The following is a 57,671-nucleotide window of genomic DNA, read 5'->3' as shown; positions in this document are numbered from 1 at the left end:
CCAGCGCCTCACGCGGACTGATACCGAAGAACTCCGCGTCGAAGCCCGCCGCGTCGGCCAGGAATCCTCCCTGACGCGTGTACGAGGCGCCGACGGCTCCGGGATCCGGGTTGTACACGTCCCGCCATCCACGATCCTCGGGGAAGTCGCCCACGAGGTCCAGGCCGCCGCGGACCGCATCCCACAGGTCCTCGGGCGACGACACGCCTCCCGGGTAGCGGCACGCCATCGACACGACGGCGATCGGCTCGCCACGGCCGGCCTTCAGGGCGTCGTTCTCCTGACGGAGGCGGTCGCGCTCCTCCAGCAGCGTGCGGAGCGCCCGCTGGACCCGGTCCGCGCCGTCCGTCGTGCGATCGGCGGAGTTGGTCATATCGCTCACCTCTTCTCCTCCAGAGCCAGGTCGACCAGTGCTTCCAGGTCCATGTCCGACAGTTCGTCCGCACCGGTGTCCGCGTCCGCCGCCTGTCCGTCGCCGCTCTCCTGGGCCGGGTCGGCGCAGGCCAGAACCAGCTCCAAGATGCCCGCACTGCGCAGGCTGTCGATCGAGACGTTGCGCAGCGCCTCCCGGATCAGCGCGTCCTCGGCGTCCTGGGCCGAGGCCGTGTCCGGTGCCGGACGCAGCAGGCCGTAGAGGTGCTTGCCCAGCTCGCGTGGTGTGGGGTAGCTGAAAACGAGGGTGGAGGGCAGGCGCAGCCCGGTCGAGGAGCTCAGGCGGTTGCAGAGTTCGACCGCCGTCAGCGAGTCGAATCCGAGCTGGGTGAACGCCTGGTCGACGTCGACGCCCGCGCTGGAGGTGTGTCCGAGCACGACGGCGACCTGCTCGCGGACCCAGCCCAGGACGGCTGTCTGCGCCTCGTCCGTCGGCAGGGTGGCCAGCCTGGCGGGCAGTCCGGCCGAGCCGCCGTCCTTGGCCGTGCTCGCCCTGTTGCGGCGTGGACGGCCGCCCTCGACGAGGTCGCGCAGGAGCAGCGGCAGCTCGTCGCCGCTGTTGTCGCGCAGTGCGGCGACGTCCAGCCGGGCCGGGACGAGGACCGGCTTGCCGCTCGCGCACGCCGAGTCGAACAGGGCCAGTGCCTCGGGGGTCGGCATCGCGGCGATGCCCATCCGCCTCAGCCGGGAGAGATCGGCCTGGTCCAGTTCCCCGGTCATGCCGCTGCTCTGCTCCCACCAGCCCCAGCACAGCGAGGTGCCGGCCAGGCCGGATGCCCTGCGCTGCGCCGCCAGAGCGTCCAGGAAGGCGTTCGCCGCGGCGTAGTTGGCCTGTCCCGCGTTGCCGAGGGTGCCCGCGAGGGCGGAGAACTGGATGAACGCCGACAGGGTGTGGTCCCGGGTCAGCTCGTGCAGGTTGACCGCGCCGCCGGCCTTGGCGCTCAGCACGTGGTCGATGCTCTCGGCGGTCAGCGCCTCGACGGTGCCGTCCGCGAGCACACCCGCCGCATGCACGACCGCGGTCAGCGGGTACCGGCCGGGCAGGTCCGCGAGCAGGTCCGCCACGGCGGCCCGGTCCGCGACATCGCACGCCACGACCCGTACCGCCGCTCCGGCGCCCTCCAGGTCCGCGACCAGCTCGGCCACCCCGTCGGCCGCCGTTCCACGACGGCTCGCCAGCAGCAGGCTCCGTACGCCGTGTTCGGCGACGAGGTGCCGTGCCACGAGCGAACCCACTCCGCCGGTCCCGCCGGTGACCAGCACGGTGCCACCGCCGAGGCCGTCACCCACCTCGAGGACCAGCTTGCCGACGTGGCGGCCCTGGCTCATCTCGCGGAAGGTCCGGCGCGCGTCGCGGATGTCGCGCAGGGAGACCGGGTTCAGCCGCACCCGCCCGTCGGCGAACAGTTCCATGACGGACCGGAACATCTCGTGGATCGCGTCCGGGCCCGCCTCGTAGAGGTCGAAGGCCTCGTAGTCCACTCCGGGGTGGTCGGCCGCCACCTGACGGGGGTCTCGGATGTCCGTCTTCCCCATCTCGACGAAGTGTCCCCCGCCCGGCAGCAGCGTCAGCGAGGCGTCGACGAACGTGTGCGCGAGGGAGTTCAGCACGACGTCCACACCGCGGCCGTCCGAGGAGTGCAGGAACTTCTCGGCGAACTCCAGGTCGCGCGACGACGCCAGGTGCGTCTCCTCCACTCCCAGGCTGCGCAGAACGGGCCACTTGGCCGGGCTCGCGGTGGCGTAGATCTCGGCGCCGACGTGCTTGGCCAGTTGGACGGCGGCCATCCCGACGCCGCCGGCCGCGGCGTGGATGAGGATTCGCTGCCCCTTCTTGAGGTTCGCCACGCGGAAGAGCCCGTGGTAGGCGGTGAGGAAGGTGCACGGCACGGACGCCGCCTCGGCGTAGCTCCACCCGTCGGGGACGGCCACGAGCATGCGGTGGTCCGCCACGGCCGTACGGCCGAAGGCGCCGGTGAAGATGCCGGTCACCCGGTCACCCGGCGCCAGCCGTGTCACGTCGTCCGCCACCTCCAGCACGACTCCGGCGCCCTCACTGCCGAGCCCGGCGTCGATGGCCGTTCGGTCCACCAGCCCCAACGCGATCGTGACGTCCCGGAAGTTGAGCCCCGCGGCCTGCACGGCGATGCGGACCTGACCGCTCGTCAGGGGCGCTTCCACCTCGGGGCACGCCACCCAGGTCAGGTTCTCCAGCGTCCCCTTGCTGGGGATGCCCAGACGGTGGGCGCCGGCCGAGGGCAACTCGATCCGGTGGTCCGCGGGTGAGGCCGCTGTCAGGCGGGGGACGAGGTAAGCGCCGTCGCGCAGCGCCAGTTGGTCCTCGCCGAGGGCGAACACGTCCGGGAAGCGTGCCCAGGACGTCTCCGCGTCGTCGATGTCCACCAGCCGGAACCTGCCGGGGTGCTCGGTCTGGGCGGACCGGATCAGGCCCCACACGGACGCCCCGGCAAGGCTTTCGACGCCCTCGCCCGCACCGGTGTCCACGGCCCGGCGGGTGAGCACGACCAGCGTGGACCGGCCGAGGTGTTCCTCGGAGAGGAACCTCTGTACCCGGTCCAGTATGCGCTTGTCGGTCTCGCCGACCGTGGCGAGCAGATCGGGGCCGGCGGCGACGAAGTCGTCCAGGCACAGGACGATGTGCCGGGGTGCATCCCCCGAGAGGACTTCGCCCATGGACTCGTAGAACACGGCATCTTCCTCGCCCGCCACAAAAAGCCGGGAGGCCAGGCCGCTCTTCGCACCGAGGACGCCCCACTGCCCGCGGTGGGGTTTCCGCTTGCTCTCCTTGGCCGGTCGCCATTGCAGTTCGTACAGCGACTGCTCCTGCCCGCCGCGCGCCGAGCGCACCTGCTCGGCACTGGCCGGCCGGAACGTCAGCGCCCCGACAGATGCGATCCTGCGGCCGTGCTCGTCGGCGATCGCCAGGGACACGACGCCTTCGCCGGCCGGGGAGAGGCGGACCTTCACGGTCGCGCCGCACTGCCCGGTCAGGTCCACGCCGGACCACGAGAAGGGCATCCAGCCCTGCTCGCCCGTCACCTCGATGAGACCGCCGACCATCACCGCGTGCAGGACGGTGTCCATCAGTGCCGGATGCAGTGCGAAGGCGCCGCCGGCCGAGCCCTCGGTGGTGTCCGGCAGTGTGGCGAGGGCGAAGAGGTCGTCACCGTGCCGCCAGACCTCTCGCAACCCGCGGAATGCCGGACCGTAGTCGAAACCCGCGTCCGCGAAGGAGTCGTAGAGACCGTCGAACTCGAGCTGCCGTGCCCCGGCCGGCGGCCACACGGCGAGCGAGCGTGTGTCGTCCGCCGACGTGGCCGTCTGCCCGGTGCCCGGCGCCAGGGTCCCCATCGCGTGCCGGGTCCAGCCGCCCACCGCCGGGCTGTCGTCGCCGGGGCGCGAGTACACGTCCAGGGAGCGGCGTCCCGTCTCGTCCGCCGCGCCGACGACGACCCGTATCTGCACGTCGCCCGAGTCGGGGAGGATCAGGGGGACTTCCAGGGTGAGTTCCTCGACCGCGCCGCACCCGACGTGGTCGCCCACCGACAGCGCCAGGTCCAGGTAGGCCGTGGCCGGTACGACGACCGCACCGAACACCGCGTGATCGGCCAGCCAGCCGTGGGTCCGCAGCGACCACAGGTCGGTGAACACCACCTCGCCGGTGCCGGGGTGGTCCACCACGGCGCCGAGCAGCGGGTGCCCGGGAGCCGACAGACCGGCGGAGGCCACGTCCGCCGACTCCATGCCGGCCAGGAAGTCCAGCCAGTACCGCTGCCGCTGGAACGCGTACGTGGGAAGGTCCACCCGTCGGCGCGTCCCGAACAGGGCGTCCCAGTCCACGGACCCGCCCCGGACGTGCAGCCCGGCCAGCGCGCCGATCAGCGCCTGCCGCCCCGAGCGGTCCCGCCGCGAAGCCGACAGGACCACCGCGTCGTGCACGCCCTCACCGGCGAAGGCCTCCTTGGTGATGCCCGCGAGCGTCGCTCCCGGCCCCACCTCGAGGAACACCTGTGCGCCGGCCGCGCGGGCGCACTCCACCGCGTCGTAGAAGCGAACGGGTTCACGGACGTGGTTCACCCAGTACTCGACGGACGTCAGCTCCTGGAGAGTGGCCTCGCGGCCCAGCCTGGTCGAGACGATCGGTATCGACATCTCGCCCGTGGGGATTTCGTCGAGCGATCCCGCGAACTCGCCCAGGATCGGGTCCATGAGCGGGGAGTGGAACGCGTGGTCGACCGCGAGCAGCTTCGCCGAGATGCCGTCGGCGACGAGCCGGTCGCGGATTTCGTGGACCTGGTCGCGCAGGCCCGAGACCACGACGGACTCCGGGCCGTTGACGGCGGCGACGCCGACGCAGTCGTACTCGCCGAGCAGCGCGCTCACCTGGGCTTGTGAGGCGCGTACGGCCAGCATGGCGCCGCGCTCGGTGACCGTCTGCATGGTCCGTCCACGCGCGGCCACGAGCCTGGTCGCGGTGTCCAGGTCGAGGACTCCGGACACGTGGGCGGCGGCGATCTCGCCGACGGAGTGGCCGATCAGGTGGTCCGGCCGCGGGCAGTACTGCGCGAGGAGCCGGTACAGGCTGACCTGCAGGGTGAACAGCGCCAGCTGCGCGATGTCCGTACGCTCGCGCTGCGCGGGCTCGTCGGTGAGGAGCAGGGGCTTGAGCGCGAAGGGGAGGTGCGCGTCGAAGCGTTCGCAGATCTCCTCGAGGCTCTGCGCGAACACGGGGAAGGCGTCGTACAACTGCTGTGCCACACCGGCCCACTGCGAGCCCTGTCCCGGGAACATGAAGACGGATCCGCCGAGTTCTCCGGCAACGCCGCGCACCACCGCGGCAGACTCCTCGCCGTCGCTCAGCGCCGCCAGAGCGCCGAGCAGTTCGTCCCGGTCGTGCCCCAGTACGACCGCGCGGTGCTCGAACCGTGTCCGGCTCGACACCAACGACCAGCCGGCGTCGGCGATGTCCAGGTCCGCGTCAGCGGCGGCGGCATCACGCAGCTTCCGCGCCTGCGCCCGCAGCGCCTGCTCCGAGCGCGCCGACACGACCCAGGGCACCAGCCCTGCGGCACCGGCCGGCACTTGCTCGGCCGTGTCGGGCGCCGTCTCCTCCTCGGGTGCCTGCTCGAGGATCAGGTGCGCGTTGGTGCCGCTGGCCCCGAAGCTGGAGATGCCTGCCCGCCGGGGCCGTCCCGGTGCGCTGGTCCACTGCCTCGCCTCGGTCAGCAGCTCCACCGCCCCGGCCGACCAGTCCACGTGCGTCGAGGGACGGTCCACGTGCAACGTCTTCGGCAGCACCCCGTGACGCATCGCCATGATCATCTTGATGACGGCGCCGACGCCCCCGGCCGCCTGGGTGTGCCCGATGTTCGACTTCAGCGACCCCAGCCACAGCGGTCTGCCCGGCTCCCGCTCCTGCCCGTAGGTGGCCAGCAGCGCCTGCGCCTCGATGGGGTCGCCCAGCTTCGTGCCGGTCCCGTGCGCCTCCACCACGTCCACATCGCTCGCCTGCACCCGAGCGTTGGCCAGGGCCGCCCGGATCACCCGCTGCTGCGCCGGCCCGTTCGGCGCGGTCAGTCCGTTGGACGCCCCGTCCTGGTTGATGGCCGAGCCGCGGATCACCGCCCAGATCCGGCGCCCATGGCGCCGCGCGTCCGAGAGCCGCTCAAGGACCAGCACCCCGACGCCCTCGGAGAAACCGGTACCGTCCGCCGCGTCCGCGAACGCCTTGCACCGCCCGTCCGCCGACAGGCCCCCCTGCCGCGAGAACTCCCGGAACACCTGCGGCATCGCCATGACGGTGACGCCACCCGCCAGGGCAAGGCCGCATTCGCCCTGCCGCAGCGACTGCACCGCCTGGTGCACCGCCACCAGTGACGAGGAGCACGCGGTGTCGGTCGACACCGCCGGGCCCTCCAGACCCAGCGTGTACGACACGCGACCGGACGCCACGCTCGTCAGGGAACCGATCTGCCCGTAGCCCGAGATGACCTCGGGCGTCGAGAAGTGGTTCCCGTATCCGAAGTACGCGAGCCCGGCGAACACCCCGGTGTTGTTGCCCCGCAGGGTCTCCGGGTCGATACCGGCTCGTTCCAGGGACTCCCACGAGGTCTCCAGGAGCAGCCGCTGCTGCGGGTCGGCGGCCAGCGCCTCGCGCGGGTTGATCCCGAAGAAGTCGGCGTCGAAGTCACCCGCGTCGTACAGGAATCCGCCCTTGCGCGTGTGACAGGTGCCGGGCCGGTCCGGGTCCGGGTCGTACAGGCTCTCCAGGTCCCAGTTGCGGTCGTCGGGGAAGTCCGACACGACGTCCGCGCCCGCCCGCACCAGGTCCCACAGGTCCTCCGGGGACGCCACCCCTCCCGGGAAACGGCAGGCGACACCCACGATCGCAATGGGCTCGGCAGCGGTGTCCGTCAGCTCCTGCAGGCGCTTACGTGTCTCGATCAGCTCGATCGATGTCCGCTTGAGGTAGTCGAGAACCTCGGCGTTGTTGTCGTTTGTCATCGCTTTCCCCTAGCCGAGCTCTTTGTCCAGAAGCGCGAGAAGCTCTCCCGCGGAGGCCGAACCGATCTGGTCGGCGATGCCGGCCGATGCTCCGGCGCTCGCCATCGAACGGACTCGGCCCTGCAGCTCACCGAGCAGAGTGGAAATGGTGGTCCTGTCCTCCGCCGGGAGTTCGAGGAACCCGTCCTCCAGCCGGGCGCCCAGCGCTTCGATCTCCTTGACCAGGTGATCGGCCGGAGATTCCGGGTCAGCACCGGAGTCGGGGGTGATGCTCGCGTTGAGGAACTGCGCGAGGGTGCTCGGGTTCGGATGGTCGAACACGAGCGTGGCGGGCAGCTTCAGGCCGGTCAGCGCCGCCAGCTTGTTCCTCAGTTGCAGCGCCGTGAGCGAATCGATCCCCAGTGTCTTGAACGTCGCAGCGGCACCGATCCGCCCTGTGTCGGCATGGCCGAGGACGATCGCGGTCTGCGTCCTGACGGCATCGAGCAGCACCGCCTCCGCGTCGGCCGGCGGCAGCTTCCTGAGCTGCTGCGCGAGTCCGCTGTCGGTGGACTCCCGGCTCCCCGGACCGCCGGGTCCGGCAGGCGTCCCGGTCAGACCGCGCAGGAGTGGCGAACCCAGGTGGTCGGCCTGCGGCGCGCCCGGAGCCGGGAGGTTCAGCCGCGCGGGCACCAGCACCGGCTCGTCCAGCGCGATCGCCGCGTCGAAGAGCGCGAGCCCCTCCCGCGACGACATCGGCTGCACGCCCTGCCGCTGCAGGCGTACGACGTCCGCGTCGCCGATGTCGGCGACCATCTCGCTGCGTTCGGCCCAAAAGCCCCAGCACAGCGAGCCGGCCGGCAGTCCCACGGCCCGGCGGGCCCCTGCGAGGCCGTTGAGGAACGCGTTGGCCGCCGCGTAGTTGGCCTGTCCCGCCGTCCCGAGCACACTCGCGATCGAGGAGAACAGCACGAATGCGGACAGGTCCAGATGCCGGGTCAGCTCGTGCAGGTGCCAGGCTCCGCGCACCTTCGGCGCGAGCACCGCGTCCACGCGGTCCTCGGTCAGCGCCTCGACGACCCCGTCGTCCAGCACGCCCGCACAGTGGATCACCGCCGTCAACGGATGCTCGGACGGCACCGCGGCGATCAGTTCGGCGACGGCGCCACGGCTCGTCACGTCGCAGGCCACGACGTCGGTGTGCGCCCCGGCCTCGGTCAGTTCCGCCCGCAGCGCTGCCGCGGCCGGGGCCGCCTGCCCCCGCCTGCTGGTCAGCACCAGTCGGCGCACACCGTGCCGCTGGACGAGGTGCCGGGCCAGCATCGCGCCCAGGCCGCTGGTACCTCCCGTGATCAGCACCGTCCCGGACCCGAGAGCGGGCACGTCGGTCGCCCCCTCGAAGGACCCAGGATCGGGGGACGCACCGCGGGCGGGCGCCAGTTGGGGAGTGGTCACCGTGCCGGCCCGGATCTTGAGCTGGGCTTCTCCGGTCTCGGCCGCCGCCGGGACGAGGGCCCACGAACCGGGCCGGCCGTCCGTGTCCACGAGCGTGAACCGGCCCGGGTTCTCGGTCTGCGCGGTGCGCACGAATCCCCAGATCGCGGCCGCCGCGGGGTCGGGGTGGGGAATCTGGTCGTCGTGGAACGCCTCCCGCGTCACGATGACCAGGCGTGAGTCGGAGAACCGGTCCTCGCGAAGCCAGTCCTGCGTCCACCGCAGCACGCGGTGGAGGTTCCGCTCGACGGCGGCGGGTGTGTCACCGCCGTCGCCGCCGTCACGGGCTGCCCGCTCGACGCGGGCGATGACGACTGGCGGTATCTCCCCGTCAAGAGCGGCGAGTTCCTCGAGGTCGGCGAAGACCGCTTCGCCCTGTCCCGGGGACGCGGCGGGTGCGTCGGGCTCCCCCATTGCCTCCGGGACGTCGGAGGTGCCCCCACCCAGCACCGCGTACCGGCCGGTGGCCCGACCGGGCGGGGCCGCGAGGGGAACCCAGTCCACCCGGAAGAGCGAGTCCTGGTGGTCGAAGCTCAGCTCGGTCAGTTTCTCGGCGTCAGCGGGGCGCAGGCTCAGCGATTCGACGCCGCCGACAGGTGTTCCGTTCTGGTCCGCGAGAGTCACGGACAGCGCGTTCTCCCCGGCGGGCGCGAGACGCACACGCAGCGCGGTCGGCTCGGCGCAGAGCACGCGGATGCCCGTGCAGCGGAAGGGCAGCCAGCCTTCGGGCCGGGAGTTGTCGACGATCTGCCCGAGGCCGATGGGGAGCAACGCGGCGTGGAGCAACGCGGGGTGGATCTGGAACCGGCCTTGGCCCGCGCCGTCGAGCGGGGGCAGCTCCACCTCCGCGAACAAGGCGTCGCCCTGGCGCCAGACCTCCTTCAGACCGCGCAGCAGGGGGCCGTGGCTGAACCCGAGGGCGGAGAGTCTGGCGTACTCGTCCTCGAAGGGCACGCTGACCGCGCCCGCGGGAGGCCACGCGGCAAGGTCTTCCTCCGCGCGGGTTCCCTCGACGCGGGACCCGACGACCCCGACGGCGTTGCACGTCCACTCGCCTTCGCCCTCACCCCGTGAGTACACGCTGACCACGCGCTTGCCGTCGACTACGACGCGGATCTCGCGATCGGCCGTCCGGGACAGCACCAGCGGTGTTTCCAGGGTGAGCTCCTCGACGACGTCGCACCCCACCTGGTTGGCCGCCCACACCGCGAGCTCCGCCAGCACCGCTGCCGGCACCAGGACGGCGCCGTGGACCACATGGTCGGCGAGCCACGGGTGGCGCTCCAGCGACAGGCGCCCGCGGCCCGCCACTGCGCCGCGCTCTGCGTCATCGGGCAGATCGATCACGGCATCGAGCAGCGGGTGGTCCGACGTGCTCGCGGTGGTGGTCTCGTTGGGCGTGTTCAGCCAGTAGCGCTGCCGCTGGAAGGCGTACGTGGGCAACTCGACCCACCGGCCCTCCCAGCCCGGGAACGCCGCCTCCCACGACACTGCGACGCCCGCGCGGAAGGCCTCGGCCGCCGACTGCCAGAACCGCGCGAGGCCGCCCTCGCCGCGGCGCAGCGTGCCCACGACAGCGGCCTCGACACCCGCGCTGTCCAGGGTCTCTTCCACGCCGACCGTCAGTATCGGGTGGGCCGACGCCTCGATGAAGCACCGGAAGCCCTGCTCGGCCAGAGCCCGGGTCGCCTCCTCGAAGCGGACCGTGCGGCGCAGGTTGGTGTACCAGTACTCGGCGTTCAATCCCTTCGTGTCCAGCCAGTCGGCCGTCACCGTCGAGAAGAACGGCACCTCGGCCGTACGCGGCTCAAGTCCCCCCAGTACACGGCCCAGTTCCTCGCGGATCGCCTCCACATGAGCGCAGTGCGAGGCGTAGTCCACCGGAACACGGCGGGCCCGCACCTCGTCCGCTTCACAGGCGGCCAGCCACGCGTCCAGCTCGGCCACATCACCCGACACCACAACGGACGAGGGCCCGTTGACCACCGCGACGGACAGCCCGTCCGTCAGGCGCGCACGCACCTCCTCCGCCGGCAGCGCCACCGACGCCATGCCCCCGCGCCCCGACAGCGCGAGGATCGCCTTCGACCGGAGCGCGACCACCTTCGCGGCGTCCTCGATCGACAGGGCACCCGCGACACACGCGGCAGCGATCTCTCCCTGCGAGTGGCCCACGACAGCGGCGGGCTGCACCCCGTACGAGCGCCACACCGCGGCCAACGACACCATCACAGCCCACAGCACGGGCTGCACGACATCCACCCGCTCCAACGCCTCGGCGTCCCCGAGCACGTCGAAGAGGGACCAGTCGACGTACGGCGACAGCGCCTCGGCACACTCCCTCATCCGCCCCGCGAACACCGGGGAGGAGTCGCACAGCTCCCTCCCCATCTCGACCCACTGCGCCCCCTGGCCGGGGAACACGAACACCGTCTTGTCCACCGGCTTCGCGACGCCGGACACCTCGTCGGCAAGGCCGCTCCCGTCACCCGCGGCGACAGCGGCCAGGGCGGCGAGGAGTTCGTTGCGGTCGGCGCCGATCACCACCTGGCGGTGCTCGAACAGCGATCGCGTCGTCACCAGCGAGTACCCCACGCCCGCGAGCGGCAGGTCCGCGTCCGCGGCCACGCTGTCCCGCAGCCGCTGCGCCTGCTCCCGCAGCGCCTGCTCGGACCGCGCCGACAGCACCCACGGCACCGGGCCCGGGGCGCCGGTGGACACCTGGCCGGCGGCGAAGTCCACGGCTTCGCGCGCCGGGGCCTCCTCCCCCTGGGGCGCCGTCTCCTCCTCGGGTGCCTGCTCGAGGATCAGGTGCCCGTTGGTGCCGCTGATCCCGAAAGCGGAGATGCCTGCCCGCCGGGGCCGTCCCGGTGCGCTGGTCCATTGCCTGGCCTCGGTCAGCAGCTTCACCGCCCCGGCCGACCAGTCCACGTGCGTCGAGGGACGGTCCACGTGCAACGTCTTCGGCAGCACCCCGTGACGCATCGCCATGATCATCTTGATGACGGCGCCGACACCCGCGGCCGCCTGGGTGTGCCCGATGTTCGACTTCAGCGACCCCAGCCACAGCGGTCTGCCCGGCTCCCGCTCCTGCCCGTAGGTGGCCAGCAGCGCTTCCGCCTCGATGGGGTCGCCCAGCTTCGTGCCGGTGCCGTGCGCCTCCACCGCGTCCACATCGCTCGCCTGCAGCCCGGCATCGGCCAGCGCCGCCCGGATCACCCGCTGCTGCGCCAGTTCGTTCGGCGCGCTCAAACCGTTGGACGCCCCGTCCTGGTTGATGGCCGAGCCGCGGATCACCGCCCAGATCCGGCGCCCATGGCGCCGCGCGTCCGAGAGCCGCTCAAGGACCAGCACCCCGACGCCCTCGGAGAAACCGGTACCGTCCGCCGCGTCCGCGAACGCCTTGCACCGCCCGTCCGCCGACAGACCCCGCTGCCGGCCGAGCTCCACGAGCAGACCTGGAGTCGGCAGTGCCGCCACCCCGCCGGCCAACGCCAACGTGCACTCCCCGGAACGCAGGGACCGCACGGCCTGGTGGACGGCGACGAGCGACGAGGAGCACGCGGTGTCGGTCGACACCGCCGGGCCCTGCAGACCCAGCGTGTACGCCACCCGGCCCGAGGCCACGCTGGTGTGTGTCCCCGTGAGTGCGAAGCCCTCCGTTTCGCCGGCCGCGCCGCCCATTCGCGGGCCGTAGTCGACGCCGTAGATCCCCGTGAACACCCCGGTCGCCGAACCCCGCAGCCCGGCCGGGTCGATACCCGCCCGTTCCAGCGCTTCCCACGACGTCTCCAGCATCTGCCGCTGCTGGGGATCCATCGCCAACGCCTCGCGTGGACTGATACCGAAGAACCCCGCGTCGAACTCAGCGAGATCGGGCAGGAACCCGCCCGAGCGCGTGTACGTCTTCCCGTGCGCCTCGGGATCCGGGTCGTACACCGCCTCCACGTCCCACCCGCGGTCCTGCGGGAAGGCGCTCATGGCGTCCACACCGTCGGCCACGATCGACCACAGCCCCTCGGGGGACGTCGCCCCGCCCGGGAAGCGACACCCCACACCCACGACCGCGATGGGCTCGCGAGCGGACTCCTCCAGCTCGCGCACGCGCTCGCGCAGCTCCTGCGCGTCGCCGACGGCGCGTCGCAAGTAGGACCGGAGCTTGTCGACTTCCTCCACCTGGGCCTCCCCCATGGTTGCTAAGAAGAACGGGTGCGGCTAGACGTATCCGCGGTCGATCAGTGCGTACAGATCGTCATCACTGCTGCTTTCCAAGCTCGTTTCCTCCACCGGTGCCGGGGCGTCGGTTGTCTCCGGCTCCAGGAGGGAGAAGATGTGGCGAGCGAGTGTCTGGGCGGTGGGGTAGGTGAACGCGACGGTGGCCGGCAGCCGCACTCCGGCCGCCGCGGTGAGCCGGTTGCGCAGCCCCACTGCCATCGAGGAGTCGAAGCCCAGGTCCTTGAACGTCTCGGTCGGCCTCGCCTCGAGATCGGCGCCCGTCACACCCGCGACCTTCACGCTCAGCAGCGCCGCCGCTTCGGCGCACACAAGCGTGAGGACCGATGACTGCGAACCCAGGTCCGCCGCTCTGGTGGCGGTGTCATGGGGTGCCGTCAGCCAGTACCGCTGCCGCTGGAAGGCGTAGGTCGGCAGGTCGATCCGGCGCGGCCGGTCCGCGGCGAGCATCGCTGCCCAGTCCACCGGCACACCACGCACATGCAGTTCGGCCAGTGACGCCAGGACCTTGCTCGCGCTCCCGTCCTCCTTGTGCAGGGTGCCCACCACCACCGACGAGGCCGCCTGCGTGTCGGCGATCTCCTCGATCGCCACCGCGAGCAGGGGGTGCGGACTGACTTCCACGAACAAGCCGGCACGCTCACGTGTCAGGTGTTCGACGATGCGCCTCATGGCGGCTTCGAACCGGACCGGTTCCCGCAGGTTGCGGTACCAGTAGGCCGTGTCCAGCTCCGCGGGGTCGATCAGCCCGCCGGTCACCGTCGAGTAGACCGCAACCGGCGAGGGCACGGGTGTGATGCGGCCCAGCTCCTGCGGAAGCCGGTCCTCGAACCGGTCCATCAGCGGCGAGTGCCCGGGAACGCTCGACGGGATCAACCGTGCGCGAGCGCCGTCGGATTCACAGGCCGCGACCAGCTCCCTCACCGCCGAGGCCTCACCCGAGACCGTCGTCGAGTTCGGTCCGTTGACCGCAGCGATCACGACTCGTGACCCCCACCGCCCCAGCAGCTCCCGCACCCGCGCCTCGGGCAGCAGGATCCCCGCCATGCTGCCCTGCCCGGCGACCGTGGCCAGCATGCGAGAGCGCAGGGCCACGATCTTGGCCCCGTCCGACAGGGTCAGAACGCCCGCGGCACAGGCCGCGGCGATCTCGCCCTGGGAGTGACCGATCACCGCATCCGGTGTCATCCCCAGCGAACGCCACACCGCCGCCAGCGACACCATCACGGCCCACAGCACCGGCTGGACGACCTCCACCCGATCCAGGTCCGCGGCCTCCGGCCCCCCGCACACGGTGTCGACCAACGGCCAGGACACCCACGGCGCCAGCGCACGCGCGCACTCATCGATCGAGCGCGCGAAAACCTCCGACTCCGCGTACAACTGCCTCCCCATACCAATCCACTGCGACCCCTGCCCCGGGAACACGAAGACGACCGGGCCCACCGGCCCCGCGGTCACCCCTCGAACCACCCGCGCCGAAGTCCCGCCCGCCGCCACCGTGTCCAGACCAGCCAGCGCCTGCGCACGATCACTGCTCAGCAGCACCGCCCGGTGCTCGAACAACGATCGCGTCGACACCAGCGAGTGCCCCACGTCGCTCGCCGACAGCGACGCGTCCGCGGCCACGCGGTCCCGCAGCCGCGCCGCCTGCTCCCGCAGAGCCGGCTCCGAGCGTGCCGACAGCACCCACGGCACCACCCCGAAGGCGCCCGCGGAGCGCGGGTCCTCAGCTTCGGCACGGAGTTCCGTCCGCGCTTCGGGGGCCTGTTCGAGGATCACGTGCGCGTTGGTGCCGCCCATCCCGATCGACGACACCCCTGCCCGCCGCGGCCGGCCCGGCTCGCTCGGCCAGGGCCGCGCGGCCCGAAGGACTTCGAAGTCGTCCTGAAAGTCGGTAATGGCCGGGTTCGCGGAGCGGAAGTTGGGATTCGGGACCAGGTGGGCGCGGTCCACGCAGAGCGCGGTCTTCACGAATCCGACGATCCCCGCGGCCGGCTCCAGGTGCCCGACGTTCGCCTTCACCGAGCCGATCGTCAGGGGGCGGCTGCGGCCGGTTTCCCGGAACACCTTGCGCAGACCGGCTATCTCGGCCGGATCGCCGAGCCGTGTGCCGGTGCCGTGGGCCTCGACGTAGTCGACGTCGTCGAACGCAACGGCCGCGCACTTCAGAGCGGACAGTGCGGCTGCCGCCTGCCCGCCGGGGCTGGGGTCCGGCATCCGGGAGGACGCGCCACCGCTGCCTACGCCCCAGCCGCGCACCACCGCGTAGATGTGATCACCGTCGGCGACGGCGAGGTCGAGCCGCTTCAGCAGGACGAACGCCCCGCCCTCTCCCCGGATGAAGCCGCCTGCCCGTTCGTCGAAGGGGAAGCAGCGGCCGTCGGGCGAGAGGGCGCCCAGATTCGCCAGAGCGCCGCCCGCTTCCGGATCGACGATCAGCTCCACGCCGCCCGCGATCGCCATGTCGACCGCGCCGCTGCGTATCCGTTCACACGTCAGCGCCAACGACACGAGTGAGGAGGACTGGCCCGAGTCCGCGCAGAAGCTCATGCCGCGGACGTCGAACAGGCTCGAGATCCGGTTCGCAATCAGCGCACCGCTGGAGCCGAGCGCGGCGTAGTGGTCGTCCTGGTCGCTGCCTGACAGCTTGCGCAGCAGTTCGTACCCGGAGGGCGCGGCGCCGACCACGACATCGATCTCGCGGCCCGCGAGCTCGGTCGCCGGGATGCGGGCGTCCTCGACGGCCTCCCAGGCGAGCTCCAACCCCAGCCTCTGCGCAGGGTCCATGGCGGCCGCTTCCGCCGGCCCCGTTGCGAAGAACCCGGCGTCGAATCCGTCGATGGAGTCGAAGAACGAACCCGAGTTCAAGGTGGCGGCGTCCGGGTGGGACATGTATTTCGAGTTCGCGTCGGCCGCCCGCTGCTCGGGAAACGTTCCGACGGTGGACTTCCCGTCGAGCAACAGGCGCCAGAACTCCGCCAGGTTGTGCACACCGGGAAAGCGGCACGACATCCCGATGACAGCAATATCGGTGGCTGCGCCACTCATGCGCGTTCCCTCCGGTTCCCTCGGTGTACGGCTCTTACGGGCGGCTGCACTGCGCTCACAGCCAACGGGTCAGCAACATCCGCAACTCGTCCGGTGCGTCCATGAAGTCGTAGTGACCGCCGTCGACCACCCGGAATTCGACCGAATCCGCGTACCGGCGCCAGCCCTGCAGGTCGTCGAGGCTCACCTCGGGGTCGTCCCGCCAGTGCAGGACGACGATGGGGCAGTCCACCGCGACCGGCTCGGCCCGCCGGTACGCACCCGCGGCCGCGTGATCACGCAGCAGCACCATGAGGCCCAGATCGACCACGTCCGTCCGCGGCTCGATCCCCCGGCCACGGACGAACGACTCGACCTCGGCACGCAGTTCGGACTCGGTCATGGCGAGCATCCGGTCGCGCGAGGCATCGTGCGGCGCCGGCTGGCCCGACACGAACAGGCAGTCCGGTGTGGGCAGGCCGAGTTCGGCGAGCCTCAGCACGGTCTCGTACGCGGGCAGCGCACCCGCGCAGTGCCCGAAGAACGCGAACGGCCCCTCGATCAGCGGCGCCAGGGATTCGACCAGGCCGGCGGCGAGGTTCTCGTAGGTGCCGTAGTGGGGATGGCCGAGCCGGTTCTCGCGGCCGGGGAACTGCACCGGGCAGATCTCGATGTCGTCGAGGGCGGTCGGCCAGGCGCTGAATGCCGACGCCCCGGACCCGGAGAAGGGAAAGCAGAAGATCCGGGCGGGGTGGTCGGTGGACGGCGGCCGGACGAACCACGGCGACATGACGGTGGGGGAGCCGGATGTCATGGCGTCTTTCGTTTCTGGGCGACGACGGGCAGGTGGGTCATCCCGGCGATGAAGTACGACCGCAGGTGCTGCGGTTCGCCGGCGAGTTCGATCGATCCGAATCGCTGCAGCAGTTCCTCGAAGAAGACGCGCAGGGTCAGCCGGGCCAGCGGTGCGCCGATGCAGAAGTGCGGCCCGAACCCGAACGCGACGTGGCGCTTCGCGTTGCTCCGCGTGATGTCGAACGTGTGCGGGTCGGTGAACCGGGAGGCGTCCCGGTTGGCCGATCCGATCCACGCAACGACCGCCCCACGGGCCGGGATCGTGCCCCCGCCGATCTGGACGTCGTCCACCGCGTACCGCATGAAGTTGCACGCGGGCGATGTCCAGCGCAGCGCTTCCTCGGCCAGGTTCGGGATCAGCGTCGGGTCGGCCTGCGCCTTCTCGAACTGATCGGGCCGCTCGATGAGCGCGTGCACGGCGCCCGAGACGGTGTGCGGTGTCGTCACGTTGGCGCCCAGGAGAATGCTGTAGCCGTCGAGGGCGATCTCCTCGTCGGTCAGCGGGGCGCCTTCCGGGCGGACGCTCATGAGGTGGCTGAGCAGGCTGTCGTCCTCGCCTCCGGTCGCCCGGTGCCGCTTGACCCATTCGGTGACGTAGGTGACCAGTTCGTGGTGGGAGATGGCCAGCGTCGCGGCTTCGCTGCCCTGCTGGAAGTGCGGGTCCGAGGGAGCCGTCACCATCGCGGTCAGCTCAACGAGTTCTTCCCAGTCCTTCTCCGGGATCCCCAGCAGCGGGCCCGTGACGATCGCCGGGAGGAGCAGCGCCCGCTCGGCCAGGTCGAAGGTGTCACCGTCCAGGGCCGGCTCGAGGAAGCGCACGATCGACCGCCGGATCGAGTCCTCCCAGGACTTCACCGTCCGGACGGTGAGCTTGGAGCCGAGCGGCCTGCGGACCTCGGTGTGCCGCGGCGGGTCGGTGGACGTCAGCAGCTTTCCCGCCGCGACGTCGTCCGTCCCGAGGTGGGTGACCACCGTGCCGCGCTCCGAGGTGAACTCCCGGTGGTCGCCGAGCACGCGGCAGACGTCCTCATAGCGGGTCACCGACCAGAACTCCCGGCCGTCCGGGAGGACTTGGTGGTGCAGGGGCGCCTTCGCCCGCATCACGTCCCAGACGGGGTGCGGATCGCCCGAGGTGTAGAGGTCCAGGTCGAACAGGTCGATGTCGGCGAGGTCGATGTCGCACGCGGGACCCGGCGTCAGCCTCACGTCCCGGCCCTCCCCTGCTCTATCAGCTCGGCGACCATGGCCGGGGTACCCGCAAGGTAGAAGTCGCGCACGGAGAGCTTGACGCCGTAATCCTGCAGCACCCGCTCAATGATGTTGATTCCGACGAGTGAATTGCCGCCGAGCGTGAAGAAGTCGTCTTCCGCCCCGACCTCGCGACCGCCGAGGCACTCCTCCCACAGAGCCGAGATTTCCTGAACGAGCGACACCGGCGCACTCGAAGGCGCGGCTTGTCCTTCTGACGCCTCATCCTGTCCACCTCGCTGGTGAACCTGCGGCAACGATGCCATTGCCAGTCTTCCTTCCTCCGCCGAACGGGAGTGCCCGCCCACGCCGTTTCCGGTCCGCGGACCGTCACGCCATCACGACCACGGGCGCCGTTTCAGCTGTCCCGCCGGCGAGACAGATCCTTTGAACGGCCGAAACGAGTGTCTCGGTGATGCCCGGTGCTCGCAGGTCACGTGGGATTGAGAATGGGCCAACGAGTCGGCACGCTAATGCCTTCGCGGGCGCTGTGGTTATGTCCAGCGGTCGGCTCGATCGGTCCTAAAGTGGAATTCGAAATTTTCCCGAGCGGAACTGCCGGAGCATTGGCCCGTATCGGCGACGGCGTGCGCTTTCCCGTCGCCTGGTCAGCACGCCGGCGCTGGCCATTGCCACGACGGGACCCCCGACGCGTCAGCCGCTGGAGGCCCGCCGACCACGCATGGCAAGATCTGTGGGTGCAGATCGGAATGCTTGGTCCGTTCGAGGTTCGCACGATCGGCGGCGCCTGTGCCGACGTGCCGGGCGCGCGGCTGCGCGGGCTGTTGATCGCCCTCGCGCTCAAGCCGGGCAAGGTGGTCCCGAAGGCGACGCTCATCGACTGGATCTGGGGTGAGCTACCGCCCGCCGATGCGACAAACGCCCTGCAGCGCTTGGCCTCCCGGCTGAGGAAGGTGCTCCCCGACGGGGTGGTCGAGGGGCAGACGGACGGCTACCGGTTGACGGTGCAACCCGACGATGTCGACGCCGTACGGTTCGAACGCCTCCTCGCCGCAGGCCAGATCCGCACCACGGACGATCCGCGGCGGGTGCAACTGCTGCGGGAGGCAGTCGCGTTGTGGCGGGGTCCGGCCATGCAGGACGTCGGTCTGCAGAACAGTGCGGCGTTCGACGCGGCGGTTGCCCGGCTCGAAGGGCTGCACCTGACCGCCCTGGAGGATCGGCTCGACGCGGACGTCGGGCTCGGCAACGGCGCGGAGCTGGTCACCGAACTGACCGACCTGGTGGCCGCCCATCCGCTGCGGGAGCGGCTTGCCGCCCTGCTGATGCGTGCCCTCGTCGCGGCCGGGCGCGGCAGCGAGGCGCTGCAGGTGTTCCAGCGCACGAGGGAGGCCCTGGCCGACGCGCTGGGCGTCGACCCGTCGCCGGAGCTGTCCGATCTGAACGTCGCGCTGCTGCGGGGCGAGTTGGGACGGCGCGAGGAGGCCCGGAAGACCAACCTGCGCGCCGAACTCACCAGCTTCGTCGGCAAGACCGCCGACGTCGCCACCATCCGTGAGCTCATCGCCGGACACCGGCTCACCACCCTGATCGGTCCGGGCGGCTCCGGCAAGACCAGGCTGGCCACGGAAACCGCGCGCACGCTGCTCGACGATCTGCCGGACGGGGCCTGGCTGGTGGAGCTGGCGGGCATCGGCCCCGACGATGACCTGGCGCAGTCGACGCTCGCCGGGCTGGGCCTGCGGGACGCGCTGCTCGGCGGGACGCCGAACGCGGAGCCGACGGACCGGCTCATCGCCGCGATCCGCCAGCGGGAGGCGCTGCTGATCCTGGACAACTGCGAGCACGTGATCGAGTCGGCGGCGGCGTTCGCCCATCGCGTGCTCGGGGAGTGCCAGCGGCTGCGGATCCTGGCGACGAGCAGGGAACCGCTCGGAATCACCGGTGAGGCGCTGTGGCCGGTCGAGCCGCTGGCCCTGCCGGACGTGTACCCCAGCCGCGCCGAGATGGAGTCCTCGCCGGCGGTCCAGTTGCTGCGCGACCGGGCCCAGGCGGTGCGCCGGGACCTGGTGGTCGACGCCCGTACGTTGTCGACGATGGTGCGCATCTGCCGGGCACTGGACGGGATGCCGCTGGCGATCGAACTGGCCGCGGCCAGGCTGCGCACGATGTCCGTGGACCAGCTCGCCCACCGGCTCGGTGACCGGTTCCACCTTCTGACCAGCGGCAGCCGGACCGCGTTGCCGCGGCACAAGACGCTGCGTGCGGTGGTCGACTGGAGCTGGGACCTGCTCACCGACGCCGAGCGGATGGTGTTGCGCAGGCTTTCGGTGTTCTCGGGCGGGGCGAGCCTGGAGGCTGCCGAGCGGGTCTGCACCGGCGACGGCGTGGAGCGGGAGCAGGTGCTGGAGTTGCTCACCTCGCTGGCCGAGAAGTCGCTGCTGCGCACATCGGACAACGCCGCCCCGCGCTACCGGATGATCGGCACGATCAAGGAGTACGCGGGGCTCCGGCTGGCGGAGGCGGGGGAATCGGACCTGGCGCGCCAGGCGCACCTGTCCTGCTTCACCGAGCTGACCGAGGCCGCCGAGCCGCGTCTTCGCCGCGCCGAGCAGCTGGAATGGCTGGCCACGCTGGAGGCCGAGCACGACAACATCGGCTCCGCGATGCGGGGCGCGCTCGCGGCCGGCGAGGCGCAGGCGGCGATGCGGCTCGCGGCGGGCGCGGGCTGGTACTGGTGGCTCGGTGGGCACCGGGCCGAGGGCATGGAGCTGATCACCGCGGCCACCGAGCGGCCCTGCGAGGTGACCGACGACATCCGGGCCACGGTCTACGGCCTCGTGGTGATGTTCGTGACCTCCGGGCGGGGCGACGAGCGCCAGGCCGCCGAGTGGATCCACAAGGCCTACCGGTTCAGCCGGCGCAGTCAGTACCGCCACCCGGCACTGGAACTCGTCGGCCCGCTGGAACGCATGCTGCAGGAGCCCGAGGCGATCCTGTCCGCGTTCGAACCGCTACTGGACAGCGAGGACCCCTGGGTGCGCGCGCTGGCCCGGTTGCACCTGGGCAAGATGCGGATCGTGCTCGGCCAGGAGGGGCGGGACGCGGACGCTCACCTGGAGCTGGCTCTCGCCGAGTTCCGTGCGCTCGGCGAGCGGTTCGGGATCTCGTTCGCCCAGACCGAGTTGGCGGACCGGATAGCGGTACGCGGTGAGTTCGCCGACGCGTGCGAGCACTACGAGCAGGCGATCGAGGTCGTCACCGAACTGGGTGCCGCCGAGGACGTCATCCGGATGCGGTCGAAGCAGGCCCAGCTGTACTGGCTGCTGGGCGACCGGGACGCCAGTACGGCCGCCATAGCCGAGGCGCAGCGGTGCGCCGAGCGGGTCGCCTGGCCGGACGCGCTGGCCGAGCTGGCCCTCTCGGAGGCGGAACTCGCCCGGTGGAACGGCGACTTCGAGGAGGCGCACAGGCAGGTCGGGGTCGCGACGGCCATGTTGGGCGAGGAAGCGAAGCAGGCGCACATCCGCGCGGTGACGCACGACCTGCTCGGCTACCTTGCCGAGGATCTCGGCGAGGCCCGTGCGTTCCGGGCCGCGGCCTGTGAGGCGGCGTCCGAGGCGGGGCACGCGCCTCTGATCGCGCAGATGCTCGTCGGGGTCGCGGACCTGGCTTTGCGCCGCGACCAGTACGAGCAGGCCGCGCGGCTGCTCGCGGCGAGCGCGGGCGTGCGCGGGCTGCGGGACCGTTCCCACCCGGACGCGGCCCGCATCGAGGAGACGGCGCGGCTCCGCCTCGGCGACGCGGGGTTCGCCGAGGCGGAGCGGGAGGGGGCCGGAGCGGACTGGTCCCAGTTGGTCGCGGTCACGCTCGCTTCTTGAAGGTGGACACCGCCCACACGTATCCGAGGGCGGTGAGCCCGATGCTCCAGGCGAAGGCGCCGATCACGTGCCCGGTCGACGGTGTGTGGCCGGTCATCAGGCCGCGCAGCGTCTCGATCATCGGCGTGAAGGGCTGGTACTCCGCGAACTGACGGACGCCGTCGCCCATCGAGTCGGCGGGGACGAACGCGCTGCTCAGGAAGGGCAGGATGTTCAGCGGCACGGAGCCCATGCCCGCCGACTCCGGGGTCTTCGCGGCCAGGCCCATGGCGACCGTGAGCCAGCTGGCCGCGAAGCTGATCAGCGCCACCATGCCGAACGCGCCGAGCCAGCCGAGGACGCCCGCGTCGCTGCGGAATCCCATCGCGAAGCCGACGCCGACGATGGCCACGCAGGCGAGCAGGCAGCGCATCGTCGTGGCGACGACGTGACCGGTCAGCACGGCACCGCGAGAGACGTCCATGACCTTGAACCGGTTGATGATGCCCTTGGCCATGTCGCCGTGCACCGACATCGCGGTCGGCCCCAGCCCGTAGGTGATGGCCATCACGGTCAGGCCCGGCACCGCGTAGTCGATGTACTTGCCGCCACCGACGTCGAAGGCGCCACCGAACACCAGGACGAACATGCCCATGATGACGATGGGCAGCAGGACCGCCTGGAACACCGCGGAGGGATTGCGGCCCTGGTGCTTGAAGTTGCGACGCAGCATGATCGCCGAGTCGCCGAGGGACGTGGAGATGGTGCTCATTTGGCGATCGCCTCCGCGGTGGTGGTGCTGGCGTGACCGGTCAGGGCAAAGAAGACGTCGTCGAGGTCCGGCGTGTGCACGGAGAACTCTTCTGCGTTGATCATGTGTTCGTCGAGCCGGTCCAGCACGGCCCGCAGCGACCTCGAACCGCCGTCGCTGGGCACCCGCAGGATCAGTTCCTGCACGTCCCGGGTGGAGCCGGTCAGGATCCGCGCCGCCGCGTCGAGTTCGAAGTGGTCGGCGAACCGGAGCCGGACATGGGTGCCGGGGACCCGGTGCTTCAGCTCATCGGGGGTGCCCTGGGCGACGATGTGGCCTCCGTCGACCACCGCGATCCGGTCGGCGAGCTGGTCGGCCTCCTCGAGGTACTGGGTGGTGAGGAAGATGGTGGTGCCCTCCGCCACCAACTCGCGGACGATCCCCCACATGGTGCGCCGGCTGCGCGGGTCCAGCCCGGTCGTCGGCTCGTCCAGGAAGATGATCTGCGGGTTGCCGACCAGCGTCATCGCCAGGTCCAGCTTCCGGCGCATACCGCCGGAGTAGCTCCCCGCCGTCTTCTCCGCCGACTCGACCAGGTCGAACCGCTCAAGGAGCCGTGTGACCAGGTGGTCAGCGTTGCGCACCCGCTTCAGGTCCGCCATCAGCTGCAGGTTCTCCCGGCCCGTCAGCAGCTCGTCCACCGCGGCGAACTGACCGGTCACGCCGATCAGCGAGCGTACCTGCTTGGTCGCGGTCACCACGTCGTGCCCGGCGACGTGCACCGTGCCGGCGTCGGCCTGCTGCAAGGTCGTCATGATGTTCACCGTCGTCGTCTTGCCCGCCCCGTTCGGGCCGAGCAGCGAGAAGATCGATCCCGCGGCGACCTCGAAGTCGATGCCGTCGAGCACGACTTTTTCCCCGTACGTCTTCCGCAGCCCTGAGACCGCAATCACCGAACTCTTCATGCCTCCACCATTCCAACCGTCGCAGACATCTACCTGTCACCGCCCTGTCACGGCCCCTGACACGGCGTTCCCTCGCATCGCCCCTGGCCAGAGCGCCGTTCGGCGCTCATACGACCGCAGGCGACTAGTGACCGCGGGCGGCTTGCGCCTCGATCACGTCAAGCACGTCCGGGCCGCTGTCGACCAGGTACATGTGATCCCCGGGGAACTCCGTGTAGCTGAACTCGGCCGTGGTCGCCTTCTGCCACTGCTGGGCCTCCTCCGCGGTGACCAGGCCGTCGCGGTCGCCCCGGAGCGAGAGGATCGGCACCGACACCGGATCGTCGGTGCTCGGCACGTAGTTCTCGTGCATCTCGCAGTCGGCCTGCAGCGCGGGGAGGATCAGTTCGCGCATCTCCGGGTGGTCGAGAGCCTCGTGCCGGAACCCCGCGAACTCCTCCACCCGGGCGAGGAACTCCTCGTCCGGGAGCCCCGCCGCCCGCCGCTCCCGCTGGGTCCACGGTCCCGGCGAGCCACTGACGACCAGCCGCTCGACGTGCACGTCGCGCGCGCTCAGCAGATGCACCAGCTCGTAGGCGAGCACCGCGCCCAGGCTGTGCCCGAACAGCACGGTCCGCGCCCCCTCGCCGAGATCCGCGACGACGTCGTCGATCGAGTTCCTGGCCGCTTCGACGACATTGCGGTACGGCGTCTCCAGGATCCGCCGCTCCCTGCCGGGCAGCTCGACCGAGGTCACTCGCCACCGGCCGGCGGACAGATCCCGCCACGGGTGGAAGAACGAAGGACCCGCTCCCGCGAACGGCACGCACAGCAGCGTGGTCCGGTCCTGTTCTCCCTCGGACATGCCGGGTTGCTTCACCCCGACCAACCCCAATCATCCATTCGATGGTTCGTTGAACCGGTTCCGGGATATCGACCGCACGATCTCTCCACTGCGGGTCGCCATGTTCGACAGCAGGGAGGACGACAGCCCGTGTGTGTGCTCGGTGCCGCCTTGCAGGTAGATCCCGGCACTCAGGTCCTCGGTCGTGACCAGCCGGTAGTCGCGCTCGACGCGGTGGCGGTCCTGGTCGTCGCGGGCGCAGTACCCGTCGAGGTCGCCGAGCACCCCTTCGACGGCCATCGCCTCGTACCCGGTGGCACACACGACGACGTCGACGTCCATGTCGTAGGAATGGTCACCCGCCAGCGAGTGGATGGTGATCCGGGTGTCCTCGCCGCTGCGCTTCACGTCGGTGACCCGCGACAGCTCGGCGAACCGGAGCCGCTCGGCGCCCCGCACCTCGTCGTCGTACTGACGCTGGTAGAGACTGCGGATCACTTCGTCGTCGACCACGGAGTAGTTGGTGTTCTTGTGGTACTGCCAGACCTTGTCCTTCGCGAACTCCTCGGCGAAGTAGTAGTCGTCGACCGCGTTCGGGTCGAACACGCGGTTCGCGAACGGCGTGTTGTCGGCGATGCTGTAGCCGTACGACGGGATCACGGCGGTGACCGTGGCGTTCGGGGCGTAGTCGTAGCAGTGGCGGGCGATTTCCGCGGCGCTCTGCCCGGCCCCGACCACCACCACGTTGTTGAGTTGCGCGGCGTCGCAGCGCCGGAACTTCTCCAGGAACTCCGAGCTGTGCCACACGTGCTCGTCCCGGACGAAGTCCTCCGGCATCTTCGGCGCCAGGCCGGTCGCCAGGACGACGTTGCGTGCTTCCACGAACGTCGTTCCGGTGGCCGTTGAGGACACCTGGATCCGGAAGCGGTCGATCGGACCGGCCGGGTCCGATCCCCGCACCGGGGTGACGGCGGTGACCGTGGTGCCGTAGGACACCTGGTCGGTGAAGTTCGCCGCCACCCACTCCAGGTACTGGTGGAACTCCGCGCGCGTCGGAAAGAAGTCGGAGTTGTTGACGAACTGCGGCAGGCGGCCGACCGCGTGCAGGAACGACACGAAGCTGTACCGCGAGGTGGGATTGCGGAACGTCACCAGGTCCTTCAGGAACGAGACCTGCATCTTCGCCGTCGGCAGCAGCATGTTGCGGTGCCAGCCGAAAGACGGCTGGCTCTCGAAGAACCGCGCGGTCAGCGGGGCGGCCTCCTCGCCGGCCCGCTCCTCCAGCGCGATGGCGAGGGACAGGTTCGAGGGCCCGAAACCTATGCCCACCACGTCGTAGACGGATGGTTCAGGAACAGCCATGCCTACACCTCCTTCAGGTACTTCGCCAGCTTGCGGTTGATGACCTCGAAGACTTCGGAAGCCGGCTCAGGCATGTACATGTCGTAGTGGGTGGCGCGGATGTCGTGCACCTCGATGGCACCCCGGACGTACGGCCGCCACAGGTGCGACCACGACCCCTCGGGCTTCAACTCCGCGTTGAAATACAGCACATCGCCACCGAAGACCGGCGACTCGTACTGCGACATGAGGGTCATGTTGTTGGCCAGCACCCGCGACATGGAGTCGAGGAACTGCTCCTGGTTGCCGGTGTTCATGTACTGGCTGAAGAACTCCTCCAGCTCCACTCGGTAGTCCGACCGGCTCCGGCCGGCCAGGATCTTGAACTCGTTCGCCGGCTCGGAGTCCAGGATGGCCAGGAAGGCGACCTCGCGCCCACGCTGTTCGAGCCCCGCCGCGACGGCGTGCCCGAGAGTGCCGCCGTAGGACCAGCCGATCAGGTAGAACGGCCCCTCCGGCTGGACCTTGAGCATCTCGTCGATGTAGTCGTCGACCATCTCCTCCATGGACCCCGGCAGCGCCCCCGAGCCGTCGCAGCCCCGGGCCTGCAGGGCGTAGACCGCCCAGTCCTCCAGGAACGGCAGGAAGCTGAAGTACGCCCAGCTCAGCCCGCCCCCCGTGTGGAAGAACCACAACGGCGGCTTGCCCGTCTCGCTGTTCAGCGGCAGTACGACCGCGAACGGGTCGGCGTGCTCCTCGGGGATGCTGTTGGCGAGCATCAGCGCGGCCAGCTGGCCCACGGTGGGGTACTGGATGATCGTCCGGAGCGGCACGTCGATGTCGAAGTGGCCGCGGATGCGGGCGCTGAGCCGGGTGGCCAGCAGCGAGTGCCCGCCGAGCGCGAAGAAGTCGTCGTCGATGCCGACGCTCGACATGCCGAGCAGCTCGGCGAAGATGGCGCACAGGGTCTGCTCGTGGGGGTTGCGCGGTTCCCGGCTGCCCACGGTGCTCGCGTGGTCCGACGGCAGTGCCCGCCGGTTGAGCTTGCCGTTCGGGGTCAGCGGGATCTCCGACAGCGGGACCACCGCGGTGGGCACCATGTAGTCCGGCAGCCGTCCGCGCAGGTACCCGGTCAGCTCGGCGAGCAGAGGGCCGATGGTCCGGGAGAGCCCGGGGTTGTTGGCCCGCATCCGCCCGGCCACGCCGCTGGGGACGAACGCCCCGGTGACGGTCCGCCGCTCGGGCAGCAGCACCGCGTCGAAGGCGTGGACGACCTCGCCCGACAGGGTGATGACCGCCTCCCGACCGTGCTCACCCGCCCACTGGAGCACTTCCTGCGGGTCGACCGGCCTGCCGGACAGGGACGCCTGGGGAAGCAGGTCGGCCGCGACGGCCGCGACGGCCTCCTCGGCCAGCCGGGCGTTGGGTATCCCGGTCACCCGCACCGGCCCGCCCGCCCGGTCGACGTGGCGCTGGAGGTCGGCGAGGTCGGACACCTCCCGGCCCCATGCGACCGCCGGCACACCGGCCAGGTCGAGCACGTCGGCCGGCTCCTTGTGCAGGATGACCTCGTAGCGGTGCCGGGTCAGCTCGTTGTGGGCCTGACCCACCTTCAGCCGGATGTCCACCGCACCACCGGCGTGCTCGCGCGCCCAGTCGGTGAACCACTCGGGGGCGACGACCAGTTCGCGCTCGGCGAGCAGGGCCTTCTCCACCAAGGTGCGCAGTTCCTCGGGCGACGCGCCCGGCTGCGCGGTGCGCTGCACCGCGGTCAGCAGCACCCGCAGCGTCGTCGCGTTGCGGACGTCACCGACGATGAGCCGGCCGCCGGGCGCGACGAGTTCCAGGGCCTGGCTCAGCACCCGGTCCAGGTAGTCGGCACTGGGGAAGTACTGGATCACCGAGTTCAGCAGAACCGTGTCGAAGGCGGCCCTGGGCAGTCCGGAGATGTCGTCGGCCGGCTGGGCGCTCAGGTGCACCCGGTCGCCGTATCCGGCCTGCTCGGCCTGGGCGCGGACGCGGTCCACGACCGGAGCGGACAGGTCGGTGCCCCAGAACTCCTCCACCTCGCCGACGATCTTCGCCATCAGCAGACCCGAACCGACACCGATCTCCAGCACCCGCCGCGGGGAGAACTGCAGCACCTGCGCCACCGCGGTGTCCTGCCACTCCCGCATCTGCTCCAGCGGGATCGGCTCGCCGTCGTAGGTCGACTTCCACAGCTCGAAGTCCTCGCCCAGCGCCTCGTCCTCGGACTCGATGTAGCTGTCGTCGTAGACCTGGCGCCACTCGTCCACCTGGGCGCCCGCATCGGCCGCCGCGACGTTCGGCTCCGGCACCACGTAGCCGACGATGCGCTTGTCCTGCTGGTCCTCGCGCACCACGACCACGGCCTGCGCCACACCGGAGTGCGAGGCCAGCACATGCTCGATCTCGCCCAGCTCGATCCGGAAACCACGGACCTTCACCTGGAAGTCGGTCCGGCCCACGTACTCCAGCCCGCCGTCCCGGCCCCACCGGACGAGGTCGCCGGTGCGGTACATCCGCGCACCGGCCGGACCGAACGGGCAGGCCACGAACCGCTCCGAGGTCAGCTCGGACCGGCCGAAGTAGCCCCGGGCCAGGCCGTCTCCGGCGATGTACAGCTCGCCCTGCACCCCGCGCGGGGCCGGGCGCAGCCGCGAGTCGAGCACGTACACCTGGGTGTTGCCGATCGGCGACCCGATCGGCGGCACGCCCTCGCCCACCTTCACGGGCGCCATGGTCGACCAGATGGTCGTCTCGGTCGGGCCGTACATGTTGAACACCTCGACGGCCTGGTCGGCCAGCGTCTCGGCCAGCCGGGCCGGCAGCGCCTCCCCGCCGACCAGGATCCGCAGCCCCTTGGCGGCGTTCGGCTCGTGCATCAGCAGCATCTGCCAGAACGCGGGCGTCGCCTGCACCGCGGTGACCTCGTGACGGCGCAGCACCTCAACCACGGCCGACGGCTCGGCTACGACTTCCTTGCCCGCCAGGACCACGGCCGCACCGGAGATCAGCGGCAGGTACAGCTCCAGCCCCGCGATGTCGAACGAGACCGTCGTCACCGCGAGCAGCCGGTCCGCGGGCGAAAGCGGGAACCGCCGGCCCATGGTGGCCAGGAAGTTCGCCAGCGCGCCGCGCGGAACCGCCACGCCCTTCGGCTTGCCCGTCGACCCGGAGGTGTAGATGACGTACGCGGTGCTCTCGGGCCGGACGACCACGTCCGGGGCCGAGGCCGGATGTGCGGACAGCTCCGCACCGGCCAGCACCTCGGCGTCGAGGACCAGCACCGGATCCGAGTGTTCGAGGATGTAGTCGATCCGCGAACGCGGGTGGTCCGGGTCGATCGGAACGTAGGCGCCACCGGCCTTCTGCACCGCCAGCAGCGCGACCACGAGGTCCACGGACCGGGGCAGGCGCACGGCGACCAGCGACTCCGCGCGCACGCCGCGGTGGACGAGCCAGCGCGCCAGCCGGTTCGACCGCGCCTCCAGCTCCGCGTACGTCAGCGACTGTGCACCGCACAGCACGGCGACCGCCGCCGGGGTGGCCTCCGCGTGCCGGGCGACCGCCTGCACGACCCCCGAGTCCTGGACCGGCTCGGCCGTGTCGTTCAGATCGCCCAGCAGCCAGTCGCGCTCCCCGGCACCCACCACGTCGACGTCCGCGACGCAGGCGTCCGGATCGGCGACCAGCTGCTCCAGGACCCGCACGAACCGGGCGGCGATGGCCTCGGCCGTGTCCCGGTCGAACAGCCGGGTCGAGTACTGGATGTCGCCGCGCAGCGCGCCGGTGTCGTCGGCGGCGATGCTGAAGAACAGGTCGAACTTCACGGTCTCGGTGATGGCCTGCTCGAACTTCACGTCCAGGCCGGGGAGTTCGAGGTCCCGCTTGTCGTAGTTCTGCCAGGCGAACATCACCTGGAACAGCGGCTGGTAGGCCGTGGAGCGTTCGGGGTTGAGCGCCTCGACCAGCAGCTCGAACGGCACGTCCTGGTGCTCGTAGGCCGCCAGCGCCTTGTTGCGGACCTGCGCGAGCAGGTCGGTGAACGACGGGTCGCCGGCCAGGTCGACCCGCAGCACCAGGGTGTTGACGAAGAAGCCGACCAGGTCGTTGAGCGCCTCGTCGGTCCGGCCGGCGATCGGGCTGCCGATCGTCACGTCGTCCCCACCGCCGAGCTTGCGCAGCAGCGCCGCGAGCGCGGCCTGAAGGACCATCGACATGGTCATCCCGCGCGAGGTGGCCAGCTTTTCCAGCTTGGCCGCCATCCGCGGTTCCACGACGAGGTCGACCGTGTCGCCGTGCGGGTCCGCCTCCGCGGGCCGCGGGCGGTCCAGCGGCAGGCTCAGCGGCTGCGGCACTCCGGCCAGCTCCGAGCGCCAGTACTCGACCTGCCCGGCGGCGAGGCTGCCCGGGTCCGTCGGCTCCCCGAGCACCTCGCGCTGCCACAGCGTGTAGTCCTTGTACTGGACGGGCAGCGGCTCCCACTGCGGCGCCCGGCCGCCCAGGCGGGCGGTGTAGGCGTCGGCCAGGTCCCGGGCCAGCGGCGCGCCCGAACTGCCGTCCATGGCGATGTGGTGGAGGACCAGGGCCAGCACGTGTTCCTGGGGCGAGCAACGGAAGATGGTCGCTCGCAGCGGGATCTCGGCAGCCAGGTCGAACCCGTGCGAGATGGCGTCGTCGATCGCGCCGGACACCTCGTCGGGTGCCACGTCGATCACCGGCACCTCGGGCGCCGCGTCCGCCGCCTTCAGGATCTTCTGGTACGGCTCGCCCTCGGCGTCCGTCAGGTAGACGGTGCGCAGGATCTCGTGACGTTCGATCACGTCGCCGAGCGCCGCCCGGAGGGCGTCGATGTCCAGGGATCCGGTCAGCCGGAACGCCGCCGACATGTTGTAGGTCTCGGCGGCCTCCTCCATCTGCTGCAGGAGCCACATACGACGTTGCGCAAATGACAGCGGGATCATGCTTCTTGCTCCTCTACGATCATCTTGCGCAGACCAGGACGGCGTGGAGCGGCCGATTCCTCCGACCACGCCGCGAGCGCGGCCGGTGTCGGCAAGTCGAAGATCTTTCTGACAGGTATTTCGATGCCCAGCTCCGCGCGGGCTCGGCTGATCAGCCGGGTGGCCAGCAGCGAATGCCCGCCGAAGGCGAAGAAGTCGTCGTCGATGCCGACCCTTGCGAGGCCGAGCACCTCCGCGAACAGCGCGCAGAAGGTCTCCTCACGCGGGTTGCGCGGGGCCCGGCCGGTCGACACCTGCGCGTAGTCCGGCGGCGGCAGCACCCGCCGGTTGAGCTTTCCGTTCGGGGTCAGCGGGATCTCGGAAAGCGGGACCACGGTGGCCGGCACCATGTACTCGGGCAGCCGCCCGCGCAGGTACTCGGGCAGCGCGGCGAGCAGCGGGCCGATGGTCCGGGAGAGCCCGGGGTTGTTGGCCCGCATCCGTCCGGCGACACCGCTGGGCACGAACGCGCCGGAGACGGCCCCTACTTCGGGCAGCAGCACCGCGTCGAAGGCGTGGACGACCTCGCCCGACAAGGTGAGGACCGCCTCCCGGCCCTGACGCCGCGCCCAGAGCAGCAGTTCCTCCGGGTCGACGGGCCTGCCGGACGGGGCGGCCGAACTCAGCACACCCGCCGTGGTGGCGGCGGTGACCTCGTCGACCAGCCGGGCGTTGGGTATCCCGGTCACCCGCACGGGGCCGTCGTCGGCGCGGTCGAGGAGGCGGCGCAGGTCGGCGAGGTCGGAAACCTCCCGGCCCCACGTCAGCCCCGGCACACCTGCCAGGTCGAGCACGTCGTCGGCCGGCTCCTTGTGCAGCACGACCTCGTAGCGGTGCCGCGTCAGCTCGTTGTGCGCGGTTCCGGTCTTCAGCCGGATGTCGACGCTGACGGGCTGGTGGGCCGCCCAGTCGGTGAACCACTCGGGGGCGACGACCAGTTCGCGCTCGGCGAGCAGGGCCTTCTCCACCAAGGTGCGCAGTTCCTCGGGCGACGCGCCCGGCTGCGCGGTGCGCTGCACCGCGGTCAGCAGCACCCGCAGCGTCGTCGCGTTGCGGACGTCACCGACGATGAGCCGGCCGCCGGGCGCGACGAGCTCCAGGGCCTGGCTCAGCACCCGGTCCAGGTAGTCGACGCCCGGGAAGTACTGGACGACCGAGTTGATCATCACGACGTCGAAGGCGGCCGTGGGCAGTCCGGAGACGTCGTCGGCCGGCTGGGCGCTCAGGTGCACCCGGTCACCGAAGCCGTTCTGCTCGGCCTGGGCGCGGACGCGGTCCACGACCGGAGCGGACAGGTCGGTGCCCCAGAACTCCTCCACCTCGCCGACGATCTTCGCCATCAGCAGACCCGAACCGACACCGATCTCCAGCACCCGCCGGGGCGAGGACTCCAGCGCCAGCGCCACCGCCGTGTCGCGCCACTCCCGCATCTGCTCCAGCGGGATGGGCACTCCGTCGTAGGTCGACCTCCACAGCTGGAAGTCCTCACCCCACGCCTGGTCCCTGGACTCCGTGTAGCTGTCGTCGTAGACCTGTTGCCACTCGTCGACCTGGGCATCGGCTTCGGCCAGCGCGGCGTCCGGTTCGGGCACCACGTAGCCGACGATGCGCTTGTCGTCCTGCTGGTCCTCGCGCACCACGACCACGGCCTGCGCCACACCGGAGTGGGAAGCCAGCACATGCTCGATCTCGCCCAGCTCGATCCGGAAACCACGGACCTTCACCTGGAAGTCGGTCCGGCCCACGTACTCCAGCCCGCCGTCCCGGCCCCAGCGCACCAGGTCGCCGGTGCGGTACATCCGCGCACCGGCCGGACCGAACGGGCAGGCCACGAACCGTCCCGAGGTCAGTCCCGAACGGCCGAAGTAGCCCCGGGCCAGGCCGTCTCCGGCGATGTACAGCTCGCCCTGCACCCCGCGCGGGACCGGGCGCAGCCGCGAGTCGAGCACGTACACCTGGGTGTTGCCGATCGGCGACCCGATCGGCGGCACGCCCTCGCCGACCTCGACAGGCGCCATGGTCGACCAGATGGTCGTCTCGGTCGGGCCGTACATGTTGAACACCTCGACGGCCTGCCCGGCGAGGGTTTCGGCCAGCTGCGCGGGCAGGGCCTCACCGCCGACCAGGATCCGCAGCCCCTTCGCGCCGTTCGGCTCGTCCATGAGCAGCATCTGCCAGAACGCCGGGGTGGCCTGTACGACGGTCACCCGGTGGCGGCGCAGCACCGCCATGACGGCCGACGGCTGAGCGATGGTGTCCTTGCCCGCGAGCACGACGGCCGCACCGGAGATCAGCGGCAGGTACAGCTCCAGCCCCGCGATGTCGAACGAGACCGTCGTCACCGCGAGCCACCGGTCCGCGGGTGACAACGGCACCCGACGGCCCATGGTGGCCAGGAAGTTCGCCAGCGCGCCGCGCGGAACCGCCACGCCCTTCGGATTCCCGGTGGAACCCGAGGTGTAGATGACGTACGCGGTGTTCTCCGGCGACACGTCCGGCGTCGGCGCCGAGACCGGGTACGCGGAGCAGTCCGCACCGGCCAGCACCTGGGCGTCCAGCACGAGTACCGGAGCCGCGTCCTCAAGGATGTAGTCGATCCGCGAACGCGGGTGGTCCGGGTCGATCGGGATGTAGGCGGCGCCGGCCTTCTGCACCGCCAGCAGCGCGACCACGAGGTCCACGGAGCGGGGCAGGCAGACGGCGACCAGCGATTCCGGCCGCACACCGCGGTCGGTCAGCCAGTGCGCCAGCCGGTTGGCCCGCGTGTCCAGCTCCCGGTAGGTCAGCGGCTCCTCCTCGCCGATGACGGCGGGTGCGTCCGGGGTGGCCTCGGCCTGCCGGGCCACCGTCTCCACCAGGCCCGGCTCCAGCGTCGGCTCGACGGTGTCGTTCGCCGTGCCCAGCAACCACTTCTGCTCGTCCGCGCCGAGCACGTCGAGGTCTCCGACCCGCACACCGGGATCGGCGACCACCTGCTCCAGGATGCGCACGAACCGGCCGACGATGTCGGCGGCCGCGTCCGCGTCCAGCAGGTCCTGCTGGTACTGCAGGGCGAACTGCACCTCGGGTTCGGACGCGGCGGCCAGCGTGACCGGGTAGTGCGAGCCGGCGAACGGCCGCAGCCCGGTGATGGCGACACCGGCCTCGGAGTTGGCCTCGACGATGGCTTCCCGGTCGACCGGGAAGGACTCGAACAGCACCAGGGTGTCGAACAGGGTGCTCAGCCCGGTGGCCTGCTGGATCTCCACCAGGCTGTGGTGGTGGTGGTCCAGCAGCGCGACCTGCCGGTTCTGCAGCTCGGCGAGCAGCTCGGCGAAGGTGCTCCGCCACTCGCACCGTACCCGGACGGGGATGGTGTTGATGAACAGTCCGACCATGTCGTCGGCGTCGATGAAGGCGGCCGGACGACCGGCCACGGTGGCGCCGAACACGATGTCGGACCGGCCGGTGAGGTTGGCGAGCATCACGCCCCAGGCACCCTGCACGAGGGTGTTCACCGTGACGCCGAGTTCCGCGGCCCGCCGGAGCAGGCCGTTCATGTCCCCGATCGCCACATCGAGGTTCCCGACGCCACCGGAATCGTGCTGCGTGGCGGCGCGCGGCACGAGCAGGGTGGGTTCCTCCACACCGTCCAGCTCGGCCGCCCAGGCACGGGCGGACTCCTCGTGATCGTGGCGGGAGCGCCAGGTCAGGAACTCGCCGAAGTCACGGGCCGGGGGCATGCCGGACGCATCGCCGTCGGACGCGTACAGCAGCAGCAGATCCCGCATCAGCAAGGGCGTGGACCAGCCGTCGAACAGCACGTGATGGGCGGTCAGCACCAGCTCGGCGCGATCCGGTTCGAGCACCACCAGCGCCAGCCGGATCAGTGGCGGCGTGCCCACGTCGAAGTGGGTGGCCCGGTCCTCGACGAGGAACCGCTCGAAGGTGTCGACCCGCTCCGCATCGTCGAGCGCGGTCAGGTCCAGGTGCTGCCACGGCAGCGAGACCGCCTCCGGCACCACCGACACCACGTCGCCGTCCGCCGAGTTGACGAACGCCGCACGGAGGTTGGTGTAGCGCCCGAGCAGGGCCTGCCCGGCCCGGCGCATCCGCTCCGGGTCGACCTCGCCGGCGAGGTGGAACACCAACTGCATGTGGTAGACGTCGAACTCGGTCCCGGCCAGCATGGCGTGGAACAGCAGCCCGGACTGCGCCGGGGTGACCGGCCACACCTCCGCGAGCCGGCCGAACCGGGCCTGCCAGGTGTCGATCTCGTCCTGGCCCACCGCGACCAGCGGCGCGTCGGACGGGGTGAGCCCGCCGGCCTCGGGGCCGGCGGCGTGCCGAGCCAGGGCGGTGAGCGCCTCGACCCACAGCTCGGCCAGTTCGCTCACCTCGTCGCGGGAGAGGACACCGGTCAGGAAGCCGAAGCCGGCGGCCAGTTCGTCGCCGTCCGGGGTGGCGGTGGCCACCGCGTCGATCTCCAGCGCGGCCTGCGCCGGCAGGTGCCGGTCCGGCCCGGCGAGCAGGTACTGGTGCGCCGCGTCCAGCTCCCATCCCAGGCCGCGCAGATCCTCGGGGAGGTCCGCGCCAAAGGAATCGCCGTGGTAGGTGAAACCGATCCGCGGTTCCCGGTCACCGGCGAACTCGGCGGCGGTCTCCGGGTTGAGGTAGCGCAGCAGGCCGTAGCCGGTGCCGTTGTCCGGCAACGCCCGCAGCTGCTCCTTGACGGCCTTGATGGCCCGGCCCGCGGCCTCACCGCCGCCGAACGCCTCCGCCACGTCGATGCCGGCCAGGTCCAGCCGGGCCGGGAAGACCGCGGTGAGCCGGCCGATCGTGCGGGACAGGTCGGCACCGGGCACCACGTGCTCGTCCCGGTCCTGCCCCTCCAGCCGGACCAGCGTCGAGGACGCCGGCAGACCGCGCACCTCGCGCCAGCGGGCCAGCGCCAGTGCCAGTCCGGTGAGCAGGCCGTCGTCGACACCGGCGCGGAACACCGCGGGCAGCAGGTTCAGCAAGGTCTTGGTGACTTCGGCCGGCACCTGGACCCGTACCGTGTCGGCGGTGGTGGCGGCCTCGCGCGTCCCCTCCGGCTCCCGTGCTGCGAGTCCGGGCTCGCCGTCGCGCAGGATCCGCTGCCACTCGGGCAGTTCGGCCCTCCGCTCCGGGGCGGCCGCCTCGTCGGCCAGGGCGTGCGCCCACCGGCGGAACGAGGTGCCCACCCGGGCCGGCACCGGGGTCCGGCCGTCCCGCACCTGCTGCCAGGCGCGGACCAGGTCCGGCACCAGGATCTGCCACGACACGCGGTCCATGACCAGGCGGTGCACGACGATCAGCAACCGGTCGGCACCCGAGTCCGAGGTGAGCCACACGAACTGCGCCATGACACCCGCGTCCGGGTCCAGGCGGCCTGCGGCGGCGTCGAGTTCGGTGCGGACGGGGTCGCCACCGGCAGCGCCGCAGCGGACCTCCCGCAGCAGCGCTGCCGCGTCCACGCTGTCGGACGGCTCGATCCGCAGGCCGGGTTCCGCCCGGTCGAGCCGGGCGCGCAGCACGTCGTGCTGATCCAGCACGGCCCGCACCGCCGCGACCAGCTCGGAACGGTCGATGCCCGCGGGCAGGGTGAGCACCCTGGAGGTGCAGGACCCGTCGATGCCGTCACCGAGCGCGAGGACGTGTGCCGCCGGAGGCAGCGGAGCCCAGCCGGTGCCGCCACCCGGAAGCTCGGCGAGGGCCGAGGTCTCCTCGTCCCGCTCGTCCAGCAGCTCGGCGAGGCGGGCGACCGTGCGGTGCTCGAAGATCTCCCGCACGCTGACCTCTTCGCCGCGGGTCTTGGCCCGGGCGACGACCTGGATGGACCGGATGCTGTCTCCGCCCAGTGCGAAGTAGTCGTCGTCGATGCCGACACTCGCCAGGCCGAGCACCTCGGCGAACAGCTCGCAGAACATCTGCTCACGCTGGTTGCGCGGCGTCCGGCCGGTCGACACCTGCGCGTAGTCCGGCGGCGGCAGCACCCGCCGGTTCAGCTTCCCGTTCGGGGTCAGCGGGATCTCCGAGAGCGGCACGATGGCGGTGGGCACCATGTAGTCGGGCAGCCGCCCGCGCAGGTACTCGGGCAGCGCGGCGAGCAGCGGACCGATCGCCTTGGCGAGCCCGGGGTTGTTCGCCCGCATCCGCCCGCCCGCACCGTGGGAGACGAACCCACCGGTGACGATCCGCTGTCCGGTCTGGTGCCGGGGCAGCAGCACCAGTTCAAAGCAGCGCGCGTCCTCACCGGACCAGGTGATGACCGCTTCCCAGCCGTGCTCAAGAGCCAGACGGCGCAGTTCCTCCGGGTCGGCAGGCTTGGCCGCCAGGGGCGCCGGGTCGAGGACACCGGTCGTGACAGCCAGGGCGGCCTCCTCGACCAGCCGCGCGTTCGGCATCCCAATCACCCGCGTCGGGCCCACCCGGTCCACGTGACGGCCCAGTTCGACGAGGTCGGACACCTGCCCGCTCCACGGCACCGTGGGCACACCGGCCAGGTCGAGCACGTCGGCCGGCTCCTTGTGCAGCACGACCTCGTAGCGGTGCCGGCTCAGCTCGTTGTGCGCCTGCGCCGCCTTCATCCGGATGTCGACGCCGAGGGGACGGCCCGCCGCCCATTCGGTGAACCACTCGGGGGCGACGACCAGTTCGCGCTCGGCGAGCAGTGCCTTCTCCACCAGCGTGCGCAGCTGTGCGTACGACGCGTGGGGATGCGCCGCCCGCTGCATCGCGGTGAGCAGCATCCGCACTGTGGCGGCGTTGCGGACGTCACCGACGATGAGCCGGCCGCCGGGTGCGACGAGTTCCATGGCCTGGCTCAGCACCCGGTCCAGGTAGTCGACGCCCGGGAAGTACTGGATCACCGAGTTCAGCAGAACCGTGTCGAAGGCGGCTTTGGGCAGTCCGGAGATGTCGTCGGCCGGCTGGGCGCTCAGGTGCACCCGGTCGCCGTATCCGGCCTGCTCGGCCTGGGCGCGGACGCGGTCCACGACCGGGGCGGACAGATCGGTGCCCCAGAACTCCTCCACCTCGCCGACGATCTTCGCCATCAGCAGACCCGAACCGACACCGATCTCCAGCACCCGCCGGGGCGAGGTCTGCAAGACCTGTGCCACCGCCGCGTCGCGCCACTCCTGCATCTGTTCGAGCGGGATGGGCTCGCCGTCGTACGAGGACTTCCACAGCTCGAAGTCCTCGCCCAGCGCCTCGTCCTCGGACTCGATGTAGCTTTCGTCGTAGACCTGGCGCCACTCGTCCACCTGGGCGTCGGTGTCCGTGACCGCGGCATCCGGTTCGGGCACCACGTAGCCGACGATGCGCTTGTCGTCCTGCTCGTCCTCGCGCACCACGACGACTGCCTGCGCCACACCGGAGTGGGAGGCCAGTACGTTCTCGATCTCGCCCAGCTCGATCCGGAAACCGCGGACCTTGACCTGGAAGTCGGTCCGGCCCACGTACTCCAGCCGGCCGTCCCGGCCCCACCGGACGAGGTCGCCGGTGCGGTACATCCGGGCACCGGCCGGACCGAACGGGCAGGCCACGAACCGCTCCGAGGTCAGTCCCGAACGGCCGAAGTAGCCCCGGGCCAGGCCGTCTCCGGCGATGTACAGCTCGCCCTGCACCCCGCGCGGGGCCGGGCGCAGCCGCGAATCGAGCACGTACACCTGGGTGTTGCCGATCGGCGCGCCGATGGCCACGCCCTCGCCGACCTCGACAGGCGCCATGGTCGACCAGATGGTCGTCTCGGTGGGGCCGTACATGTTGACCACCTCGGCGGCCTGCCCGGCGAGGGTTTCGGCCAGCTGCGCGGGCAGGGCCTCCCCGCCGACCAGGATCCGCAGCCCCTTGGCGGCGTTCGGCTCGTGCATCAGCAGCATCTGCCAGAACGCGGGCGTCGCCTGCGCGACGGTGACCTGGTGGCGGCGCATCGCCGTCACCACGGCCGACGGATCGGTGACGGTGTCCTTGCCCGCGAGCACGACGGCCGCGCCGGAGATCAGCGGCAGGTACAGCTCCAGCCCCGCGATGTCGAACGAGACCGTCGTCACCGCGAGCCACCGGTCCGCGGGTGACAACGGCACCCGACGGCCCATGGTGGCCAGGAAGTTCGCCAGCGCGCCGTGCGGGACCGCCACGCCCTTCGGCTTGCCCGTCGACCCGGAGGTGTAGATGACGTACGCGGTGTTCTCCGGCAACACGGCCGGCGTCGGCGCCGACTCCGGGTACGCGGAGCAGTCCGCACCGGCCAGCACCTCGGCGTCCAGCACCAGCACCGGAGCCGCGTCCTCAAGGATGTAGTCGATCCGGGAGCGTGGGTGATCGAGATCGATCGGCACATACGTCCCGCCGGCCTTCTGCACCGCCAGCAGCGCGACCACCAGGTCGACCGACCGCGGCAGGCAGACCGCGACCACGGACTCCGGCCGCACACCGCGGTCGGTCAGCCAGTGCGCCAGCCGGTTGGCCCGCGTGTCCAGCTCCCGGTAGGTCAGCGACTCCTCCTCGCCGATGACGGCGAGGGCGTCCGGGGTGGCCTCGGCCTGCCGGGCCACCGTCTCCACCAGGCCCGGCTCCAGCGTCGGCTCGACGGTGTCGTTCGCCGTGCCCAGCAACCACTTCTGCTCGTCCGCACCGAGCACGTCGACATCCCCGAGACACACACCGGGATCGGCGACCACCTGCTCCAGGATGCGCACGAACCGGTCGACGATCTCGACGGCCGTGGCGTGGTCGAAGAGTTCCGCCGCGTATTCGAGCCGGCCGTGCGCGCACCCGGTCGCGTCCGGGACGACGTTGAAGAACAGGTCGAACTTCGCGGTGTCGGTGCCCACCGGAACGGGGGTCACCCGCAGACCCGGCATCTTCAGTTCCGACCAGACGAACTGCCAGGCCAGCATCACCTGGAACAGCGGCTGGTACGAGGTGGAACGGTCCGGGTTGAGCAGCTCCACCAGCCACTCGAAGGGAACGTCCTGGTTGTCGTACGCGGCGAGGGCCTTGTCCCGCGACTGCTCCACCAGCTCGCCGAACGACGGGTTCCGCGACAGGTCGGCGCGCAGCACCCAGGTGTTGACGAAGAACCCGATCAGATCGGCCAGGGCCTCATCGGTGCGCCCCTCGATCGGGCTGCCGATCGTCAGGTCCTCGCCGCCGCCCAGCTTGTTCAGCAGCACCGCCAGCGCGGCCTGGGCCACCATCGGTACCGTGGCGCCGCGGTCCGCGGCCAGCTTCCCGAGCCCGGCGACCAGGTCGGGTCGCAGCATGAACTCGACGTGGCCGCCGCGGTGGTCGGCCAGGGTCGGCCGCGGCCGGTCCAGCGGCAGCTGCACCGGCTGCGGTACGCCGGTCAGTTCCTGCCGCCAGTAGGCGAGCTGGGACGCGGCGACGCTCTCCGGGTCGCCTTCCTCGCCCAGCAGCTGCCGCTGCCACAGCGTGTAGTCCTTGTACTGCACCGGGAGCGGCGTCCACTCCGGCGCCTTCCCGCCCTGGCGGGCCGTGTACGCCGACACCAGGTCCCGGACGAACGGCCCCATCGACGACCCGTCCGCCGCGATGTGGTGGAACACGAACACCAGCACGTGCTCCTCGGGGGAGACACGGAAGACGGTGGTCCGCAGGGGGAGTTCGACGTCCAGGTCGAACCCCTGGCTGAGAGCCTCGTGCAACGCGGCGTCCAGCGCGTCCGCGGCCACGTCGACCACCCGGAACGGGATGGCCGCCTCCTCCGGGGGCAGGACGCGCTGCTCCGGCGTGCCGTCCGCGTTCTCGACGACCCGGGTGCGCAAGGTCTCGTGCCGGGTGGCGACGTCCATCACGGCCGCGGCCAGGGCCGCCGTGTCGAGCGGCCCGTCCAGGCGCAGCACGAACGGGATGTTGTAGGTCGCGGTCGGGCCCTCCAGACGGTGGAGGAACCACAGCCGGCGCTGGGCGAAGGACAACGGGATCATCGACGCGTCTCCTACACGGTCATCTTGCGAAGCTGGGGGCGGTTCGACGTGGCCAGCTCCTGGATCCGGTCCGCCAGCTGGGCGACGGTCGGATTGCGGAACACCGTCGTGACTTTCACGTCGACGTCGAGCTCGTTGCGGATTCGGCCGGTCAGCCGGGTGGCGAGCAGCGAATGCCCGCCGTACTTGAAGAAGTCGACGTCGATGCCGATCTCCTCCACGCCGAGCAGCTCGGCGAACAGCCGGCAGAGGACTTCCTCGTTGTGGTTGCGCGGCCCTCGTCCCGTCGCGGCTTCGGTGTGGTCGGGCGCGGGGAGCGCGGCACGGTCGAGCTTGCCGCTGGGTGTCGTGGGCAGCTCCGCGAGCGGCACGATCGCCGAGGGGACCATGTACTCCGGCAGGCTCTGCCCGACCAGGTCCGTCAGGGCCGCGACGTCCAGCCCGGCCGGGTCCGCCTTGCCGGCCGGCACCACGTAGGCGACCAGCCGCTGGTCACCGGCGCGGTCCTCCCGCACCACGACCACCGCGTTGTCGACGTCCGGGTGCGCGGTCAGCGCCGACGCCACTTCGCCCAGCTCGATACGGAACCCGCGCACCTTGACCTGGAAGTCGGACCGCCCGATGTACTCGACCTGGCCGTCCTGGTTCCACCGCACGACATCGCCGGTGCGGTACATCCGGGTTCCCGGCGCACCGTGCGGGCAGGCGACGAACCGGCCGGCGGTCAGCGCGCTCTGCCCGAGGTAGCCCCGTGCCAGCCCGGTACCGGCGAGGTACAGCTCACCGGCGACCCCCGGCGGGACCGGGCGCAGCGCCGCGTCCAGCACGTACACCTGGGTGTTCCAGATCGGTGCGCCGATCGGCACCCGATCCGCACCCGGCACGTGCTGCCACGCCGTGACCTCGACCGCCGCCTCGGTGGGGCCGTAGAGGTTGTGCACACCGCAGCCGGGCAGCAGGTCGACGACCTTGTTGGCCAGCGCGGCCGGGAACGCCTCGCCCGCGACCTCGACCCAGCGCAGGCTGCCGCACTCCTTGGCGGAGGGCTCGGTGACGAACGCCTCCAGCAGGGAGGGCACGAAGTCCGCGCCGGTCACCCGCTCGCGCCGGATCAGGTCGGCGAGGTAGGCCGGGTCCCGGCGCCCGTCCGGACGCGCGATGACCACGGCGGCACCGGCCTGCAGCGGCGCGAACAGCTCCGGCACCGACACGTCGAAGCTCGCCGTCGTGCTCAGCAGCACCCGGTCCTCGACACCGACCTCGAAGTGCGCCAGACCCCACTTCAGCCGGTTCATGATCGACCGGTGTGCCACCTGCACGCCCTTGGGGCCGCCGGTGGAGCCGGAGGTGTAGATGACGTACGCGGCGTTGTCCGGCGACAGTGCGCGCTGAGGGTTCGTCTCCGGGTACCCGGAGACGTCCGGCAGGTCCGCGTCGAGCACCAGGAGCGGCCTGGCGCTGTCCAGCACGTGCCGCACCCGGTCCTCGGGCAGCTCGGGGTCCACCGGCAGGTAGGCCGCGCCGGCCTTCACCACCGCGTAGATCGCCACCATCAGATCGACCGAGCGCGGGATGCGCACCGCGACCAGCCGCTCGGGGCCCGCGCCCTGCTCGACCAGCCAGTGCGCCAGCTGGTTGGTACGCCGGTTGAACTCCCCGTAGGTCAGCGTCTCCTGATCACCGATCAGAGCCACCCGGTCGGGGTCACGCTCCACCTGGGCCTCGAACGCACCCGGCAGCGTGTCGGCGGCCACCGGGTGCGCCGTGTCGTTGACCCGCCGCACCAGCCAGTCCCGCTCCTGTGCCGACAGCACCTCCATGGCACCGACCGGCGTCTTCGGGTCGTCGAGCACCTGGTCCAGCACCCGGACGAGCCGGGCGGCGATCACCTCGGCCGCGTCGCGGTCGAAGAGGGTGGTCTGGTAGTCGAGGGAGAGCCGCAGGTAGGGGTCGGAGGAGTTGAGGGTGAGCGGGTAGTGCGAGCCCGCGAAGGGCCGGATGGCGTCGATCGTGAAGCCCGCCGATTCGTTCGCCTCGACGATGCCCTCGCGGTCGATCGGGTAGTTCTCGAAGACGACGATCGTGTCGAACAGCGAGGGCACCCCGACGCCGCGCTGGATGTCGGCCAGCCCGTAGTAGTGGTGGTCGAGCAGGGAGATCTGGCGGTTCTGCAGATCGGTGATGACCTCGCCCACGCTGTCGTTCGGTCGGCAGCGCACCCTGGTCGGCAGGGTGTTGATGAACAGGCCGACCATCTCGTCCGAACCGACCAGGTCCGCCGGACGGCCGTTGACGGCGGCGCCGAACACCACGTCGTGCTGCCCGGTCAGCTTCGAGAGCAGGACCGCCCACGCACCCTGCAGGAGCGTGTTCAGCGTGACGCCGAGTTCCGCGGCGCGCCGGGCGAGTTCCCGCCCCTTGTCGATCGACAGCGGAACCTCGATGCGCCCGAGGGCCTTCGCCTCCCCACGGACGGGGAGGTCTGCGGCCACCAGGGTCGGCTGGTCGAAGTCGGCCAGCTCCTCCTTCCACCGGGCGGCCGACGCGTCCCGGTCCTGCTTGGAGAGCCACCCCAGGTAGTCGCCGTAGCTGCGGACCGGAGCCAGCTCCTCGGTCCCGGCATACAGCCGGACCAGGTCCTTGATGACCAGCGGCGACGACCAGCCGTCGAACAGGGTGTGGTGCGCGGTGAGGATGAGCTTCGCCTGCCGCGGCCCGCAGGTCAGCAGAGCCAGGCGGATCAGTGGCGGCCGGGAGGGGTCGAGCTGTTCGGCTCGGTCCTCGGCGAGGGCCTCGTCGACGGCCGCGATCTGCTCGGCCTCACCGAGGCCGGTCAGATCGATGTGCCGCCAGGGGATGGCGATGTGCTCCGCCACGACCTGGACCGGTTCACCGTCGGCCCCGGCGACGAACGCGGAGCGCAGGTTCGGGTACCGCTCAAGGAGCGCCTGACCGGCCGCCCGCATGCGCGCCGGGTCCACGTGCCCGGACAGGTGCAGCAGGAACTGCATGTGGTAGACGTCGAATGCGCCGTCGGCGAACGCGGCCTGGAACTGGATGCCCAACTGGCCCGGGGCCTGCGGCCACACCTCGGCCAGCCGGCCGTAGCGCTGCTCCCAGCCGTCGATCTCCTCCTGGCTCACCGAGACCAGTGGGGCGTCCGAGGGCGTGAGACCACCGGTCTTTGGGCGTGCGGCGTGTACGGCCATGCCGTGCAGCACCTGGACCCACAGCTCGGCGAGTTCGGCGGTCCGCTCGCGGGACAGCACCCCGGTGGGGAACATGAAGGCGGCCTGCAGCCGGGTGCCGTCGGCGGTGTCCGTGACGACCGAGTTGACCTCCAGCGCGGACAGCGCGGGCAGGTCCGGGTCGGGCATCGCGATCAGCTCGGAGGACCAGTCGGCCGGCACCCATCCCTGGGCGCGCAGATGCTCGGGCACGTCGGCGTCGGAGATCCGGCCGAGGTAGTTGAAGCCGATCTGCGGTGCCGCGTACTCCTCCAGCTGCGCGGCGGTCTCCGGGTTCAGCCAGCGCAGGAGTCCGTACCCCACGCCCTTGTCCGGCACCCCGCGCAGCTGTTCCTTGATCCGCTTGACCGCCTGGCCTGCGGCGGGGCCGCCGGCCAGCACGTCGGCGAGGTCGACGCCCTGCACGTCCACCCGAACCGGGTACATGCTGGTGAACCATCCGACGGTGCGGGAGAGGTCGGCGCCGGGGACGACGTCCTCCTCGCGGCCGTGTCCTTCCAGCCGGACCAGGGTCGAGCTGTCGTCACCGCGCCAGCGGTTGACCGCGAGGGCGAGCGCGGCGAGCAGCACGTCGGTGCCGGTGCCCTTGTACGCGGCAGGAAGCCTGGTCAGCACCGCGTCGGTGACCTCGGCGGGCAGCTCGACGCGCACGGTGTCGAGCGTGGAGAACACGTCCACCGCCGGGTCGAACGCGCGCGTGCCCAGCGGGGGGTTGGGCGACTCCAGCGTGTCGCGCCAGTGGTCCAGCTCGTCCTCCCGCTCCGGGGAGAATGCCTCGTTCTCCAGCGCCGCGGCCCAGCGGCGGGCCGACGTGCCGACCGCGGGCAGTTCGGGCGTCTTGCCGGACCGGACCTGCTGCCATGCCTCGGCGAAGTCCGACATGAGGATGCGCCAGGAGACACCGTCCACCACCAGGTGGTGCAGCACCACGAGCAGCCGCCCCTCGCCGGACTCCGCGGCGAACCAGACGAAGTCCGCCATGGTCCCGGCTTCCGGGTCGAGTCGCCCGGTGGCCTCGTCCAGCTCCGCCTTCGCCAGTTCGAGCAGCGCCGGCTCGTCCCACCGGCCGTCGCAGGGGACCCGGCGGATCAGGTCGGCCGCCCGCACGGCGCCCTGCGGACGCACGACGAGGGAGAGTTCGTCGCCGCGCACCAGTCGCGCGCGCAGCAGGTCGTGCCGGTCGAGTACGGCGTCCAGCGTCGCGGCCAGACCACTGCCATCGATGCCCGCGGGCAGCTCCAGCACCATCGACATGGCGAACCGGTTCATGCCGACGCCGTGCTCGAAGACGTGCCGGGCCACCGGCTGCAGCGGCATCGGGCCGACGCCGCCGCCCTCGAGCTCGGCGAGCGCGGGCACCTGGTCCCGGCGGGCGGAGGCCACCTCGGCCAGCCGGGCCGCCGTGCGGCACTCGAAGATCTCCCGTGTGGTGAGGGTCAGCCCCCGGGCCCGGGCCCGCGCCACCACCTGGATGGACCGCAGGCTGTCCCCGCCCACCGCGAAGAAGTCGTCGTCGATACCGACCCGCTCCACACCGAGCACGTCCGCGTACGCCGCGGTGATGATCGTCTCCGCCTCGGTGCGCGGCTCCCGGTAGGCCTCGCCGAGGAACTCCGGTTCGGGCAGCGCCGAGCGGTCCAGCTTGCCGGTCGGCCCGAGCGGCAGTCGGCCGAGGGCCACGAAGGCCGACGGCACCATGTAGTCGGGCAGCCGTGCCGCGACGAACTTGCGCAGCTCGGCGGCCGAGGCACCGGCCTGCACATCCACATCGCCGATACCACCGGCGCCGTCGTCACCGACGGCCCCCTCGCCGGTGTGCACCACGTACGCGACGAGCTGCCGCCCGCCCGAGGGAACCTCCCGGCTGATGACCACGGCCTCGCTGATGCCGGGGTGCGCGGTGAGCGCGGCCTCGACCTCGGCCGTCTCGATGCGGAAGCCGCGCACCTTCACCTGGCCGTCGCCGCGGCCGACGCACTCCAGCCGGCCCTGTGCGTTCCAGCGGGCCAGGTCGCCCGTGCGGTACATCCGCTCGCCGGCGGGGCCGAACGGGTTCGCCACGTAGCGCTCGGCGGTCAGGCCCGGACGGCCGTGGTAGCCGCGGCCCAGGCAGGTCCCGGCCACGTACAGCTCACCGATCACGCCCTGCGGCGCCGGGGTGAGTCCCGGGCCCAGCACGTAGGCACGCATGTTCCCCAGCGGGGTGCCGATGGGCGCTACGTCGCTCTCGGCCCACTCCTCGGACGCCGCGAGGGAGAACGTGGTGGCGTAGAAGCTCTCGCTCTGCCCGTAGGAGTTCACGACCTGCACGCCGGGCAGGGCCTCGCGCACCTGCCGCACCAGCCGGGCCGGGAGCACGTCGCCCGCGAGGACGACCGTGCGCACGTCCGTCGTCCTGTCCAGGTGGCCGACCAGTTCGCCAAGTACCGAGGGGACCGCGCTGATCACGTGGCCGTCCCAGCTGTCCCGCTCGCCGAGCGCCAGCGCGTTCGGCACCACCTCGGCGGTGCCGCCGGTGGACAGGGTGGTCAGCAGCTCGAAGACCGAGACGTCGAAGTTGACCGAGGTGCCGGCCAGCATCCGCCACCCGGGCGGCGCGTCGAGGACACGCACCAGCTCCCGCACGCCGTTGACGAGGTTGCGGTGGGTGATCGTCGCGCCCTTCGGCTTGCCCGTGGAGCCGGACGTGTACATCACGTACGCCAGGTTGTCCGGGCCGAGCGGCGAGACCCGGTCCGCGTTGTCCAGCGCCCCCGGGGGCGCCTGCCATTCCGCGCGCTGATCGAGGTTGACGGTCGAGATGTCGTTGTCCGGCAGGTCCTGCCACGTCGCGGTGTCGGTGACCGCGAACCGCGGGCGTGCCTCGGACAGCACGGTCTCCGCCCGCCCGCTGAGGTACTGCGGGTCCATCGGCACGTACCCGGCACCGGACTTGAGGATCCCGAGCAGGCCGACCACAAGGTCCTCCGTGCGCGGCAGGCAGAGAACCACCAGGTCTTCCGGCCCGGCACCGCGCCGGACCAGCTCCCAGGCGACGCTGTTGGCCCGGTCGTCGAGTTCCCGGTAGGTCAGTGTCCGGTCGTCGCACACGATCGCCGGGGCGTCCGGCGTACTGGCCACCTGGCGTTCGAACAGCTGTGGAACCGTCAGCTCGGGCACCGCGGTGGCGGTCTCGTTGAACCGGGTGAGCAACTGGTCCCGCTCGGCTGCGTCGAGCACGTCGACGGTGCCGATCACCCGCTCCGGGTCGGCCACGAGTCGGCCCAGTACGCGGACGAACCGTTGCGCGATGCCTTCGGCCGTGTCCCGGTCGAACAGGCTGGTGGCGTACTCCAGACGGCATTCCGCGCCGCCCGAGCTGTTCGGGAGCAGGTCGAAGAACAGGTCGAACTTGGCCGTGTTGGTCTCAAGCCTCTCGGTGCGGACGCCGAGGCCGGGGAGTTCCAGATCCGGCACGGGCGGCTGCCAGGAGAGCATGACCTGGAAGAAGGGGTTGTAGGCGGTGGACCGGTCCGGGTTGAGCAGCTCCACCAACCGCTCGAACGGCATGTCCTGGTTGTCGTACGCGGCGAGGGACCGCTCGCGCACCCGCTGGAGCAGCCGGCGGAAGGTCGGGGTCCCGGAGAGGTCGACGCGCAGCACCCAGGTGTTGACGAAGAAGCCGACCAGGTCGCGCAGTTCCTCGTCGGTGCGGTCCGTGATCGGCGCGCCGATGGGCAGGTCGTCACCGCACCCGAGGTGGTGCAGGAGCACCGCCAGTGCCGAGTGCATGACCATCGACACCGTGGTCTCCGCTTCCGCGGCCAGCTTCTCCACGGCCGCGAGCAGGTCCGGGCCGATCGAGAACTGGACCCGGTCGCCGTCGGGGCTCATCACCCTCGGGCGCGGGCGGTCGGTCGGCATGGCCAGCGGCTGCGGCAGATCGGCCAGGGCCTCACGCCAGTACGCCAGTTGCCGGGCCGCCAGGCTGTCCGGGTCGGACTCGTCACCGAGCACGTCCCGCTGCCACAGCGTGTAGTCCGCGTACTGCACCGGCAGCGGCTCCCACGCCGGAGCCCTGCCCTCCCTGCGGGCCGCATAGGCGGTGGTGAGATCGCGGAACAGCGGCCCGAAGGACTCACCGTCCACGGCTATGTGGTGCGCCACCACGACGAGGGTGTGCTCGCGCGGTCCGCACCGCACCAGCCTGGCGCGGATCGGTATGTCGGCGGCCAGGTCGAAGGTCTCGGTGGCCGCCTCGTCGACCGCCGCGGCCCGCTCCTCCTCCGCGACCTCGACGACCGGCAGGTCGAACGGCTTCTCCCCGGATGCCAGCACCTGCTGGTGCGGCACACCGTCGTCGCCCTCGACGATCACCGTGCGGAGGACCTCGTGCCTGTCGATGACGTCGCGGAGCGCCGCCTGGAGCGCCTCCACGTTCAGCTCACCGGTCAGCCGCAGGGCGAAGGAGCCGTTGTAGGTCGGTGAAGGGCCTTCGAACTGGTCCACGAACCACAGCCGACGCTGCGCGAACGACAACGGGATCATTGAGTCTCCAAAATCGGCAGAACCAGGGAGCGAGCCGTCACTCAGCTCTGGTCGAGCAAGGTCAACAGTTCGTCGTTGTAGAAGTCGTCGATGGAGCACGCCCCCGACAGCGTCGAGAAGTACCGGTCGATCAGCTCCTGGTGTCCGACCAGCTTTTGCAGCATCTCGACCCGCCCCTCGGGCTTGAGTTCGGCCACGTTGAGCGCGCCCTGGTAGTGGCTGAAGGCGTCGTCGCCCAGGTTGTCCTCGTAGCGGCTCAGCGCCGCCGTGAGCGCGGCTTCGTCGTGCAACCGGTCCCCGATGCAATCGGTGAGCGTCTGGGCCTGGACGAAGGCCTCGGTGATACCGCGGGCGGTGATGGAGTCCTTGTGGTTCACCGCGTCACCGACCAGCACCCACCCGGGTCCGAAGGCCTTGCGGAAGTAGTTCTCCTGATGCCCCGTCCCGTAGAGCTGCTCCACGCGCTCGCCGGACTGCATCCGCTCGTACAGCTCGGGCGCCGTCGAGCGGAAGGTCTCCAGGTAAAAGGGCTCAACTCCCTTGCGGACGTCGTTGTACTCGTCCTGCGGGAAGTACGTCATGAGCAACGTGAGGTCGTCGTTGGTCGGGATGACACCGACCCAGCGCCCCGGCCGTTCGTACAGCTCGAAGTGTGCGGGAACCCCGGCCCAGTAGCTGTAGTAGGTGCAGGTCAGCCGCGGGTGCTCGATCACGTTCGGGGCTCCGGCCTTGCGGGCCACCAGGGAGCGCATGCCGTCCGCGCCGACGACGAGGCGCGCCCGGTCCGTCGCCTGGACGCCGCCGGGCGTGGTGTACCGCACCCCGACGACCCGGTCACCCTCGAACACCAGGTCGTTGACCGCGCAGGACTCCCGGAACTCCACACCGGCCGCCACGGCCCCGTCCGCGAGGATCGGGTCGAGCAAGTACCGTCTCGGCGCGTACGTGGTCCGCAGGCCGTCGATCGGCAGGGAGAAGCCGTCGATACGGACGCCGGGCCCCTCGTAGCTCTGGTGAGTGATCGGCCGGCAGCCCGCGTCGCGGAGCCTGTCGAGCAGCCCCCACCGATTGAGCAGTGCAACGCCCTCCTGGTGGATGTAGTGCGAGGACAGCGTGTCCTGCGGGAAGCGCGCTTTCTCCAGGAGCAGGACTCGGTATCCCTGCTGAGCGAACAACATGGCCGTGGGCGAGCCCGCGCAACGGGCACCTATGACAATCACGTCGTACATAGCGCCACTCCTACCAGATTGTTTTTTGGCCGCAAAGCGACCTCAGCCGGAAATTTAGCGATTCTCAAGCGCGCTATCGACGCAGCGGACGGAATACCCGCTAAACGAGCACGAATTCGATGTTAGCCGTCCGAACAGGCTCGGGAAATACATATGGAGCTGGGCCGGGCCCCAAAAAGCCTTCGGGCCGTGTCGTGTCTCGCCGGCGAGACACGACACGGCCCGAAGGCTCCCGACGCTATCGGGTTGCCGCACCCAGGGATGCGATGTACGCGGAAATCGACGCCACTGTCGGGTTGAGGTACATCTGGTCCATCGGCACCTCGACGCCCAACTCCTCGATGTAGGCGCCCTGGATCCTGGCCATGATCACGGACTGACCGCCCAGGGCGAAGAAGTCGTCGTCGCCCGATATGTCATCGCGCTTGAGTTCCCGGCACCAGATGGTGCGCACCCCATCGGAAATCATCCCCACATTCCTCTCGATTGTCATCGCGGGCCGTCGGCTATGCCGCCGTGGCGCTACCGGCAGGCTGGTTCATGTAAGCGTCGACCAGCGCCGCGCGGTCCACTTTCCCGTGCGGACTCAACGGAAGCCGCGGGACGGTGATGAATGCGGCCGGAACCATGTTCCGCGGCAGCGTCTCAAGGAGAGCGGTGCGCACGTCGTTCTCGGCGAGATCCTCCCCTTCGGGAACGATGAACGCGGTCAGCTCGGCCTCGCCGGCGCCGGTGTACGTGACCACCACGGCGGCCTCCCGTACCCCGGACAGCCTGGCGAGCGCGCGCTCGATGTCGGTGGGGTCGATGCGCATGCCCCGCACCTTCACCTGCGCGTCGATCCTGCCGAGGACGACGAGTTCGCCGGCCTCGGTGACGTAGCCGCGGTCGCCCGTGCGGTACACCCTGCGCGGCTCTCCGTCGACCTCGATCGTCGTGAACTTCTGGTTCTCGGGACCTGTGTTGAGGTAGCCCGCGCCGACGCTGGCCCCGGCGATGCAGATCTCGCCCTGCTCCCCCGGCGCGACCCCGCGCAGTTGCGCGTCCAGGAGGTGGATGTCGGTGTTGTGGGCCGGCCTGCCGACCGGTGCGACCTGCTGTCCGCCGGGCCGGTGTCCGGCGAGGTCGTACGACGTCGCGACATCCGTGCACTCGGCGACGCCGTACTGGTGCAGGAGGGTGCAGGTGTTGCCCTCGCGCCGCGCCCAGTCCGCGATCCGCTCGAACTTCAGCGGCTCCCCGCCGAAGAGCATGTAGTCGAGCCGGGTGAGCGCGTCACCGCCCCGCGCGGTCTCCCAGTCCACCAGCAGGTACAGCGTGCTGGAGGCGCAGTGGATCACGCGTACCTCGTGCTCGGTCAGCATGCGGTAGGCGAGCATGGCGTCGAAGTTCCGGCTCGCCATCAGGTACTGGGTGGCGCCGCAGAACAACGGCGTCATCAGGGCCCGCTGGGAGAGGTCGAACCCGAACGCGCTGACGACCAGGTTGTTCGACCCCTGGTGCAGGCCGTACTCGAGCTTCAGCCAGTTCATCAGGTTGAACCAGCCCTCGTGCCGCACCGCGGTCAGCTTCGGCGTACCGGTCGAGCCGGACGTGAAGACCGCGTAGCACACGTCGTCCCCGGTGACGGAGACGGCGGGAGCAGTCGCCGGGAGACCGGCCAGGTAGTCGGACAGCTGCCCGAGGTCGATGACCTCGACGGCCGCCGACTCGACCAGCCCCGCCGTCGCCGGGGAGGCCACGATCAGGGCGAGGTCGGGCACCTGACCCAGCAGCAGCTGGAGCCTGGCCGACGGGTAGGCCGGATCGAACGGTACGTAGGCCGCGCCCGCCTTCAGCGTCCCGAGGACGGCGACGAGCATGTCGATCGAGTAGTCGAGGCACACCCCGACCTTCGCGCCGCGTCCGTGTCCGCACGTGGCGAGGAAGTGCGCGAACCGGTTCGCCCTCGCGTCCAGCTCCGCGTACGTCACCTGCTGTCCGGCACAGAAGACGGCAACGGCGTCGGGCGTGGCTGCCGCGTGCGCCTCGAACTGCTTGTGGACGACGGGCGCCGAGGGCAGGGCAACCCGCTTTCCCTGAAGGATCATCAACTGACTCCGATGTGACAGGTGTCCGATCAGGCGAGCCGCCGGCGCACCACGGGGAACGGGCTTGTCAGGCACCTCTGGGCGGTGCGCCTCTAGGCGGTGAGCCGATCGGTGGCGTCGAGCACCTTGGTCACCCACTTTTCGACGGGCAGACCGTGCGCGGCAGCCAACTTCGAGTAGTAGTCCAGCTGGTCGGCCGACAGCTCGATGGTGAGCGTGGTGGCCTTCCGCCGGCGCTTGTCAGCGCCCGCCGACGCGGCGATCCGGGGTACCTCTTGCTTCTCGTCAGCGCCGCTCGGGGGGATTTCGGTCGTGCGGCTCTGCTCGCTCAAGCTGGCGCGAACCGCCTTGCGGAGTTCATTGCGCGACCACTTCTGCTGTTCGGCCTTGCACAGCCAGTAGTCCTGCTCCGGTGACGACAGGCGGGTCACTTCCGCGTGGTGGGCGAAGCTGAGGCTGTCCCGCCTGCGGTGCTGCTCGAACCGCCGAGCCACCCACGCGTAGTTGCGCAAGGTCTGGTAGTCGAGACCGGTGCGCTCGATCGCCTCCCGGTACCGCCGCCAGCCGTAGGCGGCCTCCCCGAAGATCAGCCAGTCGGCGAGCCACCACGCCGAGGAGTTCGTGAGCTCGCGCAGGCTGGTCCCGATCCGCTCCCAGGACCGCTCCGACAGGTCCTTCGGGAGGATCATCCCCGACTTCTGCACCGTTGCCTGTCTCCCCACGAAGGAGAGCACCACATCGCGCTGCGCGGGCTCACCGCGGGTGGCCACCGGTTTCGGCTTGTAACTGCTGACGGTTCTCACAGGATGTCCCCCACAGCCTTGTCTTCCAACCAGCGTTCTCCAGCGAAATTCGAGCGGCTTTCAGTTCGCCGCCATGGCCTCTCGCAGGCTCTTCGGTCGCATATCGGTCCAGTTCTGCTCGACGTATTCCAGGCACTCGGACCTCGCCGCCTCACCGAAGACGACCCGCCAGCCTGCGGGCACCTCGGCGAACACCGGCCACAGAGAGTGCTGCTCCTCGTCGTTGACCACGACGTAGAAGCGGCTTTCCTGGTCGTCGAAGGGGTTCGTACTCAACTGCCACCGTCCTTAACCGTCACGAGATGACTCGGGATTGGAGTCCGTCAGGGGTTTCTTGTGGAGCAGCGCGGGTGACGGAGCGGCGTCCGGTGCGTGCCGGACGCCGCGAAGACCCAGAAGAAGCCCCCTGGGGGCGGGCAGAGTTCACCGACGCCGTCGTCCTGTCGACAGGACACCCGGCGTCCGCCGCGCCCCGTGAATGCTGACGAACCTAGGACCCGAACGCCAACATCACAAGGGCGGACAAAACTTGGCCGCCCGCTCGTCCGTCCGAATCTGTACCCCCCTTGGGGCGCTGTGCCACTATGACCGAGCAGTGGCCCATTGACTGGGCCTGCTCGAATTCGGGTTCCGTCAATTTCCCCCGCCGACGCGATCGGGAGTGCGTGCAGTCGATGCACGGCCTGCACGGCTGACCCGTCGGGCCTGGTCTCCTGAATGGAGACACCCCGGACCCCACCCCCAGCGGAACACCGTCGCACAGCGGCGACCGTATTTGCGCCGCACCAAGGGCAAAGGAATTCCTCATGGACGCATTGGCCGAAGCCGCTCTCGCGGGTGCTTCGCCTGACGAACTGGTCCGGGAGAACGTGCCGGACGAGTACCTGGCCGCGTACCTGCACGAAGAGGACGCCCGCATGTTCGACGGCGTCCCGGACAAGGACGTGCGCCGCTCGCTCCGGGTCGGGATGGTGCCGATGCCGGAACTGGCGCCGGACGAGGCGCTGATCGCGGTCATGGCCAGCTCCGTCAACTACAACACGGTCTGGTCGGCGATGTTCGAACCGCTGCCCACCTTCGACTTCCTGCGCCGGTTCGGCCGCCAGGGCGGGTTCGCCGCCCGGCACGACCTGCCGACCCACGTGATCGGCTCGGACGGCGCCGGTGTGATCGTGCGGGTCGGCTCGGGGGTGCGGCACTGGCGCATCGGCGACCACGTGGTCGTCTCACCGTCCTACGTGGACGACCAGGAGCCCGCGACGCACGCCGACGGCATGCTCGGCGCGGAGCAGCGCGTGTGGGGCTTCGAGACCAACTTCGGCGGCCTGGCCCACTACGCGGTGGTGCGGGTCAGCCAGCTGGTGCCCAAGCCCACGCACCTGACCTGGGAGGAGGCCGCGTCCTTGTCGCTGTGCGGCAGCACCGCCTACCGGATGCTGGTCAGCGACCGCGGTGCGCGCATCAAGCAGGGCGACGTCGTGCTGATCTGGGGGGCCACCGGTGGTCTCGGCGCCTACGCGGTGCAACTGGTGAAGGCGGGCGGCGGCATCCCCGTCGGTGTGGTCAGCTCGGAGGAGAAGGCGCAGGCGCTACGCCGGCTGGGCTGCGACGTGGTCATCAACCGCAACGACATCGGCCTGGGCGGCCACGCCCCGAGCCCGGACGAGACCATCGCCATGGGCAAGCGGCTCGGCAGCCGGATCCGGGCCGAGGTGGGCGAGGACCCGCACGTGGTGTTCGACTACGTCGGCGCCGCCACCTTCGGGATCTCGGTGTTCGTGGTGCGCAAGGGCGGCGTGGTCGTCACCTGCGGGTCCAGCACCGGCTACCAGCACCAGTACGACAACCGCTACCTGTGGATGAACCTCAAGCGGATCATCGGCAGCCACGCGGCCAACCTGCAGGAACTGCGGGAGTTCAACCGGCTGGTGCAGCTGGGAAGGCTCATGCCCGCGCTGTCCACCGTGTACCCGCTCGACGAGATCGGCGAGGCCGCCCGGCTGGTGCAGAACAACCAGCACATCGGCAAGGTCGGTGTGCTGTGCCTGGCCCCGCACACCGGGCTCGGGGTCACCGACCCCGCCTCGCGTGCCCGGATCGGTGCGGACCGGCTCAACCCGCTGGGGGACTCGGACCGATCCACGAGCCCGGTCCCGGTCCTCACCGGGTCCGCCAGGTGAGAGGGGGGACGCAACCGTGACCGAGCACGCTGTGAGCATCCTGGGGACGGGCTCGTACGCGCCGAAGGAGGAGATCAGCAACGCCGAGGTCGCCGAGCGCGTGGGCGTCGAGCCGGAGTGGATCGAACGCAAGACGCAGATCCTGAGCCGCCGGTACGCCGCCGCGAGCGAGGCGACCTCCGACCTTGCGACGCGGGCCGCCCAAGAGGCGCTGGAGAACGCCGGGCTGACCTGCGACCAGGTGGACTACCTCGTCGTGGCCACCTCGACCGGGGACTCGCCGCAACCGCCGACGAGCTATCTGGTGCAGAACAGGTTGGACGCCTGGAACGCGGCCTGCTTCGACATCAACGTGGTGTGCAGCGGTTTCGTGTACGGCCTGATGCTGGCGCGCAGCCTGATCGCGGTGAACCCGGGCGCCCGCGCGCTGGTCATCGGCGCCGACGTGTACTCGCGCATTCTGGACTTCTCCGACCGCAGGACCGCAGTGCTCTTCGGCGACGGCGCGGGTGCGGCCGTGGTCGGCGCGGCGGCGGAGCCCGGCATGGTCGCGTTCCACCTGGCCAGCCGAGGCGACGCCGGCGGCCTGATCCGCGTCGAGGCGGGCGGCAGCCGGCTGCCCAGCAGTCATCAGACCGTGGACGAGGGCGCCCACTACTTCCGGATGCACGGCCGCGGGGTGCGGGACTTCGTGATGGAGGAGCTGCCGCCGGCCATGGCGGCGCTGTGCGCGAAGGCGGGCGTCGGCCTCGACGAGGTGGACCACTTCGTCCCGCACCAGGCCAACGGGGTAATGCTGGATGAGTTGGTGGAGCGGTCCGGGCTGTCCGGCGCGCACACCCACCTGGTACTGAAGGAGTTCGGCAACATGGGCAGTGCGGCGGTGCCGTTCGCGCTCGACCGGGCCAACCGGAACAACGAGTTGTCCGACGGAGATCTGGTCCTGCTGGCCGGTTTCGGTGGCGGCATGTCCATCGGTGCCTGCCTGCTGCGTTGGGGGGTTCCCGCATGACCGGGACCGTCAGCCTGCCGGGTGCCATCCACCGGGTGGGGATCGTCGGCAGCGGCACGATGGGCGCCGGCCTCGCCGAGATCTGCGGCCGGGCAGGGCTGGACGTGGTGGTCGTGGCCTCCGGGCCTGCCTCCGTGCCCGCCGGGCTCGGACGGCTGGTCTCCTCGCTGGACCGGGCCGTGACCCGTGGCAAGCTGTCCGAGGACGACCGGGATGCCACACTGGCGCGCGTCGCGTTCACCACCGAACTCGACGACCTGGCCGACCGCGACCTCGTGATGGAGGCGATCCGGGAGAACGAGGACCAGAAGTCCGAGCTGTTCGTGGCACTCGACAAGGTCGTCGAATCCCCGCAGGCCATCCTCGCGTCGAACACCTCGTCCATCCCGATCATGCGCCTGGCCAGGGTCACCAGCAGGCCGGAGCAGGTGGTCGGCCTGCACTTCTTCAACCCGGTGCCCGTGATGCCGCTGGTGGAGCTGATCGGTTCGCTGCTCACCGGGGAGCACACCCTGCAGCGCATGACCGAGTTCGTCGGGGGCTCCCTCGGCAAGACGCCGATCCGCTCGCCGGACCGGGCCGGCTTCGTGGTCAACTCCCTGCTCATCCCCTACCTGCTGAGCGCGATCAGGATGGTCGAGTCCGGCTTCGCCACGGCTGAGGTGGTCGACCAGGGCATGACGCTCGGCTGCTCGCACCCCCTGGGGCCACTGCGGCTGACCGACATGATCGGCCTGGACGTCGTCGCCGCGATAGCGGAATCCCTGCAAGCGGAGTTCCGCGAACCGCAGTTCACCCCGCCCGCCCTCCTGCTGCGGATGGTGGAGGGCGGGCTGCTGGGCAAGAAGTCCGGCCGCGGCTTCTACCCCTACTCCTGACCGGTTCGGCCGGAGGCGACGAGGGTCCGCGACCGGGGAACGTGCTGTGACAGCGTGCGGTCACGTCCGTGGCCTCGTACCGGGCCGGTGGGCTGATCACCCACCGGCCCGGTATTTCATTCCACGACCATCACCGACGTCGTCATCCAGACCGACCGGAGCGCATCCCGGGGAGCCTCTTGCCGCTTGTCGGCACATGGGCGACGGCCGGTACACCGTCTGGCCGCGCGGAACGCGACGCCCGGTGGTCGAGCGAGACCTGTGGTGTCTCGCTCGACCACCGGGCGTGTTGTGGCGAGTCAGGCCTGCTTGCCGCAGAACTCCGCCTCCAGCTCGGCGTCGAAGACGCCGATCGGCGCCTGCATGGACCACCCCGTGCCGTAGAGCCAGTCACCGTTGACGTTGGTGGAGAGCATGTGGCGGCCGTCCCGGGTGCCGTAGGTGTAGGTCCAGGACCCCTCGGTGCCGCCGAACATGCCGTACACGGTGGTGCCGCAGGGCAGTGTGGTCGAGGCGACCCCGTATCCGTAGCTCATGCCCGGGATCCAGCTGGTGGTCGGGGTCATGGTGAACATCTCCTGCTGCTCGGCGGCCGGCAGCAGGCGGCCGCGCAGCAGCGCGCTGAAGAAGGTGTCGAGGTCTCCGTTGGTGGAGATCATGTCGCCGGTGGCGAAGACCCAGCCGGGGTTCAGCTCGGTGACGTCGTAGGACGGGATGCCGGAGCCGTTCTGGTTGAGGTGGGAGTACGCGCGGCCGTGCGGACCGTCGATCTCCGTGTCGCCGGCAGCCGGCTCGTAGGTGCCGGTCAGGTGGAGCGGGCGGGCGATCCGGTCGTGGATCTCGTCGGCCAGGCTCCGCCCGGTGGCCTTCTCGATGATCATGCCGGCCAGCACGTAGTTGGTGTCGGAGTAGCCCCAGCTGGTTCCGGGGGCGAAGGCCGGCGGGTAGGCGACGGCGAGACCGACCAACTGCTCGGGGGTCATCCTGTCGAAGCGGTGCTCCAGGAAGGCGGTGCCGATGACGGCGTCCTGGACGGTGCTGGAGAGGACGTAATTGTAGATCCCGCTGGTCTGGTTGAGCAGCTGGCGGACGGTGATCCTGCTGCCGTCGTAACCGTTGCCGTCGACCAGACCGGGCAGCCACTGCTCCACCGAGTCGTCCAGGCGCACCTTGTGCTCGGCGGCCAGTTGCAGCATCACGGTGGCCACGAAGGTCTGGGTGGTG

24 protein-coding genes (2 of these 24 cut by a window edge) are annotated in these 57,671 nt (G+C 70.8%); 4 read left to right on the top strand and 20 right to left on the bottom strand.

Annotation, left to right across the window (positions count from 1 at the left end; genetic code table 11):
* The 7 genes in view from EDD92_RS49175 to EDD92_RS49145 are tightly spaced (at most 55 nt apart) and all read right to left on the bottom strand, a layout consistent with a single transcriptional unit that may run on beyond the window.
* A protein-coding gene (locus tag EDD92_RS49175; RefSeq protein WP_123971072.1) for a type I polyketide synthase crosses the window boundary here: on the bottom strand, nucleotides 1-373 show its 5' end (the start). It extends 2,741 nt beyond the left edge of the window; the window shows 373 of its 3,114 coding nt (coding positions 1-373); it begins with the start codon at nucleotides 371-373; its stop codon lies beyond the left edge, outside the window.
* A 5-nt stretch (nucleotides 374-378) separates the two neighbouring features.
* On the bottom strand, nucleotides 379-6,957 hold the full coding sequence (locus EDD92_RS49170) for a type I polyketide synthase (RefSeq protein WP_123970991.1): 6,579 nt from the start codon (nucleotides 6,955-6,957) through the stop codon (nucleotides 379-381).
* Nucleotides 6,958-6,966: 9 nt separating this feature from the next.
* Nucleotides 6,967-12,606, bottom strand: a complete 5,640-nt coding sequence (locus EDD92_RS49165; protein ID WP_399185654.1) for a type I polyketide synthase — start codon at nucleotides 12,604-12,606, stop codon at nucleotides 6,967-6,969.
* Between the two features lie 39 nt (nucleotides 12,607-12,645).
* Nucleotides 12,646-15,714, bottom strand: coding sequence for a type I polyketide synthase (locus tag EDD92_RS49160; RefSeq protein ID WP_123970989.1), 3,069 nt, complete (start codon nucleotides 15,712-15,714; stop codon nucleotides 12,646-12,648).
* Between the two features lie 55 nt (nucleotides 15,715-15,769).
* A complete protein-coding gene (locus EDD92_RS49155) occupies nucleotides 15,770-16,507 on the bottom strand; it encodes a thioesterase II family protein (RefSeq protein ID WP_123970988.1) in 738 nt (245 codons plus the stop codon).
* On the bottom strand, nucleotides 16,504-17,754 hold the full coding sequence (locus EDD92_RS49150; protein ID WP_123970987.1) for a cytochrome P450: 1,251 nt from the start codon (nucleotides 17,752-17,754) through the stop codon (nucleotides 16,504-16,506). The genes EDD92_RS49155 and EDD92_RS49150 overlap by 4 nt, the downstream gene beginning before the upstream one ends.
* Nucleotides 17,751-18,062, bottom strand: a complete 312-nt coding sequence (locus EDD92_RS49145; protein WP_123970986.1) for a phosphopantetheine-binding protein — start codon at nucleotides 18,060-18,062, stop codon at nucleotides 17,751-17,753. The genes EDD92_RS49150 and EDD92_RS49145 overlap by 4 nt, the downstream gene beginning before the upstream one ends.
* Before the next feature lie 432 nt (nucleotides 18,063-18,494).
* On the opposite strand from EDD92_RS49145, the gene EDD92_RS49140 reads away from it, so the two are divergent.
* The gene (locus EDD92_RS49140) at nucleotides 18,495-21,638 is read left to right on the top strand and encodes a BTAD domain-containing putative transcriptional regulator (RefSeq protein WP_123970985.1); all 3,144 of its coding nucleotides are present in this window, start codon (nucleotides 18,495-18,497) and stop codon (nucleotides 21,636-21,638) included.
* Here EDD92_RS49140 and EDD92_RS49135 read toward each other — a convergent pair.
* From EDD92_RS49135 to EDD92_RS49080, 12 genes are all read right to left on the bottom strand, one after another.
* On the bottom strand, nucleotides 21,622-22,389 hold the full coding sequence (locus tag EDD92_RS49135) for an ABC transporter permease (RefSeq protein ID WP_123970984.1): 768 nt from the start codon (nucleotides 22,387-22,389) through the stop codon (nucleotides 21,622-21,624). The genes EDD92_RS49140 and EDD92_RS49135 overlap by 17 nt on opposite strands.
* Nucleotides 22,386-23,333 carry an ATP-binding cassette domain-containing protein gene (locus tag EDD92_RS49130; RefSeq protein ID WP_123970983.1) on the bottom strand — a complete coding sequence of 316 codons (948 nt, stop codon included), beginning with the start codon at nucleotides 23,331-23,333 and terminating at the stop codon, nucleotides 22,386-22,388. The genes EDD92_RS49135 and EDD92_RS49130 overlap by 4 nt, the downstream gene beginning before the upstream one ends.
* A 124-nt stretch (nucleotides 23,334-23,457) precedes the next feature.
* A complete protein-coding gene (locus tag EDD92_RS49125; protein WP_123970982.1) occupies nucleotides 23,458-24,177 on the bottom strand; it encodes a thioesterase II family protein in 720 nt (239 codons plus the stop codon).
* A gap of 30 nt (nucleotides 24,178-24,207) precedes the next feature.
* Complete coding sequence (locus tag EDD92_RS49120) at nucleotides 24,208-25,518, bottom strand: lysine N(6)-hydroxylase/L-ornithine N(5)-oxygenase family protein (RefSeq protein WP_123970981.1); 1,311 nt, start codon at nucleotides 25,516-25,518, stop codon at nucleotides 24,208-24,210.
* A gap of 2 nt (nucleotides 25,519-25,520) precedes the next feature.
* On the bottom strand, nucleotides 25,521-30,485 hold the full coding sequence (locus tag EDD92_RS49115; protein ID WP_123970980.1) for a non-ribosomal peptide synthetase: 4,965 nt from the start codon (nucleotides 30,483-30,485) through the stop codon (nucleotides 25,521-25,523).
* Nucleotides 30,482-40,480, bottom strand: coding sequence for a non-ribosomal peptide synthetase (locus EDD92_RS49110; RefSeq protein ID WP_123970979.1), 9,999 nt, complete (start codon nucleotides 40,478-40,480; stop codon nucleotides 30,482-30,484). Before EDD92_RS49110 ends, EDD92_RS49115 begins: the two co-directional genes overlap by 4 nt.
* Nucleotides 40,481-40,491: 11 nt before the next feature.
* A complete protein-coding gene (locus EDD92_RS49105; RefSeq protein WP_123970978.1) occupies nucleotides 40,492-48,255 on the bottom strand; it encodes a non-ribosomal peptide synthetase in 7,764 nt (2,587 codons plus the stop codon).
* Nucleotides 48,256-48,296: 41 nt separating this feature from the next.
* The gene (locus tag EDD92_RS49100) at nucleotides 48,297-49,484 is read right to left on the bottom strand and encodes an NAD(P)/FAD-dependent oxidoreductase (protein ID WP_123970977.1); all 1,188 of its coding nucleotides are present in this window, start codon (nucleotides 49,482-49,484) and stop codon (nucleotides 48,297-48,299) included.
* A gap of 238 nt (nucleotides 49,485-49,722) precedes the next feature.
* Complete coding sequence (locus EDD92_RS49095) at nucleotides 49,723-49,953, bottom strand: phosphopantetheine-binding protein (RefSeq protein ID WP_123970976.1); 231 nt, start codon at nucleotides 49,951-49,953, stop codon at nucleotides 49,723-49,725.
* Nucleotides 49,954-49,990: 37 nt separating this feature from the next.
* Nucleotides 49,991-51,574 carry an amino acid adenylation domain-containing protein gene (locus EDD92_RS49090; RefSeq protein WP_123970975.1) on the bottom strand — a complete coding sequence of 528 codons (1,584 nt, stop codon included), beginning with the start codon at nucleotides 51,572-51,574 and terminating at the stop codon, nucleotides 49,991-49,993.
* A 92-nt stretch (nucleotides 51,575-51,666) separates the two neighbouring features.
* Nucleotides 51,667-52,377, bottom strand: a complete 711-nt coding sequence (locus EDD92_RS49085) for an LmbU family transcriptional regulator (protein ID WP_221268336.1) — start codon at nucleotides 52,375-52,377, stop codon at nucleotides 51,667-51,669.
* A gap of 60 nt (nucleotides 52,378-52,437) precedes the next feature.
* Nucleotides 52,438-52,653 (bottom strand): MbtH family protein, encoded by a 216-nt coding sequence (locus EDD92_RS49080; RefSeq protein WP_123970974.1) that lies wholly within the window; start codon nucleotides 52,651-52,653, stop codon nucleotides 52,438-52,440.
* Between the two features lie 530 nt (nucleotides 52,654-53,183).
* Here EDD92_RS49080 and ccrA point away from each other — a divergent pair.
* From ccrA to EDD92_RS49065, 3 genes are read left to right on the top strand one after another with little or no spacing between them, the layout of a single operon-like run.
* Nucleotides 53,184-54,557: a crotonyl-CoA carboxylase/reductase gene (gene ccrA / locus EDD92_RS49075; RefSeq protein ID WP_123970973.1), complete on the top strand. Its 1,374-nt coding sequence runs from the start codon at nucleotides 53,184-53,186 to the stop codon at nucleotides 54,555-54,557.
* A gap of 16 nt (nucleotides 54,558-54,573) precedes the next feature.
* Nucleotides 54,574-55,569 carry a 3-oxoacyl-ACP synthase III family protein gene (locus EDD92_RS49070; RefSeq protein WP_123970972.1) on the top strand — a complete coding sequence of 332 codons (996 nt, stop codon included), beginning with the start codon at nucleotides 54,574-54,576 and terminating at the stop codon, nucleotides 55,567-55,569.
* Nucleotides 55,566-56,447, top strand: a complete 882-nt coding sequence (locus tag EDD92_RS49065) for a 3-hydroxybutyryl-CoA dehydrogenase (RefSeq protein WP_123970971.1) — start codon at nucleotides 55,566-55,568, stop codon at nucleotides 56,445-56,447. The genes EDD92_RS49070 and EDD92_RS49065 overlap by 4 nt, the downstream gene beginning before the upstream one ends.
* 299 nt (nucleotides 56,448-56,746) lie before the next feature.
* Here the strand turns inward: EDD92_RS49065 and EDD92_RS49060 are convergent, their stop codons facing one another.
* On the bottom strand, nucleotides 56,747-57,671 hold the 3' portion of the coding sequence (locus tag EDD92_RS49060; RefSeq protein ID WP_260327416.1) for a serine hydrolase. It continues 281 nt past the right edge of the window; 925 of the gene's 1,206 nt are visible here — the last part of the coding sequence; its start codon lies beyond the right edge, outside the window; it ends in the stop codon at nucleotides 56,747-56,749.

It is taken from the genome of Streptomyces sp. TLI_185 (assembly GCF_003814765.1).
GTDB lineage: Bacteria > Actinomycetota > Actinomycetes > Streptomycetales > Streptomycetaceae > Streptomyces.
Note: the sequence above shows the minus strand (reverse complement) of the source record. Positions and strands in the feature narration are given on the sequence as shown.

Excerpts from the sequence above, each read along its gene's own strand:
- EDD92_RS49170 (WP_123970991.1), bottom strand. The coding sequence starts at position 6,957 with ATGACAAACGACAACAACGCCGAGGTTCTCGACTACCTCAAGCGGACA.
- EDD92_RS49160 (WP_123970989.1), bottom strand. The coding sequence starts at position 15,714 with ATGAGTGGCGCAGCCACCGATATTGCTGTCATCGGGATGTCGTGCCGC.
- EDD92_RS49155 (WP_123970988.1), bottom strand. The coding sequence starts at position 16,507 with ATGACATCCGGCTCCCCCACCGTCATGTCGCCGTGGTTCGTCCGGCCG.
- EDD92_RS49145 (WP_123970986.1), bottom strand. The coding sequence starts at position 18,062 with ATGGCATCGTTGCCGCAGGTTCACCAGCGAGGTGGACAGGATGAGGCG.
- EDD92_RS49135 (WP_123970984.1), bottom strand. The coding sequence starts at position 22,389 with ATGAGCACCATCTCCACGTCCCTCGGCGACTCGGCGATCATGCTGCGT.
- EDD92_RS49130 (WP_123970983.1), bottom strand. The coding sequence starts at position 23,333 with ATGAAGAGTTCGGTGATTGCGGTCTCAGGGCTGCGGAAGACGTACGGG.
- EDD92_RS49125 (WP_123970982.1), bottom strand. The coding sequence starts at position 24,177 with ATGTCCGAGGGAGAACAGGACCGGACCACGCTGCTGTGCGTGCCGTTC.
- EDD92_RS49120 (WP_123970981.1), bottom strand. The coding sequence starts at position 25,518 with ATGGCTGTTCCTGAACCATCCGTCTACGACGTGGTGGGCATAGGTTTC.
- EDD92_RS49115 (WP_123970980.1), bottom strand. The coding sequence starts at position 30,485 with ATGATCCCGCTGTCATTTGCGCAACGTCGTATGTGGCTCCTGCAGCAG.
- EDD92_RS49110 (WP_123970979.1), bottom strand. The coding sequence starts at position 40,480 with ATGATCCCGTTGTCCTTCGCCCAGCGCCGGCTGTGGTTCCTCCACCGT.
- EDD92_RS49105 (WP_123970978.1), bottom strand. The coding sequence starts at position 48,255 with ATGATCCCGTTGTCGTTCGCGCAGCGTCGGCTGTGGTTCGTGGACCAG.
- EDD92_RS49100 (WP_123970977.1), bottom strand. The coding sequence starts at position 49,484 with ATGTACGACGTGATTGTCATAGGTGCCCGTTGCGCGGGCTCGCCCACG.
- EDD92_RS49095 (WP_123970976.1), bottom strand. The coding sequence starts at position 49,953 with ATGATTTCCGATGGGGTGCGCACCATCTGGTGCCGGGAACTCAAGCGC.
- EDD92_RS49090 (WP_123970975.1), bottom strand. The coding sequence starts at position 51,574 with ATGATCCTTCAGGGAAAGCGGGTTGCCCTGCCCTCGGCGCCCGTCGTC.
- ccrA (WP_123970973.1), top strand. The coding sequence starts at position 53,184 with ATGGACGCATTGGCCGAAGCCGCTCTCGCGGGTGCTTCGCCTGACGAA.
- EDD92_RS49065 (WP_123970971.1), top strand. The coding sequence starts at position 55,566 with ATGACCGGGACCGTCAGCCTGCCGGGTGCCATCCACCGGGTGGGGATC.